The sequence below is a fragment of the Polynucleobacter victoriensis genome, assembly GCF_900187875.1.
Taxonomy (GTDB): domain Bacteria; phylum Pseudomonadota; class Gammaproteobacteria; order Burkholderiales; family Burkholderiaceae; genus Polynucleobacter; species Polynucleobacter victoriensis.
This window is the reverse complement of sequence record NZ_FYEX01000002.1, coordinates 57672-114583: the sequence shown is the minus strand read 5'-3', so window position 1 is coordinate 114583 and position 56912 is coordinate 57672. Positions and strand designations below refer to the sequence as shown.

The window sequence follows — 56912 nt, the reverse complement described above, 5'->3', positions numbered from 1 at the left end:
CTCGAATAACTTCGCAGTCAATTAGATTGTTTTTGTAACTATGTGTATCTTGATCAGAGTTAATGACTTCAATGGAGTGACTCGGAATCACCCATGCCACATCGGTAGGTTTTTTAATCTTGCCTTTGTCTTTAACAAAAAGTTTTAGACCTGCTTGACCCCAACTGAGCACGCCTGACTCAAAAATGCCACGGAATAAATTCGGGCTACCTACTAATTCTGCAACGCGCGCATTGCGTGGCTTGTCTAAGAGTTGTTGGGGTGCTGATGTTTGTAAGCTCACGCCATTGTCAATCACGGTGATTTTGTCACCCAAGCGAATCGCTTCATTAAGGTCGTGAGTGACTAAGATGATTGGTAAGGACACTGCTTGACGCAACTCAGATAGTGCCTCGTATAAATTTTGACGAGTCGGGGCATCCACTGCTGAAAATGGCTCATCTAATAAAAGTAATTTGGGGTCGCGCGCTAATGCGCGTGCAAGTGCAACGCGTTGTTGTTGACCGCCAGAGATTTCATGAGGGTAACGATTCGCTAAATCTGCGATTCGTAATCGTTTTAACCAACGATGCCCTTCATCACTCGAAGAAACTTGTCTAGCAATCAGTGGAATACAGACATTTTCTAAAACTGTTAGATGTGGAAAAAGAGCGTATTGCTGAAATAAAAACCCAACAGATCTTTTTTCTGTTGGTACGCAAATCTTTTGGGTGGTATCGAGCCAAACCTGATCTTGACATTGAATTAAGCCGCTAACATCCGATAGACCTGCAAGGCTTCTTAGTGCAGTAGTTTTACCGCTGCCAGATGGGCCAACTAAAACATGCAGTTCACCCAAATCACATGCGAACTGAATGTTGATTGGAAAATCTTTTTGGCGGTGTATGTTGACTTTGAGCATTAGCGCACCTTCTTCTGGTTGGTGAGTTGATAGCTCAAGGTGATTGCTAGTAATGATGTGATTAACAATGCCAAGGACATCATGGCAGCGCCGGAGTTATCCATGTTTTGCACGCTGTCATATATTGAGATTGCGATGGTTTTGGTTTCTCCAGGAATGGATCCACCAATCATTAAGACCACGCCAAATTCTCCGAGGGTGTGCGCAAATGTCATTACAGCAGCACTGATGATGCCTCGCCACGCAAGAGGTAGTTGTATAAGCTTGAATGCTTGCCAACGATTGAGGCCACTGCATTTTGCAGCTTCATTAATTTCCAGTGGAATTGCTTCGAACGCGCGTTGAATCGGTTGAATTGCAAAAGGTAAATTAAAAATAATCGATGCAATTACAAGACCTGTAAATGTGAAGACCAATGGTTGGTTAAATAATTGAACACCGCTAAATGTAACGAGTAGGTAATAACCAAGAACAGTGGGTGGCAATACGAGTGGTAGAGCAAGTGATGCTTCTAGCAATGATTTATTTTTCTTACTATGCGCCAGTTGATAAGCAGCCCATATGCCAAACGGAATTAAAAATAACAAAGTACACAAGGCAAGCTTGAGTGAAAGTATGAGTGCTTGTGTATCAAATGACATAGTTAGTGAAATTTTATAGCTGTTTACAAAAAAATATTTTCAGTTAGATAAAGCAAATAAGTGTTCGTGAAAAAAGCATAGTGCTTACCCTTAAACCGTCAAAAAACTAACAACTTTTTGTTATTTGTATATTTCAAAAAGATCTATAAACATGAATAATCTCACACTAGTTGAAAAAATATTCAACACAAATAATTTTGCGTTGTTTGAACTTTGGGGGTCCTGTGCCAGTTAAAAAGAAATCTACACCAATAGGTAGGTTACGTCGTGCGCCAGAAAACTTCGTGACTCAGCAATTTGCTGATGAAGTTTATGAGCATGGTTTGAGTGAAGAGCGCCGCGGTTTCTTGCGTAAAAGTTTTGTTGCGGCCTTGGGTGCAACAGCAACTGGTGCTGCAATCGCCGCTGAAGGCGAAAAAGTTATTTTAGAAAAGCAACAATGGCAAACGACCTTGGGTCAACCAGTTGCTGCACGCCCATACGGCATGCCATCACAGTGGGAAGCTGCATTGCAGCGTCGTGAGTCTCCAGGTTTGACTCGCGTGCCTGCAGCATCAGTAGCGTTTTCACCGCTACAAGGATTCTTCGGCATCATCACACCAAACGGTTTGCACTTTGAACGTCATCACCAAGGTTGGTATGACATCGATCCAGCGCAACATCGTTTGATGGTGAACGGTTTAGTTCGCCAAGAAAAAGTATTCACCATGGATGACTTGATGCGCTTGCCAAGCGTTTCTCGTATTCACTTTATTGAGTGTGGTGCTAATACAGGTTTGGAGTGGGGTAACGTGGCTGTTCCAAGCGTGCAATACACGCACGGTATGTTGTCATGCTGCGAGTTCACAGGTGTGCCTCTATCAGTGTTGTTAGACATGTGTGGTGCTGACCTTAAAAAAGGTAAGTACATCTTGGCTGAAGGCGGTGATGGCTCTGGCATGACTAGAACTATTCCAATGGACAATGCACTTAAAGATGTATTAGTTGTTTGGGGTATGAACGGCGAAATGTTGCGCCCAGAAAACGGCTACCCATTGCGCCTCTTGGTGCCTGGTGTACAAGGTGTTAGTTCTGTGAAGTGGTTGCGTCGTATTGAAGTAGGTGACATGCCATATGCAACCAAAGATGAAGCTGTTCACTACATCGACTTGTTGCCAAGTGGTTTGCATCGTCAATACACCACCGTACAAGAATGTAAGTCTGTGATCACGACGCCATCAGGTGGCCAACAATTACTAGACAAAGGTTTCTACAACATTAGCGGTATGGCCTGGTCTGGTCGCGGCAAGATCAAGCATGTAGATATTTCTGTTGATGGCGGTAATAACTGGCGCAGAGCTCGTTTGGAAACACCAGTGTTATCAAAAGCGATCACACGTTTCAATATGGACTGGGTATGGGATGGCTCACCAGCTATCTTGATGTCTCGTGCAACAGATGAAACTGGTTACGTGCAGCCAATGGTTAAGCAATTGCGTGAAGTGCGCGGCACACGTTCGATCTATCACAACAATTCAATTCAAGCTTGGAAGCTTGATGTGAACGGGGAGTTAAGCAATGTTCAAGTTGGCTAATCAATTAACTAAACACCTCGTTCTCGCTGGTTTGGCATTGGGCGCGATGGCTGCGGCTCATGCTGATACTAAATATCCAGGTATTGGTCGTGAGGCGACTAAAGCTGAAGTGGCTGCTTGGGACATTGATGTTAGACCTGACTTCAAAGGTCTTCCAAAGGGATCTGGCACAACAGCTCGTGGTCAAGAAGTATGGGAAGGTCGCTGTGCTTCATGTCACGGTACTTTTGGTGAATCAAATGAAGTATTTACTCCAATCGTGGGCGGTACAACGAAAGAGGACATCAAAACTGGTCGAGTAGCTTCTTTAACGAGCGAAAAGCAACCGCAAAGAACTACTTTGATGAAAGTGGCGACTGTTTCAACGCTATGGGATTACATCCACCGTGCGATGCCTTGGAATGCACCTAGAACTTTGTCAGTGGATGATACGTATGCGGTATTAGGTTACGTTTTATCCATGGCTGAAATTGTTCCTGAAGACTTTACTTTGAGTGACCAAAATATCGCTGAAGTACAAAAGTTGATGCCTAACCGCAATGGTATGACTCAAGCTCATGGTATGTGGAATGAGGGTGGTAAGCCAGACGTCAAAGCAACGGCTTGTATGACCAACTGTACAAAACACGTGACGATTGGTTCAACATTGCCGGATTATGCGCGTAATGCTCATGAAAATCTTGCACTGCAAAATAGACCATATGGTCCATTCCGTGGCGCAGACACAACTAAGCCACCATTGGCCAAGTTACCAGGTAAAGGTTTAATGGCAGTTAATATGTCTGCTGCTGAATCTATTACGCCAGAGGGCTTATTTAAGAAGCATAATTGTTCAACCTGCCATGCGCCTGCTAGCCGTGCGATTGGGCCGGCGATTTCAGAAGTGGCTGCTAAGTACAAGGGTCAAGCTGACGCGATGAGCAAGTTGCACAAAAAGGTGAAGGTTGGTGGAGCTGGCACATGGGGTGCAATCCCAATGCCGCCACATGCCCATGTGCCTGAGGGGGATATTGATGTGTTGGTAAGGTGGATGCTTACTGGCAAATAAACCATTAATATGGATAAGTATTCAGAATTATTTGAAATTTAGTTTTTTAAGAAGGAGTTCGTATGAACCTAAAACGTCGTGAAGCATTGCGATTAACAGCAATCATTGGTTTGATGGCAGCAACAGGCTTGATTTCTCAAGCTGAAGCAGCTGAGTGGAATAAAGCAGCATTTGATGCAAAGTCATTGGACGATGTATTGAAGTCATTAGGTGGTTCATCAGCTGATAAATCATCAGCTATCACTATTAATGCTCCTGATATTGCAGAAAATGGTGCGGTTGTGCCAGTTGGCGTGACATCAACATTGCCAAAAACACAACAAATGGCCATTTTGGTTGAGAAAAACCCAAGCGCGCTAGCCGCTCAGTTTATTTTGACTGCTGACTCTGAAGCATTTGTAGCTTCACGTGTGAAGATGGGTCAAACATCAAACGTACACGCTTTGGTAAAAGCGGACGGTAAGTGGTATGTAACAACAAAAGAAGTTAAGGTGACTTTGGGTGGTTGTGGCGGCTAATAGCTCCCTCACACAAGATTCATTTAACTCATTAATTTGTACTGAAAGGAAATAAAAATGGCAGATCCAATGCGCGTACGTGCCCAAGAGAATGGCGGCGTAGTTGACGTTAAAGTATTGATGAAACATGACATGGAAACAGGTCAACGTAAAGATGCGTCGGGTAAAGTGATTCCTGCACATCACATCACGACTTTGACTGCAACATGTAAAGGTAAGCAAGTATTTGAAGCTCAATTTGGTCCAGCGGTTTCAAAAGACCCATTCTTGAATTTCAAGTTCAAAGGTGGTGCTAAGGGTGACACAGTGAGCATTACTTGGGTAGATAACAAAAACGACAAACGTACAGACGAAGCAAAAATTAGCTAATTTGTATGTGAATAAAACCCCGCTAATCTATCGATGAATGGCGGGGTTTTGTTTTTAGAGGAGCGAAGATGAAGATAAGAATGAAAAGTGCTTTATTAGTCTCTTTGACTGCTTTAGCTGGTCTAGCTATGGCTCAAAGTGCGACTGATGACATTGCTAAATATCGCGAGATGATTGCTGATGGCAATCCTTCTGAGTTGTATGAAGCGGCCGGTGAAGATCTTTGGAAAAAAGCCATGGGTCCTAAAAATGCCACATTAGAAAAATGTGATCTTGGTAAAGGTCCTGGTGTTGTAAAAGGTGCAGCAGCAGAACTGCCTCGCTATTTTAAAGATACTAATAAAGTTCAAGACCTTGAGTCTCGCATCATTACTTGCATGGAAAAATTGCAAGGCTATGACCCTAAAGAAATCATCAGTGCTGGCTTTGAAAAAGGTAAGCGTAAAGATGTGGAAGCAGTGGTTGCTTATGTAGTGACTCACTCTAAAGGCATGAAGATCAATGTGCCTAATAAGCACCCTAAAGAAAAAGAAATGTATGCCATGGGTGAAAAGGCCTTCTATTTCCAAGGTGGTCCAATGGACTTCTCTTGTGCATCATGTCACGGTGAAGAAGGTAAGCGTATTCGTTTACAAGATTTACCAAATATCACAACACAAAAAGGTGCGGCTTTAGGCTTTGGTTACTGGCCAGCGTACCGTGTTTCAAGCGGCAACTTTTGGACCATGCAGCGTCGTTTAAATGATTGCTACCGTCAACAACGTTTCCCTGAGCCTATTTATATCTCTGATGTAACGATTGCTTTATCTGTTTACATGGGTGTTAAGGCTAACGGTGGTGAAATGAATACACCAGGATTGAAGCGCTAAGCCGCGGGAGATACATATGAAAAAATTAAATTTATTAATTTCTGCAGCTTTGGTTGTTGCCTCAGCTTCTGCAATGGCTCAAAGTAAATTTGAGAAAGATCATGCCGCAAGTTTTAAGGCTAATGGCATTGCTGGTATGGACCGCCTAGATCGTGATGAAACACAAAAGTTTTGTTCTGATCCTGCGACCTTAGGTGGCAAGGGGGATGCAAAGAAGCGTGAAGCCATTGAGAAAGCCAACATGGCTACTATCAAGTTACCATCTGATGGTAAGTACTTGGGTGACTGGAAAGAGGGCGAGAAGATTGCTCAAAGTGGTCGCGGTGCTACTTGGACTGACAAGGCTGACACAGTGATTGGTGGCGGATGTTACAACTGCCATCAAATCAATAAGAAAGAAATTTCTCATGGCAATATCGGACCATCGTTGTGGAACTACGGCAAGATTCGTGGTAACTCAGTAGATGTTGTTCAATACACTTGGGGAAAGATTTACAACGCTAAAGCGTACAACGCATGCAGTAATATGCCTCGCCTTGGACACTTCAAGTTGTTAAATGAGGATCAAATGCGCCATGTGATGGCTCTGTTGTTAGATCCTGAATCACCAGTTAATAAGTAATTAGTGATGCATTAAAGACCGCTACTTCATCAGAATTGGCGGTCTTTTTTATTATTCAAATAAGGTTATTTTTATGTCAATGAATCGTAGAGAGTTTTTGCAAGTTTTAGCAGTTGCCTCAGCAGGTGGCATGGCTTTGAATTCTGATTATTCCAATGCTCAATCTGCAGCGAACCAGTTTTATGACTTACCTCGTTTTGGCAATGTGCACTTTCTGCATTTCACTGACTGTCATGCGCAGTTAAAGCCAATTTACTTCCGTGAGCCTGATGTGAATTTGGGTTTTGGTGCGCAGTTGGGTAAAACGCCTCACTTGGTGGGTGAGCACCTTTTAAAAGCGCACAACATTAAACCAGGTACACGCGAAGCTCATGCGTTCACGTATTTAGACTTTGAAAAAGCTGCTGCCATGTACGGTAAGGTGGGTGGTTTTGCTCACTTGGCTACGCTTGTGAAAAAGATGAAGGCTAGTCGTCCAGGTTCATTGCTATTAGATGGTGGTGATACATGGCAAGGTTCTGGCACTTCTTTATGGACCAATGGCCAAGACATGGTGGATGCCTGTTTGGCATTGGGCGTGGATATCATGACGCCTCACTGGGAGATGACTCTAGGTGAAGAGCGCGTGAAAGAGATTGTTGAGAAAGACTTTAAGGGCAAGATTTCTTTCTTGGCGCAAAACATCAAAACCAATGACTTTGGTGACCAGGTTTTTGATCCGTATGTGATTCGTGAGATGAATGGTGTGAAGGTGGCTGTGATTGGTCAGGCTTTCCCATACACCCCAATTGCTAACCCACGTTACATGGTGGCCAATTGGACTTTTGGTATTCAAGACGAGAATATGCAAAAGATGGTGAACGAAGTTCGCGCTAAAGGTGCCAAAGTAGTGGTTGTCCTATCTCACAATGGTATGGACGTTGACTTGAAGATGGCCAGTCGCGTGACGGGTATTGATGCAATCATGGGTGGTCATACGCATGATGGCGTACCAACTCCTGTGAAGGTCAAAAATGCTGGTGGCGTAACGCTTGTTACGAACGCTGGTTCAAATGGTAAATATTTGGGTGTCTTAGACTTTAAAGTTAACGGTGGCAAGGTGGCTGATTTCCGTTACAAGTTGTTGCCAGTGTTCTCAGACATGATCCCGGCCGATCCTGCTATGAACAAGTTGATCGATAAGATCCGTGCTCCATACGAAACCAAGTTGGGTGAGAAGTTGGCTGTCACAGAGGGCTTACTCTATCGTCGCGGCAACTTCAATGGTAGCTTTGACCAACTTATTTTGGATGGTTTGATGGCGGTTAAGAATGCTGAAATTGCATTTTCACCAGGTTTCCGTTGGGGTACATCCTTATTGCCAGGTCAGGCTATTACGATGGAACATGTGATGGACCAAACGGCGATTACTTACCCGTGGACCACTGTCACAATGATGAAAGGCGACATGATCAAGACTGTTTTAGAAGATATTGCTGACAATCTCTTCAATCCAGATCCTTACTACCAACAAGGTGGTGACATGGTGCGTGTTGGTGGTTTGCAATATGCAATTAATCCTACAGGTGAGGCAGGTAAGCGCATTAGCAACATGATGTTGAATGGCAAACTGATTGACCCTAATAAGACATACAAAGTAGCAGGTTGGGCTCCCGTCGCCGAAGAAGCTAAGGCTGTTGGTGGCGATCCAATTTGGGATGTGGTGGCTAAATATCTCAAAGATATCAAGACCGTTAAAGCCAAGTCTTTGAACATGCCTAAGATTGAAGGCGCCAAGGGCAACCCAGGATTTGCGGCGTAAGGAGATCTAAATGCTGAATATGACCGGTTTATCGCTAGCGCTTTCCGGTCTTATTCTTTTTTGGGCTTTTTCCAAAGATCATTGGAAAGTCTTAATTAGGCCCGAAGTTTTAAATTCAGTGCTTGGTGGAATAGTGGCATTGGGTTTGGCATGGAATATACGTGCTCATTTGCCCGGTATGGCTGAAGAAGCTTTGGTGGGTTTGTCATTCCAGTTTTTTGGAGCTTCATTACTCGTCGCTATGTATGGCCTAAGACCAGCCATTGTGATGTTGGCTGGGGTAACTACCATCGTAGCCTTAGTTAGTAGTTGGACTTTGGATCATGCCCTGCGCCAATTTTTGGTTCTTGGCGTGATGCCTGCCATGTGTGCTTGTGGAATCATGCGCTTGATCGGTGGTTGTTTACCAAAACACTTGTTCATATTCATTTTTGGTCATGGTTATGTGGCAGGTGTCTTGAGTGTCATTCTTCCGGCTGCAGCCCTCATGATTTGGCATCAAACCTTTTGGCCCGCTAGCATGGGCTTATCAATGGACATCGTTGATTGGTTTGTTGCGTTGTTGATTTTGTCTTTTACTGAGGGATCTCTTTCAGGCATGCTCTTGGCAGTGTTTGTCATTTATAAGCCTCATTGGGTGCCACGATTTAGTGACCAAGAGTATCTTAAGAGTCAAACCACAAAAATGCCATAAAATGGCAGGCTTACAAGGTTTGAGCTCTATCTATATCTAATATGCCTGAAATTGATCTAAATACTATTGCAAGTAATGTTATCTGGGCCACATTTGCGGTCACAGTGCTATTGGGTATTGTGTTGCAACAAACTCGTTTTTGCACCATGGGTGCCGTGACCGATGTGATCGTGATGGGGGAGTGGACTCGCATGCGTCAATGGTTGCTAGCGATTGGTGTGGCAATGATTGGTGTTGGCTTGATGTCCTATTTGGGTTTGATTGATACGGGTAAATCAATTTATACCGGCACAAGACTATCGTGGTTATCAACCATTGTTGGTGGTGTGATGTTTGGGTTTGGCATGGTCTTGGCCTCAGGTTGCGGCAGTAAGACCTTGATTCGGATTGGCGCTGGAAATTTGAAGTCTTTAGTGGTCTTTTTGACTTTGGCTTTATCGTCATACATGACACTCAAAGGCGTATTTGGTGTTCTAAGAGTTAACACGGTTGATACAGTATTTTTGACTTTATCAACATCGCAAGATTTGCCGAGTGTTTTGGCAGCGCAGTGGGGTGTTGCAAAAAATTCTTTGCAACTGGGCCTTGCATTAGTACTAGGTAGCGCCTTAGTAACTTTTGCGTTATCTAGAAAAGATTTTTGGAACTTCAATAATCTCTTGGCTGGCTTTGGTGTTGGAGCATCGATTCTAGCTATCTGGTGGATTTCAGGGGTGCTAGGTTATGTTGCTGAAGATCCGAACACTTTAGAAGAAGTGTTTGTAGCCACCAATAGTGGTCGCATGGAAAGCTTAACGTATGTTGCTCCTTACGCTTACGTGATTGAGTGGCTTACATTCTTTAGTGATACAAGTAAAAAAGTTACCTTAGGCATTATTTCTGTATTTGGTTTGGTGATAGGTTCATTGATTTACTCTTTAGCCACAAAGACCTTCCGTTGGGAAAGCTTCAGAAATGCTGAAGACACAGGTAATCATCTGATCGGCGGTGTGCTCATGGGCGTTGGTGGTGTGACGGCCATGGGTTGCACAATTGGTCAAGGCTTAACAGGTATCTCAACCTTGGCTATTAATTCATTCATTGCTTTTGCAGCATTTGTTGTGGGAGCAAGCTTGGCGATGAAGTATCTTCAATGGAGAATGCTTCCGCCACCATGTGAGCCTGTCGTTGCAGGCAATTCATCGACTTATCATTCAAACACTGGAGGATGTGGCATGCCGCTACAAATCGCTTGTCATACAGACCAATTTGGTACTTTGGGTCAAATTGCCCCTGAAGACGTTGCTGAGATCGCTCGTCAAGGTTACAAGAGCATTATTAATAATCGCCCAGATGGCGAGGGTGGTCCTACGCAGCCATTGAGTGCTGATGTTGAGGTGGCTGCAAAAGCTCTGGGGCTTAACTATGTTTACCTACCAGTGGTAAGTGGTCAGATCACACTGGAGCAAGCTCAAGAAATGGCGCGTTTACTAGAAACGCTACCGGGCCCTATTTTGGCATTCTGCCGCTCAGGTGCAAGATCTACTAATCTTTACATGTTGGCTCAACAGGTTGGTTAATCGTTGGATTTAACTCTGATTGGAGTGGCTCTAGGCATCTTTGTTGGGGTGCTTTTAGGGCTTACTGGCGCTGGCGGCGCCATTCTGTCTGTTCCGTTACTGGGATTTTTCCTTCACCTGAATGTGGCAGAGGCTGCGCCAATTGGTTTATTGGCAGTCTCTTTATCGGCAGGCTTAGGCGCCTACTTGGGTTTACGCTCAAAAATCATGCGCTACAAAGCAGCTATGCTGATTGCCAGTGCGGGTCTACTTTTCTCACCCATCGGTATATGGCTTGCACATCAACTGCCTAACTGGCCTTTGGTACTTATTTTTTGTTTGGTCTTATTGTTAGTTGCAAGAAATATGTGGGGACAAGCAAAACGAGAGTTAGCCGGTATTGAGGAAGAGTTAGGGCCGCCATGCATGTTGGATCAAACGATTGGAAAGTTAACCTGGACATTGCCATGTGCTAGAGCACTGGCAATGTCAGGAGCATTGGCTGGTTTCTTTTCGGGGTTGCTTGGGGTTGGCGGTGGTTTCATCATTGTTCCTGCTTTAAGAAAATTTACAGATTTACCAATGAAGTCGATTGTGGCAACGTCTTTAGGTGTGCTGACGATTGTTTCGTTTGGCGGTGTTTTGTTTTCTAATTTATACGGTTCTATGAACTGGTCTTTGGCTGCTCCTTTTGCCGGTGGTTCGGTGGTGGGATTGTTGATAGGGCGCCAAGCAGTTAAATCCATCTCGGGTCCGCGCGTTCAGCAAGCGTTTGCGATTTTTGCGCTGATGATTTCAGTGGCTATGATGATTAAGTTGATCATGACTTAAGTCGTTTGAGGCGGCCTCAAGCAAGCATCAGCGCTTGGTGATAAATTAATCACATGGCTCCATTACTAGATTTGGCTCGTCGCCAATCACTTTCAATTCAGTTACCTAGTTGGTCTGTCTTGCCAACAAGAGATGCCTTATATCGAGAGTTTATTTTTGGAGATTTTCAAGAGGCGTTTCAGTTCATGTCTCAAGTGGCAGTTATTGCTGAAGACATGAATCATCATCCAGAGTGGTTCAATGTCTGGAATAAAGTTCAGGTCACGCTCTCAACACATGATAGTGGTGGGCTGACTGAGCGAGATATTGCCTTGGCTTTGGCTATGGATCAGATTGTTAAGAGTGCCGATGAGTCTTAAAGCTAATCCAGATAGTGGTTATGTTTGGCATATGAAGCGTAATTGCTCATTCACGCCCAAGCAGGTAGGTCTTTTTTACTTATCAATGGTGTGTTTTTCATCTTTAATTGCCTCATACTTTTGGTGGCAGGGGGCTTGGATGATTCTGCCATTCACATTAACTGAGCTGTTAGTGTTGGGTATAGCGCTACTGATTTATGCCCGCCATGCCAGTGATTACGAAAAAATCAGACTTAACGGCACTGAATTCACCATTGAACTATTTCTAGGTAATCGACGAACTGTTAAGCATTGGAATGCGCCATGGGTGAGAGTCAAAGACCCTGAACCCAACTTAGATGCCAAAAAACAGCTGGTCGTTCTCGAAATGGGGCAAGAAACCATTCAAATTGGCCAGTTCATTTTTGCTGACCAACGGGCTGGTTTGGCCAAGGAGATACGCAGTGCAATCAAAGGGGTGTTGCACTAAAATCGCCAAATGAGATCAAAACTAATCACAATCCCGGCACTTTTATTATTTATTACAGTTTTAACTGCTTGTGGCAAGGGGGACAATCAAAGTCCTTTGCCTCGTTTAGTTAAAGTGGTTGTCTTAGGGCAGGCTTTAGATGCCAATCAACCAGGGCTTGCTAACAAGGATCCGGGCAGCCTTAATTTTGATGCCAGTGGCAAAGTGACAGAGGTGCTGGTTAAGCGTGGCGATCGAGTTCAAGCAGGGCAGTCTCTCGCTAGATTGATGCCCAACAGCATTTCTTCTGACTCGACTGTCTTGATTAGCTACAAAGCTGCTAAAGCAGAGTTGCAATCAGCGGAAGCTGACTTTAAACGTTACTCAGATTTAAGAGCTAAAAATTTTATTTCTGCCTCAGAGTTTGATCGTCGTGTAGCTGTTATTGAATCTGCGCGAGCTAAATACGAACAAGTCATGGAACAAATGGGATTTGTAACTTTGCGTGCAGTTGAAGCCGGTTTGTTAAATGAGTTCAACTTGGTTCAAGGTCAACAGGTTGGCGTCAAAGATGTCGTGGGCAAGATGACGGTTAACGATAAATCTGTCAAGGTTGTCACCAAGAGCAAGCAGTCAATGGTCTTGCCTATTACCGCCATACATAGCGATGGTGTGAGTGTCTATAAATTGATATTGGACCCAGACTCAAAGTCTGTTGGAACAATTGCAGCGGTTAAAGTTGAACTAGGTAAGGTAGATGATGCATCTGCAGAAGTTCTAGGTGGTTTAAGTGCGGGCGATATGGTGATTGCAACTGGTTGGCATGCCTTAAGTGTTGGTCAAAAGGTACGTATTGCCATCTCAGAAAAGGCTGAGTAATGAGCCTAGGAAAATTTAATTTATCCCGTTGGGCAATTGATAACGTTGCCATTACACGTTATCTCATGATTGCTCTGATGGTGCTGGGCATCGGGGCTTATTTTCAATTAGGGCAAGACGAAGATCCGCCATTCACATTCAGGGCGATGGTGATCAGAACAATGTGGCCTGGTGCAACTGCTGCTCAAGTGGCGGATCAAGTGACGAATAAGATTGAGAGAACGCTTCAAGAGGTTCCGAGTATCGATAAGATCCGCAGCTTCTCTCATCCAGGCGAATCTATGATTATCTTTTTTGCTAAAGATAGTACGCCTGCCAAAGATATTCCAAATCTCTTTTACACCGTTAGAAAAAAGATTGGTGACTCTAAGTCAGGTTTGCCTATCGGTGTGCATGGACCTTATTTTGATGATGACTTTGGTGATACATATGGTGTGATTTATGCCATGTCAGCCAAGGGCTATAAACCCAATGAAATAAGAGACTTCACTACGTATGTTAGACAACGTCTTTTGCAAGTAAAAGATGTGGGTAAGGTGAATATCTATGGATTGCAAGAAGAACAGGTCTATGTAGAGCTATCTCGTAAGAAGATGGCACAGTACGCTTTGTCCCCAGCAACGGTTGCACAACAATTGAATCAGCAGAACGCGATTGAAAATGGCGGTTCTGTGGAGACACAGTCATTCTCAATGCCAATTCGTGTTGGCGGACCTTTTGAGAATATTGCTGATATCAAGGCTATGCCGCTACGAACACCTTCTGGTGCATCGATACGTTTAGGAGATGTGGCCGATGTGCGTCGAGATGTTATCAATCCTGCAGAGAGCAAGGTGAGATTTCAGGGTGAAGAACTGGTTGCCTTGGGTATTTCTATGGCCAAGGGTGGTGACATCGTTAAATTAGGTGATAGCTTGAGTGCAGCGAGTAAATTGATTGAAAAGGACTTGCCAGCAGGCGTCACATTATCTTTGATTCAGGATCAACCGAATGTCGTAGCTGGATCAGTAAAAGAATTTTTAAGAACCTTGCTTGAAGCTTTAATTGTTGTTTTGGTAGTGAGTCTTTTGGCTTTGGGTTTACATAAAAATCCATGGCGCATTGACCCAAGACCTGGACTTGTAGTTGCCATCAGCATTCCTTTGGTGATGGCGGTTACTTTCTTGATCATGCACTTGTCTGGAGTTGGGTTGCATAAGATTTCATTAGGCTCGTTGATCATTGCACTGGGCTTATTGGTTGATGATGCCATCATTGTGGTGGAGATGATGGTGCGTAAACTCGAAGAGGGTTATGACCGTGTAAAGGCTGTAACCGCAGCTTACGAGTTGACTGCAATGCCCATGTTAACTGGCACACTAATTACAGCCGTTGGTTTCTTGCCAATTGGTATTGCTAAGTCTGCTGTGGGTGAATACACCTTTGCGATTTTTGCGGTGACTGCAGCAGCGCTAATTATTTCTTGGTTTGTTTCCGTCTTGTTTGTGCCATATCTTGGTTTACTACTACTCAGAAAACCTAGCCATGCCACTGCTGAGGGGTCACCCCACGAACATTTTGATACGCCTTTTTATCAACGGTTTAAGGTGGTTGTTGCTTGGTGTATTGATCATCACCGTAAAGCCATTATTGCAACGATAGCTAGTTTTGTTTTAGGTATCGTTGGTATGAGTCAGGTGCAGCAGCAGTTTTTCCCAGACTCATCACGTCCTGAGATTTTGGTAGATATCTTTTTGGCTGAAGGTGCTAGCTTTGAAGCCACTGAAGCAGCTGCCAAAAAAATTGAAGCAAAGATATTGGAGCAAAAAGGTGTTCAGTCTGTGACCATGTGGATTGGTCATGGTGCACCAAGATTTTTCTTGCCACTAGATATTATTTTTCCAAGATCAAACACTTCTCAAGCAATCATCATTGCAGATTTAGCCGAAAGAGATCGCTTGAATCGAGAGTTGCCTAGGATATTAGAAGACGTTGCTCCTGAGGCTAGGTTGCGAGTTAAGTTGTTACCTAATGGGCCACCTGTTAGTTACCCAGTTGAATTCCGTGTAACGGGTGATGATCCGATCAAATTACGGGAAGAAGCCAATCAATTGCTAGGCGTGATGCGTTCTTCAAAGTTAATTTACGGCGTCAAAGACAATTGGAATGAGAATCAACCGGTTGCAAAAATTGAGGTTGATTCAGCTAAAGCCCGTGAATTAGGTGTGCCGCCACAAGTCATTGCGCAAACTTTATCTAGTCACTTTGGTGGCGTGGTAGTGGGGCAATATCGAGAAGGCGATTTATTGGCCCCGATTGTTTTACGTCTACCAAGGTCTGAGCGTGATCATGTAAATGATCTTAACGAGACAATGTTGACCACGGTTTCTGGTCAGGCTATTCCATTGGGTAGGATTGCTCAAGTGAAGGTGGTTTGGGAGCCAGCAACTATGTGGCGCGAGAACCGTGAATACGCGATTACCGTACAAGCTGATGTGATGCCAGGTATTCAGGGGCCTACTGCTACCTCTGTGCTGTTTAAAGAGTTTCAGCCATTGATTGAAAAAATGCCTCCTGGTTACAGGGTCACGATTGGCGGCTCTGTTGAAGAGAGTTCGAAGGGGCAAGACTCGATCAATGCAGGCGTGCCAATCATGCTCTTCATCACATTTACCTTATTGGTGATTCAGTTGAAGAGTTCCTCAAGAGCTTTCTTGGTTGTTCTAACTGCACCGCTAGGTATCTCAGGGGTTGCGCTAACGTTATTGTTGTTTAACCGTCCGTTCGGTTTTGTGGCGTTACTTGGGTTCATTGCTTTGCTAGGCATGATCATGCGTAACTCGGTGATTTTGATTGATCAAATTGAGCAAGGTCGTGCTGCTGGTATTCCAGCTCGCGAAGCGATTATTCATGCTTGTGTAACGCGTTATCGCCCAATTATTTTGACTGCAGCAGCAGCGGTGCTTGCGATGATTCCGTTATCTAGAAGTGTATTCTGGGGACCGATGGCCATCGCCATTATGGGTGGCTTGATTGTTGCGACAGGTTTAACTTTATTATCTTTACCTGCGATGTACGCTGCATGGTTCAAGATTGATAAAAATACACCTTGATAATTAAACCATTGACTGACTGGACAACTGCTTATGCGCATTGAGATACCTGAAGATAAAAAATTGGTTCATGAATCAATCATTCCAGTGCGCTGGGGAGATATGGATGCGTTAGGCCATGTCAACAATGCCGTTTACTTTCGCTACATTGAGCAAGCCCGGGTTAATTGGTTAGATAGCTTTGGGCTGAAAGTTACCAAGGGTGATGCAGGTGTTGTGGTGGTCAATGCTTTTTGCAATTTCTTAAAGCAGATTGCTTATCCAGCTGATTTGCTTGTGAAGACCTATATTGCAAACCCCAGTAGAGTGGGCGTGGATACGTTCAATGTGATTTCACTGACTACCGAGCCAGATACTGTGTATGCCAATGGCGGAGCCACGATGGTTTGGGTTGATTTCATTGCTCAAAAGGCGGCAGCCTGGCCGCCAGAGATCAAAGCAAAGTTTGATCTCTAATTAATTGCCTTAATAATTGCCTTAATAATTGCGTTAAAGAAGCTATTCAGGCTTTTTGAGTAGGGACGCAAGCAGAGGATTCAGCTTTTTACCGTTTCCAGAGGTATTTTTAGCGTTTCCCTTGGGTTTTGGGGCTGAATTCTTCATTTGGTTGGCAACGGCCAATCCCGCATTCTTGTAAAGGTCTGTTTTCTTCATAAGGCATTACTTTACATCATTGATTTAAAAGCTCTTTTTATTTGACATGATTTTGTCAGGCACAGGCAAAGAAATTGAGCTAATTTCTATAGTTATGTTGCCAGTTTTGCAAGTCTTATATAAGATATAAGTCTTAGAATATTGGTTTATTTAATTGTCTAAATAGAGAGGGAAAGACTATGTTGAAAGCCTACCGTGACCATGTCGCAGAACGTGCGGCTCTAGGTATTCCGCCACTACCACTATCTGCTCAGCAGACTGGTGAGTTGATTGAGTTGCTAAAGAACCCACCAAAAGGTGAGGAAGCTACATTGGTAGAGTTGATCACGCATCGCGTTCCTGCTGGTGTGGATGACGCGGCGAAGGTAAAAGCCTCTTATTTAGCAGCAGTTGCATTTGGCAAAGAAAAAACTCCATTGATTACTCGTGAAACTGCAACACAGTTGCTAGGCACGATGCTGGGTGGTTACAACATTTCTCCTCTCATTGATTTGTTGGATGACGCTACGGTTGGTGGTATTGCTGCTGATGGTTTGAAAAAGACATTATTGATGTTTGACCAATTCCATGACGTGAAGGAAAAGGCTGATAAAGGTAATGCAAACGCTAAAGCGGTATTGCAAAGCTGGGCAGATGCTGAATGGTTCACAAGCCGTCCAGAAGTGCCACAAAGCTTAACTTTGACAGTCTTCAAAGTTACTGGCGAAACAAATACAGATGATCTATCTCCAGCGCCTGACGCATGGAGCCGTCCTGATATTCCATTGCATGCATTGGCAATGTTGAAAAACCCACGTGAAGGCATTGAGCCACAAGAGCCAGGCAAAGTAGGTCCGATCAAGCAATTGGCCGCATTGCAAGCTAAAGGCAACTTGGTAGCTTATGTTGGCGACGTGGTTGGTACAGGTTCATCACGTAAATCAGCGACTAACTCAGTGTTGTGGTTCACTGGTGAAGATATTCCATATGTACCAAACAAGCGTTTTGGTGGCGTATGTTTAGGTAGCAAAATTGCTCCGATTTTCTACAACACGATGGAAGACGCTGGTGCGTTGCCAATCGAGTTAGACGTGAGCAACATGAACATGGGTGACGTGATTGAACTACGCCCATACGAAGGCAAAGCATTAAAAGACGGCAAAGTTATTTCTGAGTTCAAAGTGAAGTCAGATGTATTGTTTGACGAGGTTCGTGCAGGTGGCCGTATTCCATTGATCATTGGTCGTGGTTTGACAGCTAAGGCACGTGAAGCTTTGGGCTTGCCAGTTTCAACATTATTCCGCTTGCCAACTAACCCAGCCGATTCTGGCAAAGGTTTCTCATTGGCGCAGAAGATGGTGGGTCGTGCATGTGGTTTACCAGAAGGCAAGGGTGTTCGTCCAGGCACATACTGCGAGCCTAAGATGACAACTGTTGGTTCACAAGATACAACAGGCCCAATGACACGTGACGAGTTGAAAGATTTGGCATGTTTAGGTTTCTCATCAGATATGGTGATGCAATCTTTCTGTCACACAGCAGCTTATCCAAAACCAGTTGACGTAAAAATGCACCATGAGTTGCCTGATTTCATCAGCACACGTGGTGGTGTTGCCTTGCGTCCAGGTGACGGTGTGATTCACTCATGGTTAAACCGTTTGTTGTTGCCTGACACTGTTGGTACAGGTGGTGACTCTCACACACGTTTCCCAATTGGTATTTCTTTCCCAGCGGGTTCTGGCTTGGTAGCGTTTGCTGCAGCAACAGGTGTGATGCCTCTTGATATGCCTGAATCAGTTTTAGTTCGTTTCAAAGGCAAAATGCAGCCAGGCGTAACATTGCGTGACTTGGTTAATGCAATTCCTTTGTATGCAATCAAGCAAGGTTTGTTGACTGTTGAGAAGAAGGGTAAGAAGAACATTTTCTCTGGCCGCATTCTTGAGATCGAAGGTTTGCCTGAGCTTAAAGTTGAGCAAGCATTTGAATTGTCTGATGCATCTGCAGAGCGTTCAGCAGCTGGCTGTACAGTTCACTTGAACAAAGAGCCAATCATTGAGTACATGAATAGCAACATCACATTGATGAAGTGGATGATTGCTAATGGTTACTCTGATGCACGTACATTAGGTCGTCGTATCAAGGCGATGGAAGCATGGTTGGCTAAGCCAGAGTTGTTAAAAGGTGATGCTGATGCTGAGTACGCTGCTGTGATTGAGATTGATTTGGCAGACATCCATGAGCCTATCGTTGCTTGCCCTAACGACCCAGATGATGTGAAGACTTTGTCTGATGTTGCTGGCGCCAAGATCGATGAAGTATTTATCGGTTCATGCATGACAAACATTGGTCACTTCCGCGCTGCTTCTAAGTTGTTAGAAGGTAAGCGTGATATTCCTGTGAAATTGTGGGTTGCTCCTCCAACAAAGATGGATGCTAAGCAATTGACTGAAGAAGGTCACTATGGCGTTTTAGGTAGTGCTGGTGCACGTATGGAGATGCCAGGTTGTTCATTGTGTATGGGTAACCAAGCTCAAGTTCGTGAAGGCGCTACTGTGATGTCAACATCAACACGTAACTTCCCGAACCGTTTGGGTAAGAACACATTCGTGTACCTTGGCTCTGCTGAGTTGGCATCTATTTGTTCTAAGTTGGGTAAGATTCCAACTAAGGAAGAGTACATGGCTGACATTGGCGTGATCAATGCAAGCAGTGGTCAAATCTACAAATACATGAACTTTGATCAAATCAAAGATTTCAGTGATGTAGCAAAGACTGTTGATGCTTAATTAGTGTCAAACATCAAAAAGGCTTCCGCAAGGAAGCCTTTTTTGTATGGAGAACAAGATGGAAGTGAATCAATTAACTGAAGAATTAAATGCTTGGGTGGCAGGTGACCAAGATACGCATATTCTTATCATGAGTTTTAGGGATGCTTGTGAGCAGGCTCGATTACCGCAAAAGTATTCTGATGTTCTAGAGGGAATCTTGTCACGCCTAGAATCATCTTCATTATTTACTGAAGAGAGTTGCTCGTTTAGTAAAAAAGATTTAGCAGCAGCTTTGAGCCTTTGGTTAGAAAAAGCTCAGCAAGCTAGTATGAAGAACTAATATGAACAAATACTAATCTTAGTAGTTTTGTTGTTTAGCGATTGTTCGTGTAGCGCTATTTAGTTTGTTCCAGTGCAGTATTGAAAATACAAACATTGGTATTAAGGCAATAAAAATAAATTGAGGTATGAAGGATGCTGCCCAGCAGCAACCCATGCCGATTCCGTAGTTGTATCCCGTATCAATTTCTTTTTGGGTGATGCCATCTCGGTACATTTGCGCAAAGCCATCTTTAATGGCTCTTAATAAAAAGAAAAACCAGATCACATTAAAGATGGGTATTAAAAGAAGCCATGCCATGCCAGGAGATTGAGTGCGATAAGGTTCGCTAATGGCAGCCAAAGTTTTACTAATCGCTCTGATGTAGAAGATAAAGGTGATGAGCGGAATGATGACTAAAAAGGCTAAAAACAAAATAGTTACTCCTTTGTTCTCTTTTTATAAGAAAATACCATGTATTCATCATAGAGAAAACTAGGTCATTATGTCTATATTGCTTTCTGCCGAAGATACACAATTGGTACTGGTTGATTATCAGGCTAAATTGATGCCGGTTATTCATCAAGCGGATGCTGTATTAGCGAATGCTAAGCGTTTGGCAAAGATTGCTCATTTACTCAAATTGCCTATTATTGGTACAGAGCAAAATCCTGAAAAATTGGGTTCAAATGATCAAGAGATCAAAGGTCTATGCCAGAAAACTTTGAACAAAATGCACTTTGGTGCGTGCGAAGATGGTTTGGTTGAATTGCTCAGAGAGCCACCCAAGCCTATGGGTAATGCCAGAAGCCTACCTAAACATATTCAGCGTAAGCAAAACACTCAAGAAGAGCGTAATACCATTGTTATCGCTGGATGTGAGGCACATGTTTGCTTATTGCAAACAGCACTGGGATTGCTAGAGGAAGAATTTGATGTGTGGGTGGTCACCGATGCTTGCGGTTCAAGAACAGAGCTTAATCGCGACGCAGCATTTGATCGTTTAGCCGGTAACGGTGCTGAACTGGTTACCACCGAAATGGTGATTTTTGAACTTCTAAGATCTTGTGAGCACCCAGACTTTAAAGCGGGTTTGAGCTTGGTTAAATAAGCTCAATTAACTTAATCAGATGTCTCTGACATTTTTTTAAGTACCACGCGTACAGCTGTAAAGCCTGCAACAATCATGAACAAGATGACTAGTAGGCTTAATTGACCTGCAAAAGAACCAAATAATTCACTTAACATGTTTCACTCCTTATAGTTAATTAGACTGTAGGAGTAAGTGCTCATAATTGCTTTGATGTATCTCAAAATACCATCAAGTTTGGTCTTGTATGCTGGTTCCAAGTTGTTTTAGATCATCAGCGTATAGCCAGCGCCATTCACCCTCGGGTAAATCTGATGGCATCGTATAGGCGCCAATAGAAGAGCGGTGTAGTCCAGCGACATGATTACCAACGGCTGCCATCATTCTTTTAACTTGGTGATAGCGGCCTTCAACAATGGTCATTGATAAGAGGCGTTCAGATTGTTGGACGCAAGCTTTAGCAAAGCAGGGCTTGGGGTCATCATCCAATACCACGCCATTTAATAAATGTTCAATTTGAGCGGTGGTGAGATCCTCTGCCGTGGTGATGTCATAAATTTTGCCGATATTCTTTTTAGGCGTAGTCATCTTGTGGATGAACTGGCCATCATCAGACATCAAAATCAGTCCTGTGGTGTCGTAATCTAGTCGACCAACACACTGAATACCCCTTTCAACCAAGGGCTGAGGCAACAAGCCATAAATGCTGGGGTGATGGCTGGTTTTGTGTGAGCACTCATAACCAATGGGTTTATTGAATGCCACATATGCTTTTTCGTGATATTCCCAGTCCTCGCCATCAACATTGAGTGTGAGGTTATCAGTAGGCACTTTCTCATCAGGGTCTTCTGCTAAGACACCATTGACCTTAACTAGCTCAGCGTAGACCAAATCACTGCAGTAGCGCCTAGTGCCAAAGCCTTGGCTGAACAGAATTTTTTCAAGAGTGAGGGGTTTTGCCATACTGCGTCAGGTATACCTATAATGGGACAAACTACATTAGACACGAAAACCATAGTTTATCTTGGCTTAATAGCCAGTAATCAAAGGAGACAATAGTGCCAGTAATTACAAATATTGAAGACTTGCGTATTTTGCATAAGAAACGCACGCCTAAAATGTTCTATGACTATGCAGATTCTGGATCATGGACAGAGTCTACCTATCGCTCGAATGAGTCAGATTTTCAAAAGATCAAGTTCCGCCAAAAGGTGGCGGTTAACATGGAGAATCGCACGACTAAGACTCAAATGATTGGTCAAGATGTGGCCATGCCTGTGGCGTTGGCGCCTACTGGTTTAACTGGCATGCAATATGCGGACGGTGAAATTTTGGCAGCCAAGGCGGCTGAGAAATTTGGTGTGCCATTTTGCTTATCGACCATGAGCATTTGTTCTATTGAAGATGTGGCAGAAAACACCACCAAGCCATTTTGGTTTCAGTTATATGTGATGAAAGATAGGGGCTTTATTGAGCGCCTGATTGAAAGAGCTAAAGCCGCTAAATGTTCAGCCCTAGTACTGACACTCGATTTGCAAATTTTGGGGCAACGCCACAAAGATTTAAAGAATGGGTTAACAGCGCCACCTAAACTCACCATTCCAAACATCTTGGACATGATGACTAAGCCAGCATGGTGTTTAGGGATGCTAGGAACTCATCGTCGCACGTTTAGAAATATTGTTGGCCATGCTACAGGTGTTGGCAATATGTCATCTTTGTCATCTTGGACTGCGGAACAGTTTGATCCAGCATTGAACTGGAGTGATGTGGAGTGGATCAAGAAGCTTTGGGGTGGTAAGTTAATCATCAAAGGTATTTTGGATGAGGGTGATGCGAGATTAGCTGTTAACTCCGGCGCTGATGCGTTGATTGTTTCAAATCATGGTGGTCGTCAGTTGGATGGTGCGGTATCTAGTATTCAGGCTCTTCCTGGAATCGTGGATGCAGTAGGTAAGGACATCGAGGTATGGATGGATGGCGGCATTCGTTCTGGGCAAGATGTTTTGAAAGCTTGGGCATTGGGTGCAAGAGGCACCATGATTGGTCGACCTTTCTTGTATGGCTTGGGTGCCATGGGTGAGGCTGGCGTAACCAAATGTTTAGAGATCATTCATAAAGAATTAGATATCACGATGGCTTTTACTGGGCATAGAGATATCAAGCAAGTGACTAAAGATATTTTGTATCCAGGCACGTTCTAATTCATGAGCTTGTTTCAATCTCCTTATAAGGCACTAGTGATTGGTGCCAGTGGTTCGATTGGCGCAGCTTTTTTAAAACGTTTGCAAGAAGATCCACTGTGTGAGACGGTGATTCCTTTAGCACGAACGTCTAATCAAGCAGACTTCATCAGTATTCATTTAGATGATGAAGATAGTATTTCGCGTGCTGCTTTGACTGTAAAAGATCAAGGACCATTTGATTTAATACTTGTGGCTACTGGTGTGTTGCATGGCGATGGTTTTATGCCAGAAAAAAGGTTGGCTGATATTGATATGAAGGTTTTGCAAGAAACCTTCACCGCCAATACCTTTGGTCCAGCCTTATTGCTTAAGCACTTTGTGCCATTGATTTCTGCTCGTGGCGTGATGGCCTTGATATCTGCCAAAGTAGGTAGTATTGAAGACACCCGTTTGGGTGGATGGTATTCCTACAGAGCCTCAAAAGCTGCCCTGAATATGCTAATTAAGACGGCATCGATTGAGTTGCGTCGACAAAAACCAGAAGCCATGGTGGTGGCTATTCATCCTGGTACAGTCATTTCAAATTTATCTCAGCCTTTCGCAGGGGGTGCTAATGCTAGACCTGCCAAGATTGCTGCAGAAGAAATGCTGGCTACCATTCAAGCATTAGAAGCAGAAGATAGCGGTCAGTTTTTTGCCTATGACGGGCAGTTACTACCTTGGTAATCACCATAAATGTCAGAAATCATAGTCTGAGGTATATTTAGTTCATGATGAACCCAAGTACATTGAGTGACAGCATTCAGTTGGCTGTTGCACCAGTTTTCTTACTTACTGCAGTGGCTGGCATGATTGGTGCCCTGACTCAGCGCCTAGCTCGTGTCATTGATCGCGCACGTGTGATACATAAAGAGATGGGTGATGCATCGCTATCAGTATCGGCGCGTACGGCCTATCAAGATGAGCTAATGAGTATTGCCAAGCGAGGCCGATTTATTAACGTGGCAATGATTTTCTTGGTGCTATGTGCACTGATGATTGGTTTAACAGTTCTAGAACTTTTCTTTGCTGAAACAACAGGTGGCAAGTTGATCTTGTCATCATTTGTTTTATATACCTTTGTTGCAGGTATTGGCTCATTCATCTTAGCCCTGGTGTCATTACTGATTGAGGTTCTAATTGCCTCTTATTCAATCCGCTGGAAGCCGCACGCTTAATCTTTACATTCATTCGGGTACATTTATGACCATATATAAATACAAAGATAAATCTCCACAAATTCACGAATCTGCTTTTGTGGCAAAAGAGGCCACGTTAATTGGTGATGTCATCTTGCATGAGGATGTGAGTATTTGGCCAAGTGTGGTGATTCGTGGGGACAATGAGCCTATTACTGTGGGTAAAGGAAGTAATGTGCAAGAGGGCACTGTGATGCACACAGACATGGGTTGCCCATTAACCTTGGCTGAGAATGTGACGGTTGGTCATCAAGCGATGTTGCATGGTTGCACGATTGGTGAAAACTCATTAATCGGTATTCAAGCCGTGGTGCTTAATCGTGCTGTGATTGGCAAGAACTGTTTGGTAGGAGCAGGTTCAGTAGTGACTGAAGGAAAAGTATTTCCTGATAACTCATTGATTCTCGGTTCTCCTGCTAAAGTTGTACGTGAGTTAACGCCAGAGGCGATTGCTGGCTTAAAAGCGAGTGCAGAAAACTACGTCGCTAAGAAAAACTTATTCAAGCAACATTTGGTTGAGTTGCCACAGGAATAAGATCTCAACATGATTTCCGGCTTAGTCCAAATACTTCTCTGGCAGGGTTTGGGAGAGCTGGTATCTCATTTTGTATTGCCCATCATCCCTGGACCTGTCCTAGGCTTAATATTTTTGTTAGTTTTTTTAATCATCAAAGGCAACGTTAATACTTCTTTAGCCTCAGTGTCAGATGCCTTTAGCCAACATTTAGGCGTTTTATTTGTTCCAGCGGCTGTTGGCGTCATATTATTTTTACCTCAGCTAAAAGCAAATGCTTTAGCCATCAGTGCTGCGCTGTTGATCAGTGTTGTTTTAACTATTGCCGTGACAGCAGTATTGTTGAGATGGTTAGCTAGAAAGGATTCTCATGAATCCTAATTCTTTGCAAATTGCTGAAATCTGGGTCTACCTATCAGGTAGTCCTTTATTTGCATTGATCATCACTCTGACTGCTTATCAAATAGGTCATTTTTGTTATCAAAAGACAGATAAATATCCTTTGGCTAATCCTGTAGCAATTGCGGTGCTCTTGGTCGCATTGTGTTTGTATTTTGTAGATATGCCGTATCAAACATATTTTGAGGGTGCGCAATTTGTCCATTTTTTACTGGGAACTGCCACAGTCTCTTTGGCGGTACCAATTTATCGAGGCATTGCTGCTTTAAAGGATAGGCTCATTCCGCTATTGATTGCGCTGGTTTGTGGCGGTGTTGTTTCGATCGTAAGTGCTGTTGCTATTGCCACGATGTTAGGTGCTGATGCTGCGATTGTTGGGGCTTTCTATCCTAAGTCTGTTACCGCCCCAATTGCAATGGGTGTGGCTGAGAGATTGGGTGTGTCACCAACTCTAACGGCTGTATTCGCGGTGGTTACTGGTATCTTGGGTGCTATGTTGGGCAGCACGATTCTTAATCTACTAGGTATGAAAGAGTGGTGGCAAAGAGGTTTTGCCATGGGAACAGCGGCGCATGGTATTGGTACATCAAGAGCCTTTGCTGTTCACCCTGAGGCCGGTACTTATGCTAGTTTAGCCATGGGTTTACATGGCATTTTGGGTGCTTTATTAATCCCGCTCTTAAAGAATTATCTTTAAGCTTGCATCAGTGCATCAGCCACTGATAAGAGTAGTGCGTCGCGACCTCTAGCCGCTACCAGTTGTACACCTACTGGCAATTGATTGGGCCCTGTATACAGTGGCAAGGTGATGCAAGGTAAGCCCATGAGTGTCCATACTCTGCAGAAAATAGGATCTCCAGTTTGGGTTAATCCTTTAGTTGCTTCACCAATTGCGCTAGGTGCAATCAATATGTCCCAGGATTCAGTTAGCAGTTGATCAATGGTGGCTCTGGCTTTTTCAGCAACGATTAAATCATTTGAATATTGCTCATAACTAATAGCAGAACCCATTTTGATTAAGCCTTTTAATTGCTGACTTAATTGTTCGGAGTGGTTATTTTGTTCAAAGGAAAAGCTGCGAGCACTTTCTGACCACATGATGCGACCTTGTAGTGCAGACATATCTTTGAAGATGGTGGGTAACTGTATTGCAGGCGCTTTGGTTTTAAAAATATCTTCGGCAAGAAGTGCCGCATGATGAATGGCTGTGATGGTCTCTGCGCTTGCCAGCTCACCATCATAGGTTAAGCATGTTGCTATGCGTGGCTTTTTCTTAATTTTGTTAATTGTTGCCAGTTGAGTGTCGCCAGACATGGCTGCAACACATAGGGCTGCATCAGAAACAGTTCTAGTAAAGCTACCTAAGGTATCGAGTGATGGCGATAAACTTTTAACGCCACCAAGACTGACTTTTCCGTAGGTGGGTTTATATCCAACTACGCCACAAAATGCTGCAGGTCTAATCACCGATCCAGCAGTTTGGCTACCTGTTGCTAGCGGGATCATGTCATCAGCGACTGCAGCGGCAGAGCCACTAGATGATCCGCCTGGGGTGTATTCGGGATTATGAGGATTGGTGGTTTTGCCACCTTTAAAAGTTGCAAACTCAGTGGTGACTGTTTTGCCTAATAACACGCCACCAGCTTGTCTCATTAAGGCAATATGGGTGGCATCACTGTTAGGGTGATTGTTTTCATATATGGCCGAGCCTAAGCGAGTAGGGAAGTCATGAGTGTCAAATAGATCTTTTGCACCAAAAGGAATGCCATGCAAGATGCCTAAATTAGTAGATCGATCTAAATATTTGGCTCTTTGGATTGCAAGATCAAAATTTGTCTCTACCCAAGCTTGCGTGATGGGTTCACGCTCACGAATTCTTTCGATGCATGAACGTATCAAATCTTCTGACTTTAATTCATTAGCTTGAATTTTTTTAGCAGCAATACTGGCTGGTAATTGGTGTAGTTCTGTCATGCGCTAATCTTACCCTTGATAAAAACTTTGTGCTCAAATACAACTATGACTGCCCAACTGCCACCCTGGTTAAAGGAAGAAAATGCCAAAACTAATACCTATGTATTGGCTCTTTATTGCCAACCCGGCGCCAAGAAGACCGAGGTTCAGGGGGAGCATGATGGCAGACTCAAAATCAGATTGGCTGCACCCCCAGTAGAGGGTAAAGCCAATGACGCTCTGATACTTTGGCTTTCAAAAACTTTGAACATTCCTCGTTCAGCAATTGAACTAATGGCTGGTGACCTAAGTCGTATGAAGCGCGTGAAAATCAGCGGCATTCAGTTGCAAGTAATCACAGAATCGCTCCAAGCCTGAGTCTCATTTATAGCCATAGTCTTGGCAGGGTAATTACTTATAAAAATAATAAGTAATTACAATCTTCTTTTAAAGGAAAGGAGATAAGGTTCAAATACTTAAAAAAGTTATTGGAGAAATCTAGCAAGGAGCAATTAGATGCTTACTCAAGATATCTACACTCATTATCTCTAGCAGCATTAATCGCAGTTGTAGGTATGCCGTTTTCTGATGTAGAAATTATCATGTTTGAGATTAAAGCGCTGGCTCTTATATTCATATCAATCATCCTGCTCATCATGGGCAGTAACTTATTGAGGGAGAGGGAAAGTGGATAGAGAAGTCTTTGGTTTTTTAATGCTAGGTGTTGTTATGTTGATTGCCAGCATCATTTATTACGTTGCATCGGCTGGAAGGGATAAAGAGAAGACAAATATAAACGACGTTGAGTCGTAAGAGTTGAGATAAAAACCCCGCAATTGCGGGGTTTTTAATTAAAGAAATTTTTGAATATTATTTTTTAACGCCACTCTTGGTTCTTGCTGTAGGTCTGGCGCTACCGCTGACTCCACTGCGTGATGGTCTGCCACCAGAGCCAACTGATCCTTTACTGCCAGCTTTAATACCAGTACCCGCCCGAGGGGGTAGTCCAGTGTGCTGAGTGAGTATTTTTCCTCTTGCTGGTTTTTGAGGAACAGAAAAGTCTCTTGGGTTGTGAGTTACTGCACTGGCACTTGGTTTACCGAATGATGAATTTTTACGACGAGGACTTTGGTATGTGCCATCAGTATTAGGTTGATAGTTTGGAATTAAGTGATGCTTACCATTGCCAATTAAATCGGCTCTACCCATTTTCTTGAGAGCCTCACGCAGTAATGGCCAATTATTGGCATCGTGATAGCGCAAGAATGCTTTGTGTAAACGACGACGTTTTTCACCGCGCACAATATCCACTGTTTCGCTATCTCTAGTTACTTTGCGCAATGGATTTTTATTGGTGTGGTACATCGCTGTGGCAGTTGCCATTGGAGACGGATAAAAGGTTTGTACCTGATCAGCTCTGAAACCATTTTTCTTAAGCCAAATCGCTAAATTCATCATATCTTCATCGCTAGTTCCTGGATGGGCTGCAATGAAATAAGGGATTAAATATTGTTCTTTACCTGCTTCTTTAGAGTATTTATCAAATAACTCTTTAAATTTGTCATAAGCGCCCATGCCAGGCTTCATCATCTTGGAAAGAGGACCTTGCTCTGTGTGCTCTGGTGCAATTTTTAGATAGCCGCCGACATGGTGAGTGACTAACTCTTTGATGTAAGCGGGTGCTTTGACGGCTAAGTCATAGCGAAGGCCTGAACCAATCAATATTTTCTTGATGCCAGGTAATGATCGAGCGCGGCGGTACAGCTGAATCAGTGGCGTGTGATCAGTATTTAAATTAGGGCAAATGTCTGGGTAAACACAAGATGGTTTGCGGCAGTGTGCCTCAATTTCTTTTGATTTACAGGCAATCCTATACATGTTGGCAGTCGGGCCACCCAGGTCAGAAATGATGCCAGTAAAGCCAGGAACTTTGTCACGAATATCTTCAATCTCTTTAATGATTGAGTTAGAAGATCTGTTTTGAATGATGCGACCTTCGTGTTCTGTGATTGAGCAGAATGTGCAACCACCAAAACAACCACGCATGATGTTGACTGAGAAGCGAATCATGTCCCATGCAGGAATCTTTGCATCACCATATGATGGGTGAGGGGCGCGAGCATAGGGTAAGTCAAATACTGAGTCCATCTCTTCTGTGGTCAGTGGAACCGCAGGAGGGTTCAACCAGACATCACGAATAGAAGCACCTTCACCATGTTGCTGCACCAATGCTCGTGCATTGCCGGGGTTTGTTTCTAGATGCAATACGCGATTGGCATGGGCATAGAGTACTGGATCTCGTTTGACTGCTTCATAGCTTGGTAGGCGAATAACTGTTGTATCGCGCTCTAGTCGTTTTTTTGCTGTTGGAACAACTGTAATGGGTTGCTCGCTTGAGGCTGACTCATCAAGAGTCCCCTCTGTTTTTTTACAGCTACTGCCTTGTTCTTTAGCTTGTTCATCTGGTGTTAGATAGGGATTGATGGGGGCATCAATCACACCAGGAACATCCACCGTGCTTGAATCAATTTCAGTAAAGTTGGGAGCAGGGTGGCGTCTAACGAATGCTGTTCCACGAATATCATTAATGTCACTGATTGATTCGCCCTTAGCTAGGCGATGAGCGATTTCAACAACGGCTCTCTCGGCATTACCGTATAACAAGATGTCGGCTTTGGCATCAATCAAAATGGAGCGACGCACTTTGTCTTGCCAATAGTCATAATGAGCAATGCGACGCAGTGATGCTTCAATGCCACCCATCACAATTGGCACATCAGAGTAAGCTTCTTTGCAGCGTTGTGCGTATACCAATGAGCAACGGTCTGGGCGTTTGCCACCAACACCGCCGGGTGTGTATGCGTCGTCACTGCGCACTTTGCGATCAGCCGTGTAACGGTTGATCATGGAATCCATGTTGCCCGCTGCTACACCAAAAAATAAATTAGGTTTACCAAGTACTTTAAATGGATCGGCTGATTGCCAATCGGGTTGAGCAATGATGCCAACTCTGAAGCCTTGTGCTTCGAGTAGACGACCAATGATTGCCATACCAAAACTAGGGTGATCTACATAGGCATCACCAGTCACAATAATGATGTCGCAACTATCCCAGCCAAGCTTATCCATCTCCGCTTTACTCATCGGCAAGAATGGGGATGTGCCAAAGCACTCTGCCCAATATTTAGGGTATGAGTCTAGCTTTGGAGAGCTCGGAATGAGCGAGGGATTGAAAGGTGCATTCACGGGCGCTATTTTAGGCTGATTAGCCCGTTTCTGCTTGTTCAGGACAGTTTAGAGCCCAACCTGAGGGTTAAGGCTATAAATCCCAGTGATGCTTGCTTGATCCAAAATGTGCGACTTCATAGCATTAAGAGCATCAGCCCCTGTAAATGCCCCAGTGAGCGGAAGTGATGCGACATTCAGTGCGTAGACGGTAAATACATAGTGATGCTTGATTTCATCATTCCATGGAGGGCAAGGACCATCATAGCCAAAGTAGTTGCCACTCATTTCGGCATCACCATTAAACCAAGCGGTGTAATCATTGATGCCGGCTAAGCCTATTGGACTGGCGCTTGCTGCTTTGCCTTTGGGGGTGATGGAGGAGCTATGTGTACCAGCTTCAATGCTATGAATATTGGCTGGAATATTAACTAGTACCCAGTGATAAAAATCAACACGTGCCAAAGAAGCTGGCACTACTTTGCCTTCTTGATTGACGTTATCACCTTGGCTTGGAACATCGGGGTCATGACAAATGACTGCGAACGATAGAGTCTCTTTAGGAAAGTCAGACCAAGCAAGATGGGGGTTTTTATTACTGGATAAAGTAATGTGGCTGGCAGGGTCTTGAATCGCAAAGGCGAATTTACCTGGAATAACAGTTTGATTATTAAAACTTTGGCTGATTACTTTCATCGAAAAAGTCTCCTGCTAGTTCAATAGTTATTTAGATTTTCATCTTACTGGCTTTTTTAGCACCCACAATACCAATTAAGGCTTGTTTAATTGCGTTCACTTCATCTTCAGACAATGCACCCATGATTTTGCCCAAGTATTGAATATGACGTCGGATACCGCCATGACTGCGTACGTTGGCAGTTTCTTGTAGGGGTTCGAGTAATCTCTCTGGTAGGGGCATTTGCTTCCACTTGTCAGGTGTCATTTTGCTAATTTCTTCAGCGAGATTTTGCCTGGCCTCTAAACGGCGCTTAATCTCCGATTTACTCGGTTTTTCGTAGGTTTGATCTTCGTCTAGGTCGTGTGATTGCTTCATAATGTCATTTTCGCAGACTATTGCGTCTTTACGCAGAAAAGTAAAAAACTATTCATGGCTATTAAAGCAACGATATTTAAAGTAAATCTGTCTGTGGCTGATATTGATCACAATTATTATGCAGATCATGCGCTCACACTAGCAAGACATCCCAGTGAAACAGATGAACGCATGATGATGCGTTTGTTGGCGCTATCTTTTAATGCACATCAATTAAATGATCTTTGTAATGGCGATGGTCAATTGGTGTTTGGTGCTGGGTTATCTGACCCTGATGAACCGGATGTTTGGTTAAAAGACTTTACAGGACAAACCAGGTTATGGATTGAGGTTGGGCAGCCAGAAGAAAAGCCTTTAAGTCGCGCCTGCTCAAAATCCGAGAAAGTGGTTGTCTACGCCTACCATCATGCTGCAGAAGTATGGTGGAAGGGTATTGAAAATAAGCTCACGCGCATGGATAAGTTATCGGTCTATCGAGTGTCTTCAGATCTTTCTCAAGAATTAGCCACTTGGGCAGAACGCACTATGCAAATTCAAGCAACCATTCAAGATGGTCATCTAATGTTAAGTAATGGCGAGGGAACTATTGAGGTGACTTGCGAGCGCTGGAAGTAAACTCTTTAAGAATCAATATATCAGCGCTATACTTCATTCATTATGAAAAAAATCATCGTCCTCAATGGCCCTAATCTCAACCTCTTAGGCACAAGAGAGCCTGAGAAGTATGGCTCTGCGACTTTGGCAGATGTTGAAGCTTTATGTACAGATGCTGCAAAGCGTTTGGGGTTCGATGTTGAGTTTTTGCAAAGTAATCATGAAGGCCCATTGATCGATAAGATCCAAGAGGCAGGTTTAGCTTATAAGGCTGGTAAGGTGCAAGGGGTTGTATTTAATCCAGGTGCCTACACGCATACATCAGTGGCTTTGCATGATGCGATTGCTGCGGTTAACGGTTTGCCTGTGATTGAAGTGCATATTTCTAATGTGCATGCCCGTGAAGCTTTTAGACACCATTCTTATATTTCACCAGTGGCTGCCGGCATTGTTGTGGGCTTTGGTGTTCAAGGTTACGTTCTTGCCATAGAAGGCTTGGCACAAAAATCTTAATTAGTAGTGGGGCGGTATTTCATCGCGGGGGCTATTGCCATCCGATGGCAAATTGCTAGCCATTTGTAATTTCAGAGCTTTTACTTCCTTGATCAAGGCATCAATCTGCTGTTGTTGTTTATAGACAGTTTGATTCAACTCTTCTAATAAATCCTCAGAAAAGCTAAGTTTGACTTCTAGATTGGTTATGCGTTCATCTTGATTCATGATGTTCCTGAATAACTATCGGTGTTCCTTAGGATACTCCATTAACATGCAAGTTCTTGCATCAATCTCATTTGATGAGCCTCTGGCATGCTAGCATCGTCACCTTTGGTATATATAGCAATTTTCAGATGACCCCATTAACCCCTCGCATTATCTTTTACATGGTCTTACCGACTATATTGTGGGCGGGTAATGCCATTGTGGGCAGGTTGGCAGTGGGCACAATATCGCCCATCATGCTTAATAGCATTCGGTGGTCTCTAGCAGCTTTAATACTTTTGCCACTTGGATGGAGGATTTTTAAATCCAACAGTGTGCTTTGGCAGAACAAAGTTCGATTTTTGTTGCTGGGTTTGTTAGGTGTAGGCTCATACAACAGCCTCTTATATCTATCTTTAGAAACATCAACTCCGATTAATGTGACATTGATAGGTGGCAGCATGCCGATGTGGATGTTGTTGATCGGTGCTTTGTTTTATCAACAAAAAGCCCAAGCGCGTCAAATGTTTGGCGCAGTCATTTCATTGTTAGGTGTTGTGATTGTTTTATCTCGAGGCGACTTGCTTAGCATTCTTGATGTGAAGCTCGTGATTGGTGATTTGTTTATTTTGTTGGCCACTATTCTTTGGGGCTTTTATAGCTGGATGTTAAGTCACCCTGGTAAGAGCACGGAGCGTCAATGGCATTGGGCAGAATTTTTATTGGCACAAGTGGTATTTGGTGTTTTCTGGTCAATCACTTTTTTAAGCTATGAGGTGGCACTTGACGCCGTACAGTTAGAAATTAATGTTTGGACAGTTTTACTATTAATTTATATTGCCATTGGCCCATCTTTGATTGCTTATAGGTGTTGGGGGCTGGGAGTTAGTGCAGTTGGACCGTCACTGGCAGCATTCTTTGCTAATTTGATTCCATTATTTGCGGCTATCATGTCAGCAGCATTATTGGGTGAGGCGCCACAGATATTTCATGGGGTGGCCTTCTTACTAATTGTTGCTGGAATATTGATCTCTTCAAAAAAGAAGATTGATTAATCAGCCAATTCAAAGCGACCGTCTTCCATCTCTGCTTGAGGACGAATCCAGTAATCATGGGTTTGTCTAGATTCATAGACATAGGCCATTTCTAGAGTGGCTTCAATCTTTGCTAGCCCAATGACTTGATAGAAGCCGCCGGTTTTCTTATGCTTTAAAACTGATCCGATTGGAAAGAGGCTAGGGTGTGTTTGACGCATTTAAGATTTCCTTTGAACTTTCCAGAGTGAGAACTGTGTGTAAAACACAAATATCAATCCCCATACAACAATCGAAGCATAAGCGGCCATCCAACCATCATGACCCATGGCTCTGCTGATATCTAGTGTGGCGCCAAAAATTGCAGGGCCTAGTAAGCCGCCACTAAACCCCATAACCGAGTGTAGTCCCATGGCAGCACCTTTGATATCTTGAGGCACGCTGATTACTAGACCTGCAGTAAGTGTTGCTGAGTCAGCCATGATGAAAATGGAGTGAATAAAAGCAAGTATCAAAATAATTGACCAATGGGCATGTAGCGAGGCTCCTAAGGAGATGCCGCTGATAGCGCTACCAATCATGACCCAATAGACCCAGCGATGACGACCTATTCTTAAGGCCATCTCGTTTCCGATGATGGAGGCGGGAACGCCAATCAAATTAATCAATGTCGCAATTACTGTTGCGGTTAATGGGAAAGAGTTTTCTGGGTTGGCGATGGTCGCAGCATAGACAAAAAATGCTACCAGCCAAGCTCTAGATGCAAATAGTTCTAGGCTGTGAGCCGTGTACCCGAGCATGTAGCCCAGTGCTTCTTTTGTTTCTAGTACTTTTTTCCAGCGCAAAAGAGGAAATGCATCTTTGAGATCAAATTTAATCTCAAAAAAAGATTTTTCTCCCGCTAATCGTTGTGTTCCAAGCCAAGCTAAGATTCCAGCGAGAGCAGGTCCTATAGAGGTAATTAAAAAGGCTGCTCTCCAACCATATTGGGCAATCAATATTCCTGAGACGTAATATGACAGTGCATTGCCGATACCAAAAAATGCTGTGTAGAAAGAGATATGTCGAGTGATTTCACCGATCGTGACTCGGTCGGAGATTATTTTGAGGCCAGGCATGTAAGTTGCTGATATGCCTGCGCCATGCAACATTAGAAAAAACCACGCATTATGAAAGTCACTGGAAAAGTAACCCATGCCAAATAAGCCGATGCTAGCAAGCAGACCGCCCGCTAGATATATTTGGCGTGTATCGATGCGGTCAGTCAAAGTTGTTGCAAAGGGCACAACTAAAACGTAACCAATGAAAAAACTGCTCGCTAAAAAACCGGATTGGAAATTACTTAATTGCCACTCGGTTTGAATCAGGGTTAAGGATGCGGCGTAGCAAGCAAATCCAAAAATGGATAAGACTTGTGTCAGAAGCATCAAGTATGTAGTCAAGGTGTCTTAGTATTTTTATAGTTAAATCATTTTATATGTACCTGAGACTATTGGATAATTAGAAAAATTACCTACTTTTATGAATTCAGAACTCAGATCTCAAGCGCTTTCACTATTAAGCATCAAAGAACCGCATGCTAAATGTATGGCGGTGGCTCATCTGCGTGAAGAATACTTGGCTGGCAATATCAATCTAAATGAAGATGCAGTTCTATCTGATAAGGATGTTGACATTCCGGGTCGTCCCGATGCGCCAGTCTTGGTAAATCCTGGCTTGGTTAAACGTCGCTCAATGGTCACCGCAGAAGGGCGTGCAGTATTAATACACGCTTTGGCTCACATTGAATTCAATGCCATTAATTTGGCTTTAGATGCGGTATGGCGGTTTGCGGGTATGCCTAAAGAATATTACGAGGATTGGTTAAGAGTTGCTGCTGAAGAGGCGTATCACTTCGAGTTACTCAATCAGCATCTTCAAACTCAAGGTTTTAAATATGGCGATTTCCCAGCTCATAACAGCTTATGGGAAATGGTTAGCAAAACAACGGAATCAATCCTAGCAAGAATGGCGTTGGTGCCACGTACCATGGAGTCACGTGGTTTGGATGCTTTGCCGCCGATTCAAGAAAAGCTGGCTCAAGCCAATGATCATGAAGCAGTGAGACTTTTGCAAATCATTCTTAATGATGAGGTTGGGCATGTAGAGATTGGTAATCGTTGGTTCAATTACATGTGTCAAAAAGACCAACTTGACCCAATTAAAGCTTATGCTGATTTGGTTGAAAAATACGAAGCGCCAAAACTGAGAGGCCCATTTAACTACGAGGCTCGTAAAGCCGCTGGTTTTACTGAGGCAGAGCTAGCTGCCTTAGATATTCGTGCTTAATTAAATATTTGGGATATTGCCGCCGTCGACTCGGATCACTGAGCCAGTGATATATGAGGCTGCTTCGCTGGCTAAAAATGCTGCCACTTGACCATATTCCTCAGGGCGACCCATACGACCCATAGGAATCGTTTTAAGGCTATCCAATTCAATCTCTGCCAGTGATTTATTTTCTCGTTCTGCGCGAGCTGAATCTAGAAACTTAATTCTGTCAGTGGCAATTCGCCCCGGAACAATCACATTGGCGGTGATGCCAAAAGGAGCTAACTCTCTAGAAAGGGTTTTTGACCAGGCGTGCAAAGATGCGCGCAAGGTATTTGAAATCGCCAGATTAGGAATAGGGGTGATGGCGCCTGAAGATGTGCTTGTGATGATTCGGCCCCATTGACGCTCTTTCATGCCACCGATTGCTCGGTCTGTAATAGCAATCACCGACAAAACCATTTCTTGAAACTTTTCGACCCACAATGCAGTTGCTTGGTTGGCGGCTGGAGTTGGGGGAGGCCCTCCGGTATTGTTGACCAAAATATCAACGGGGCCTAATTCTTTCTCAATTTGACAGAAATTCCCATCAATAGCTTCTAGCTTGGCCAGATCCCAGCTAATGCAAATAGACTTCCCGCCCATTGCTTGAATCATCTTGGCAGTGTCTTCCAGTTTGGCCATATTTCTGCCAGCCAAGGCTATTTTGGCGCCTTCTTTGGCTAGGGCAATGGCCATGGCTTGACCTAGGCCGCTACCCGCGCCGAACACTAAGGCAGTCTTATTGTTAATGCCTAAATCCATGTCTATCTCCACGTACCTTGATGGTTATATTTCTGGGCTAGAGGTGTTAGCGCCAATGTTGATTTGATTATATTCTTGATATATTGCTTGAGTTTTCACATTCTTGTAAGACAATGGGGTATGACTAAAAAAAGCACTAAAGGGACCTTGGCACTGTCTGAGGCTAAAGCCCGTAAATTGCCAGAAAAACAAGGGACAGTCCAAGGCCATCGAGATGGTTTTGGTTTTGTGATTCCTGATGATGGTGGAGAAGACATTTTCTTAAATGAACGCGAGATGTCGCGTGTCATGCATCACGATAAAGTGATTGTTAGAGTTTCTGGGGTGGATCGTCGCGGTCGACCAGAAGGCCAAATCAGTGAAGTGATTTTGCATGCCAATCAATTTGTGATTGGACGTTTATTAAATGAGAACGGTGTTCTTATTTGTGCTCCAGAAGATAAGCGTATTGGCCATGACATCCTGATTCCACCCAAAGGGCAGGGTAACGCCAAATTGGGTCAAGTAGTTTCTGTTGAAATTATTGATTACCCCGATAGTTATCGTCAGGCTGTTGGTCGAGTTGTGGAAGTATTGGGTGAGATCGATGACCCGGGTATGGAAATCGAAATCGCTGTGCGTAAATATGGTGTGCCTCATCTATTCTCTCCTGCAGCAAGCAAAGAGGCTGATGCATTGCCTAATGAGATTCGTGAGGAAGACCTAGAGGGGCGTATTGATCTACGTGATATTCCCTTGGTGACGATTGATGGTGAGGATGCCAGAGACTTCGATGATGCGGTGTATTGTGAGCCTGTTGCCTGGGGTAAAGCAAAGGCGTGGCGTCTAATCGTAGCAATCGCTGACGTATCTCACTACGTTAAGCCTGGTCACCCATTAGATTCTGATGCAATTTCAAGAGCCACATCAGTGTATTTCCCGCGCAGGGTCATCCCGATGTTGCCAGAAAAAATATCAAATGGCTTATGTTCATTAAAGCCTGAGGTCGATCGCTTATGTATGGTGTGTGATGCGGTGATTGACATGGATGGTCAAGTGCAGGCTTACCAGTTTTACCCAGCCGTGATGCATTCAGCGCAGCGGTTTACCTATAACACCGTTTGGGAAATTTTAAGTAACAGTAATGGTCCTGAAGCGGCAAGATTCAAGCATCTTAAGAAAAATTTAGATCGTTTATACAGTCTCTATAAGGTTTTGAGAGCGGCTAGAGATAAACGTGGTGCAATTGACTTTGAAACCACAGAAACTCAAATCATCAGTAATGCGCTTGGCAAGATTGAGCGTATTGAGCCTAGGGTGCGTAATGAGGCACACCGCGTGATTGAAGAGTGCATGTTGGCGGCCAACGTTTGTGCCGCAGACTTTTTGGATAAGAATGGTCATGCTTCTTTATTCCGAGTGCATGCTGAGCCATCTGCTGAAAAGTTGATGACTCTTAAACAAGTATTAAGGACGGCTGGGCTAAATTTAGGTGGTGCTGAAAAGCCAAGACCTAAAGACTTTGCAAAGTTAATTGAAGAGATCAAGCCAAGGCCTGATGCCAGCATGTTGCAGTCAGTGGTTTTGAGATCAATGCAGCAGGCCGTTTACCAGCCAGATAACTATGGCCACTTTGGTTTGGCTTATCCAGCCTACGCACATTTCACAAGCCCCATTCGCCGATATCCAGATTTGCTAGTGCATCGCGCTATTAAAGCTATTTTGGCAAAGAAAACATATTCACCTAATATCCCTGCCGATGTAGTTTTGAACTTAGCGATGCCAAAGAGTGGTCCAGGGCGAGTGAATGCCGCCAATGCTAAAAAATCTCATGAAGAAGCCAAAGCAAAGCCTGCCGCTAAAACCGCTCGCGGAGCTAAGGCGAAGCAAGAAGCATCAACTGCCATGGCTGCTTGGGCACAGTTGGGGGTTCATTGTTCTTCTAACGAGCGTCGTGCAGATGAGGCATCCAGAGATGTCGAAGCTTGGTTGAAGTGTTACTACATGCGTGATCACTTGGGTCAAGAGTACTCTGGCACCATCACCGGTGTTGCCACTTTTGGTCTATTTGTTCAACTTGAAAGTCTCTTTGTAGAGGGCATGATTCACATCAGTGAACTCGGTGGTGATTACTACCAGTATGACGAAGCCAGACAAGAGCTACGTGGTGAGAGAACAGGTATTCGTTATCGCTTAACAGACCGAGTTCACGTCTTGGTGAGCCGTGTTGACTTGGATGCTAGACGCATTGAATTTAGCCTTGTAAAACCAAATGGCGACAGAAATGGTGTGGCAGGTGTTGGCGTGAGCGATCGTTTCTCACCGATGGAAAATGGTCGCTCGAATAAGCCTAACAGAGGTGCTAGCGCTAAAAAATCATCAGGGAAAGCGCGCTCTAGTTCATCTGGCTCGACAGCAGGTGGTTCTAGATCGACTCAGGGTGGTGGGGTATTATCTGCCCCTAGTAAATCAGCCTCAGGCAGAGGAGCTAAGAAAACCGCTGCTGCTAAAGCTGGTAGAAAACCAAAAAAATCTAGTAATGCCAAATCTAAGGGGCATGAATTAAGTATTCGCAAGGGCCGTCGTTAATGTCAGATAGAGAGCAGGGTTTTAGATCTAAACAAGATCAGTCATCAAGGCAAGCTGGTGGTGACGGCAAACAAATGTTGCTGGGCTTTCATGCGGTTATTGCAAGACTGCGCCAAGACCCGGAGTCCTTAAGAACAGTCTATGTTGATCCTGCAAGGCGTGATCGCCGCATGCAGGACTTTATTAAAACTGCTGAACCAATTTTGGGTCGCAGACTACATCAAGCTGATACGGAGCGTTTGAGAACCTTGGCTGGCAATGACCGTCATCAAGGTGTAGTGGCTTTTGCGGACAGTATTTCTAAAGTACAAACTCTTGATGAGTTGCTTGATGCATTGACAGGACCAGCACTGTTGCTCATTTTAGATGGTGTAACAGATCCGCATAACCTAGGGGCATGTTTGCGCGTAGCTGATGGTGCTGGTGTGGATGCCGTGATTGTGCCTAAAGATCGTTCAGCTCACTTGAATGCTACTGTGAGTAAGGTGGCCAGTGGTGCTGCAGAAACCATGCCCTTAATCGCAGTAACGAATCTAGCTAGAACCATGCGTGAACTCCAAGAAGCGGGCGTATGGGTGATTGGTACTGATGACCAAACTGAAAAGACACTCTACGATGTTGATTTCACAGGCCCTGTTGCTTTGGTGATGGGTGCAGAAGGTGAGGGCATGAGACGTCTTACCCGAGAAACTTGTGATGAGCTTGTCAAAATCCCAATGCTAGGTGGCGTAGAGAGCCTTAACGTATCCGTTGCAAGCGGTGTGAGTCTCTACGAAGCTAGAAGGCAAAGAATTGCCAAGCAATCCAAAGCCTCTAAATAAATCAGCTAGCTAACTGAGTAATTAAGCTAGCAATAGTTTTTCTAATTTCTCAATGTCAGCACAGAAAAGACGGATACCTTCTGAAAGTTTCTCTGTTGCCATAGCATCTTGATTCAGTTGGTAGCGGAATGACTTTTCATCGGCAGTAATTTCTGCTGCCCCAATAGATTTTGCTTTTTCAGGACTTAATGCCAAGCTCAAGTTTGCTTCGCTACTTTGTAGTTCAGCCAATAATTCAGGGCTGATAGTTAATAAATCACAGCCGGCTAAGTTAGTGATTTGCCCAATATTTCTAAAGCTAGCTCCCATCACCTCAGTCTTGATGCCAAAGTTCTTGTAGTAGTTATAGATATTTTTGACAGATACGACACCGGGATCATTAGCACCGCCATGGACATCATCCTGCCACTCGGTTCCTAATGATTTTTTGTGCCAATCAGTGATGCGACCTACAAATGGAGAAATTAATTGAGCATTTGCATTGGCGCAAGCAACAGCTTGAACTAGGCTAAATAGCAAGGTCATGTTGCAAGCGATGCCTTCGGCTTGAAGAGTTTTGGCAGCTTGTATGCCTTCCCAAGTACTTGCAATCTTAATCAGCACGCGTTTTTTGGAAATGCCTGCAGCTTCATAGGCGGCAATGATTTCGCGGGCCTTCTTAATGGTTGCATCTGTATCAAAAGAAAGTCGCGCATCGACTTCAGTAGATACACGACCAGGAACTATTTTTAAAATTTCGATACCAAATGCCACCAATAAAGCATCAATAATTTGATCAACGCTTTTGCCGGCATTCTTAGTTTTGATCTCTGTGATGAGATGTTGGTAGCTAGGCAGTTGTGCTGCCTTTAAGATGAGGGATGGATTGGTGGTTGCATCTTGAGGCAAAAATGCCTTCATGCGTTCAAAATCGCCTGTGTCGGCAACCACGGTGGTGTACTGTTTTAATTGTTCTAGTAATGAGCTCATCGGACTATTTTAGAATGCTTCTGTGAATTAAAAGAATGTAGCAGACATTTTTATTGAATAATTAGAGAAGTTTGAAATTAAATCCTCGGAAAGCTTAAATATGTATACCCAAGATCAATTAAAAGCCATGGTTGCTGAGGCTGCCAAAGATGAAGTATTAAAGCATATGGCTCCTGGCGGCATCTTGGGGGTTGGTACGGGTTCAACGGCGAACTTATTTATTGATGCAATTGCTCCACATAAATCTCATTTTGCAGGGGTGGTATCAAGTTCACAAGCTAGCACTGAGCGCCTAAAAAAACATGGTTTTAATGTATTAGATAGCAATTCGGTGGAAAGTTTGCCGATGTATGTAGATGGAGCGGATGAGATTGATCCTCAAGGTCACATGCTCAAAGGCGGTGGTGGCGCTTTAACCCGTGAAAAAATTGTGGCGCATTTGGCTAAAACATTTGTATGTATTTGCGATGGTAGTAAACAAGTCGCTGTGATGGGCCAATTTCCTTTGCCTGTTGAGGTCATACCGATGGCTACGGCGCAGGTCACTAGAGAGTTAGAGAAATTGGGTGGTACGGTTACTCTTAGAAAAATCAAAGGCACCGATCAGGTATTTGTGACAGATAACCAAGCTTGGATCTTGGATGTGGCGGGTTTAAAAATTACCAATCCAGTTGAACTCGAATCCAATATCAACCAAATACCGGGGGTGGTTTGCAATGGTTTATTTGCTAGAAGAAAAGCCAATGTATTACTTATTGGTGAAGCAAATGGAGTTCGCCGTCAGACCTACTCATGAGTCTTATTTTGAGAATCTTGGGGTAACAAAAAAGGACGCTTATGCGTCCTTTTTAATGCAAACCTAAAAGTCCAGTTTAAAAAAACTACTTCAGTTCACTTATTCTCTGGCACATATCCTTGTGCTGAATCAGCACCTTCACCATAGAAATACTTCTCCACTTGTTTTAGAAGGTATTGACGTGCACGCGTATCTGCCATGTTCAAACGATTTTCATTAATTAGCATGGTTTGTTGTTTGATCCAACCAGCCCAAGCTTCTTTAGAAACTTCTTGCCAGATTTTTTTGCCTAATTCACCAGGTAGTGGTGCGAAATCCAAGCCTTCTGCTTCTTTATTCAATTTGATGCAATGAATCATGCGTGCCATTATTTACCTCTTAATTAGCAATCGTTAATAGTTAAATGTTTTTAATGAGAACCATTGATTTACGTTCCCAGTTGTAGAGCTCTTTACGCTCTGCTGGTAGGTCATCAACGCTAGCGCGTACGAAACCACGTTTTAAGAACCAATGTTCAGTTCTTGTGGTTAATACAAATATTTTCTTAAGACCTTGAGCTTTGGCTCTGGCCTCAATACGCTTCAGTAATCTTTCGCCGTCACCAGACTCTTGCGCTTCTGGATCAACAGCCAAGCAAGACAGTTCACCCAGACCATTAGAGTATGGGAACAATGCTGCGCAACCGAATAGCACGCGGTCATGCTCAATCACGGAGAAGTGAGTGATGTCACGTTCAATCACATCGCGACCTCTGGCAACCAAAATACCTTCGTCTTCCAAGGGTTCGATTAATTGCAAGATGCCACCCACATCATCAAGATTTGCTTCGCGCAAATGTTCAATGTCTGAAGCAGCGATCATGGTGCTGATACCGTCATGTGTGAACAACTCTTCCAAAAGAGCGCCATCACGGTCATGAGGCAATAAATGAACACGGCCAACCCCAGACTTAATTGCCCGAATAGCGTTTTGCAGTAGCACTTTGAGATCAGCATCGGCCAAAGTTAAGCCGCTAATATGGTCTTCTAGTTGACGTAGTGAGAACTCTTTGATGAGTTCTCCGTCGGCATCAGTGATGCCGTTGTATTCAGTTAAGAAAATCAATTTATCAGCTTTAACTGCCATTGCTGTAGCAGTGGCCACATCTTCATAAGCGATATTGAAAGCTTGACCAGTTGGTGAGAAACCCAAAGGTGACATCAAGACTATCTTGTTATTTGCAAGAGAGTGTGCGATTGATTCAGAGTCAACTTTACGCACTAAACCAGTGTGCATGAAGTCAACTCCATCTACGATACCCACTGGTCTTGCAGTAATGAAGTTGCCAGAAATAACAGAAATGCGTGAGCCAGCCATAGGGGTATTAGGTAAACCTTGGCTAAATGCTGCTTCAATATCTAGGCGTAATTCACCAGAAGCTTCCTTGGCGCATTCAAGAGCAGCTGGATCTGTGATTCGATAACCACTCATGGCACCAGTACCATAGCGACTGGTAACTTTTCTTAAATCTAGTTGTTCTTGTACTTGTGGACGTGAACCATGGACCAAAACAATTCTCATGCCCATGGCGTGCAACATCGCCACGTCTTGGATGAGAGCCTCTAAGCCGCCTTTTTGTACCAATTCGCCAGCAAAGCCGATAACAAAGGTTTTGCCTCGAAAACTATGGATGTAGGGGGCTACATCGCGCAGCCAAGCAACGAAGGGAAAATTATTTTGGGCTTGATTTGTAGGCATAGTGGAAAATTATAGGGTGCAACCAGAAAAAATGACCAAACTTTTGAAAATTCAGTTTCCAGAGAGCTTACCTGTCTCCGGGCAGAGGGAGAAAATTACCCAAGCTTTGGAGCAGAACCAGGTCATTATTGTGTGCGGAGAAACCGGTTCTGGCAAGACCACGCAGTTACCAAAGATCTGTTTGGCGATGGGGCGTGGCAGGGCTAATGGCACCGGTCAATTAATTGGACACACTCAACCACGGCGTATCGCTGCCACATCCACTGCTAAAAGAATTGCAGAAGAGCTAGGCAGCCCGATTGGTGAGGATGTGGGGTATCAGGTACGTTTTTCGGATAAAACCAGCCCAACAGCCTCTGTGAAGCTCATGACTGACGGCATTTTGTTGGCTGAGACCCAAAGAGACCCGTTATTGAAGTCTTATGACACCATCATCATCGATGAGGCGCATGAGCGTAGCCTGAACATTGACTTTTTATTGGGTTATTTGAGGCAGCTTTTACCTAAGCGTCCCGATCTCAAGGTCATCGTTACCTCGGCCACTATCGACGCGAATCGTTTTGCAGAGCATTTTGGGTCCAAAGACCGTCCTGCACCAGTGATTGAGGTGAGTGGCAGACTCTATCCTGTAGAGGTAAGGTATCAGCCGCTGTTAGAGCCTGGTCAAAAGGACCCGAAAGATATTCCTGATGCAGTCGTTGATGCGGTGGGTCAACTGTGGCGCGATGGTGCTCAAGCGGCGGGTGACATTTTGGTATTTTTGCCAGGGGAACGAGAGATTCGGGACTGTGCTGAGGCAATCCGCAAGGATCATGTTCTTAATCAACGTTTTCATCCTGAGGTGTTGAGCTTATTTGCAAGACAGTCGGTGAGTGAGCAAGAGAGAGTTTTCCAGTCTGGCGGTGGCAGAAGAATTGTTTTAGCAACCAATGTGGCAGAAACCTCATTAACGGTACCCGGCATTCGTTTTGTGATTGACGCGGGTTTAGCTAGGGTTAAGCGCTATTCGTACCGTAATAAAGTTGAGCAATTGCAGGTTGAGCCGATCTCACAAGCGGCTGCCAATCAAAGAGCTGGTCGTTGTGGTCGTGTCTCTGATGGTATCTGTATTCGTTTATATGATGAGGCGGATTACAACGCTAGGCCCAAATTTACAGACCCTGAAATATTAAGAAGTTCTCTAGCAGCAGTCATTTTGCGTATGCGAGCTTTGAAGCTGCCGCGTATTCAAGAGTTTCCATTCATTGAGCCACCTTTAGGTAGGGCTATTAGTGATGGTGTTCAGTTATTGGAGGAGTTGGGTGCAATGGAGTCTGATGGGCCCAGACAGGGCGCCTTGACTCCTATCGGTAAGCAATTGGCGGCGTTGCCGCTTGATCCAAGAGTTGGTCGTATGTTGTTGGCCGCAAGGGAGCAGCAGGCTCTAAGAGAAGTATTGATTATTGCAACAGCAATGGCAACGCAAGACCCCCGTGATCGCCCCATGGAATATGCGCAAGCTGCGGACACGGCGCATAAGTTATTTGCTGATGAAAGATCAGAGTTTTTGTCATTTGTAAAACTTTGGGATTGGTATCAACATGCTCTAGTTCACAAACAAAGTAATCGTCAATTAGAGAACTTGTGTAAAACACATTTCATTTCGCCTAGGCGTATGCGCGAGTGGCGTGATGTACATGGGCAGTTACATCGCTTGTTAACTGAGCAGGGTTGGAAAGAAAACGCAACACCGGCAACTTTTGAACAGGTGCACTTATCGCTCCTAACTGGTTTACTCGGCAATATCGCTAAAAAAGCTGAAGACGATAAACATGGGCCAGGCATCTATGAAGGTGCTAGAGGCATCAAACTAAATATTTGGCCAGGGTCTACGATTGGTAAAAAAGCGGGTGCGTGGATCTTGGCTTCAGAACTAGTAGAGACTAGTCGTTTATTTGCTAGAACCATTGCCAAAATTGAACCGACATGGGTAGAGAAAGTTGCTAGTCATCGAATCGTGAGATCTTGGAGTGATCCATTTTGGGATGCTCGCCAAGGTGAGGTAATGGCTCATGAGCGTGGCACGTTCTATGGTCTACCTATTTATCACGGTAGAAAAATTAGATTCGCACCCAAAGATGCAGAGGAAGCAAGACGCATTTTTATTCAAAGAGCTTTGGTTGAGGCAGATTTGTTTGGTCAAGCGGAAGCTGCTCAAGCGCAAAAACAAAGCGGACCTCTTTATAGCTTTTTTTGGCATAACTTAAATCTGATCAAGCAAATCGAAGCCTTGGAGCATCGCTCTCGACGTCAAGATGTCTTGGTTGATGATGAGTTGCTGTTTGCTTTTTACGAGCAACATTTACCAGATATTGTTTTTAGTAAACCCACTTTAGAAGCTTGGTTAAAAGAAGATGCTAAAAACATAGCAGCACTTAAATTAGATAAAGCCGATTTAATGCGGCATGAGGCTGCGGGCATAACACTTGATCGTTATCCTAAAACTATCAAGATGGCTGGTACAGAGTTGCAATTAACTTACCACTTTGAACCTGGCAGCCCTAAGGACGGGGTCACGATGATTGTGCCTTTGGCCTTACTTAATCAGGTAGATCAACGACGTTGTGAGTGGTTGGTTCCTGGTTTAGCACTTGAAAAAACTCAGTTATATCTCAAGTCATTGCCGCAGAAATTGCGACGTTATTGTGTACCGTTGCCTGACTATGCCAAGAAGTTTGTTGAAAGAACTTCTGAAAAGAAGACTTTTGGTGAGGGTGATTATTTAGATGCGTTGATTGCTGATATACGCGAGCAAACTCAATTACAGGTTCAGCGCGCTGATTTCCGTCCGGAAAATCTACCTCTACATTGCTTCATGAACTTCCGCTTAGTGGACGAGTATGGGCGTCAAATTGATCTAGAGCGAAATCTAGGTAAGTTACGTGCCGAACACTCGCAGGCTGCTAGAGAAGTATTTCAGGAAGTTGCTGCTACTGCTGTGAATCAAATCTCAGGAACAAATCATCAGCAACATCAACAATTGGCGTCTAGTCAGCCAGCGCAGCAGAGTCAGCGTTCTGTCATTGCCCAAACAGAAAACATCAAGGATTGGTCTTTTGGAGAGTTGCCTGAGATGTTGGAAATTAAGAGAGGGCAGCAAACCTTGTACGGGTATCCCGCTTTAGTTGATCAGAAAACTCATTGTGATATTGAGGTTTTTGATGATCCTGAGTTAGCGCGAAAAACCCATCGCTTGGGTTTGAAGAGACTGTTTGCAATCCCGATGCGTGAGACTATCAAAGCCTTGCATAAGCAGTTGCCAGGAGCAAGAGATCTTGGTCTGCTTTTTATGAATATTGGTAATACTGACGATTTAATGACGCAAGTGATTGATTTGGCGATTGAGCGCTCTTGTTTGATGGAGCCATTGCCAACTAATGCAGCATCATTCAAGGAGCGTTTGGATCTAGGTAAACCAAAGTTGGCATTGATTGCTCAAGAGGTGGCAAGGCATGCTTTAGCAAGCCTACAGGCGTATGCAGATCTACAAAAGCGCATGGCGCAATTAAAGTCTTTGTCGCCAAGTGCGCATAGTGATGTGTCTCAGCAAATACAAAACTTAATTCATCAACAATTTGTTGCTAAAACGCCTTATGAGTATCTAGTCCATCTGCCAAGATATTTAAAGGCGGCTAGCATGCGGATTGATAAGTTGAGAACAAATCCAAGTAGAGATGCGCAATGCCAGCAGGAGTGGCAATTACTCGCTAATCCATGGAGCAAAATGATTCAGGCTCAAAAGGCCTATGGTGGAGCAGTAGATGTTCGCCTAGAGGACTTCCGCTGGCAATTGGAGGAGCTAAGAGTGGCACTCTATGCTCAAGAGTTAAAGACCCCAACGCCTATGTCATCTAAGCGCCTACAAAAAATTCTCGACAGCCTAAGAAAATAGCTGATTACTTGTGTGGTCTTTGTTGTCAGCAGTATTGATACCCTTATACTTATAAAAAATATAAGTAAACGTAATTAAAAAAGGGGATAGTGCGATGATGTACATAGATACGCTCAAAACAGTTAATGATTTGATTGATTCAGGCATGGATGGTAGGCAAGCAAAAACGCTTGTATCCATATTTAATGAGTTCATGAATAGTCAATTGGGGCGATTGGCAACAAAAGAGGATTTAGATAAGACATCTAATGAATGCAAAGCTGAAATACTAGAAATTAAGATGGAAATTAAAACTATTAATTCTGAGATCAAGACAATCAAATGGATCTTAGGTTTTTTTGCTGCGATTGTGATAGCCAGCATGGTTCAGCACAATCTAATGCATTAAGCCAACAAGTGGCGACTAAAGAAGGTTTTGTGTCATATCAATAAAAACAGTGGTGGTTTTATGACTTTTAGCATTTTGGGTCTTAAAATCACCGCATGCTCAATAAAACCAAAAAAATATCTCAATTCGCCACACTATTCGTGGCCCTCTCCTTAATCACAAGCTTTGCGGTTGCCTCACCATCAGAGTCTCCTAAGAGAACGGCCATCGTCTTAAATTCAGGTGAGGCAAGTGTTAGCTTGATTGATATGGATAAGCGAGCTGTATATAAAACATTTCCAATTGGTAAAGAGCCGCATCACTTGATGATTACCCCAGATCAGAAATCTGTACTAGTAGCTAATGCGGTGGGCAATGATGTTGCTTTTTTAGATCCCAAGACAGGGGAGTTGCAAGGTCGTACGCCAAATATCATTGATCCGTACCATATTGGATATTCGCCAGATAAAAAATGGTTTATTGCAGCTGGTAATCGTTTAGATCGTGTGGATATTTATGCCGCCAAGGATCGTGAGTTGAAGTTGGTGAAAGTGGTTAAGGCCCCAAAAACACCAAGCCACATCACATTTACAAGCAATAGCAAAATTACTTTTGTGACGCTGCAAGATTCCAATGAGTTGGTGGCAATCGATCTAGAAACGCAAGAGATCATTTGGAAGATGGCTGTGGGTAAAGCGCCTGCTGGTGTTTGGATGACGCCGGGTGATAAATATTTATTGGTGGGCCTAACTGGCGCAGATTCAGTGCAAGTAATTGATTGGAAAAATCAAAAAATCATCAAAGAAATTAAAACTGGAAAAGCTGCGCATAACTTTAGGCCTTTGGGAGATAAGCGACATATTTTTCTAACTAACCGTGTTGAATCAACAATTAGTCTTTTGGATATGGAAAAGTTGGAAAAAGTAGCTGATATCACTGGTTTACCAGCCGGTCCAGATTGTATGGATGTCACACCGGACGGTAAGGAGTTGTGGGTGACCTTTAGGTTTTCTAAGAAGGTGGGCGTGATTGACATTGCCTCTAGAAAGTTAATTGCAACTATTCCGGTTGGTAAGAGTCCGCACGGCATATTTTTCTATCCTAGTGCTGGTTGGCAGTAACGACTTAATAGGGGTGGCGCTTGAAAAAATTAGTCGTCAGTCTATTAGTTCTAGCAAGTTTTAATTTGCAAGCAGCAGCTTGTAATCAGCCCATCTATTTAACATTTGATACTGGCAATATGGATGTGGCTGAATATGTTGCCAAAGTTTTGCGTCAACATCAGGTCAAAGCCACATTCTTCTTGGCTAATGAAAAAACTAAGCGCGGGGATTATTCACTGGATGATTCATGGGCGAGCTATTGGCAAGCGCTTAAAAAAGATGGCCATGCATTTGGTAATCACACGTATTTTCATACCTACCTGGTGAAAGACTTTGATCAATCAACTGTGATTGTTAAATCTCAGTTTGGTCCTGAGGCAAACAAAGCAAGAAAAATGTCACAAGATGGTTTGTGTGCTGATATGAGTTTAGTCAAGCAGCGCTTTGAGAAGTTAACTGGTACCCCATTGGATCCAATCTGGCGAGCACCTGGTGGAAAAGTCTCTGCTCAGTATATTCAGATGGGGGAGATCTGTGGCTATAGGCACGTAGGCTGGTCTAAGTCTGGATTTTTAGGTGATGAATTGTCCTCTGAAAAGTTCTCTAATCAGCAACTACTAAAAAAAGCTCTGACAGAATTAAAGCCTGGTGATATTGCCATGGCGCATCTAGGCATATGGTCTAGAAAAGATCCTTGGGCACCAGCGGTACTTGAACCATTGATCGTGGGGCTTAAGAAAAAAGGCTATTGTTTTGACACGATATTGAGCCTTCAGCAACATTCTGAAATTTCAAGAATAATTAAGCCATGATCACTACTCTAACTGCATGGTATGCCAGCCTCCAAGAATGGATGATGCAGGAGATGGTCTTGCCTATTTTGTATACCTTTGGCGGTATGGGTTATGCAGATGACGCGATTGCTGGACTTGATTGGTTTTTATTCGGGGTGTTTCAAGTCATCATTATTTTGTTGGTATTTAAGCCATTAGAAAAGTTATTTCCTGTTGAGGCTGTATCAAATAACCCACAAGTGCGAAGGCATCGGAACATAGCCCAAGCAGTTGATATTTTTTATACATTGATTCATCGCTTGGGTTTGGTAAAGCTAATTTTATTTTTTGGATTTTCAGAGCTGTACTTTTGGTTTGAAGCGCAGCTCCATGACATTCAGTTCCGTCGTTTAAATGTGGAAGGTTGGGTTCCAGGTGTTACTTCTATTCCTTGGGTGAGTTTTTTGGTTTATCTGGTGATATTGGATTTTGGTGAATATCTTTATCACAGGGCATCTCACCATTGGAATTGGTGGTGGCAGTTGCATGCTTTGCATCATAGTCAAAAGTACATGACTGTCTGGACGGACAACAGAAACCACTTTTTAGATGATCTAGGGCATTCAGCGGTGTTTGCAGCATTGGCTCTTATGATTGGTGTTGAGCCAATTCAGTTCCTATGGATCATTGCCATTAGTCAATTGATACAAAGTTGGCAGCATGGCAATCTAAATTTTGATCATGGTTGGTTTAAGTATTTAATTATTTCACCTAAATTCCATCGCTATCACCACGCCATTGGCATGGGGCATGAAGCGCCCGGTAAGCCTGGCGTATTGGGTGGTTGTAATTTTGGTATTTTGTTCCCCTGGTGGGACATGATGTTTAAGACAGCTATCTTTGATTCTCAGACGCATCCAACAGGCGTTAAGAATCTCGAAGTGTCTAACCATGTGCTGACACATCAGTGGCAAGGTTTAAAGCACGCATGGCGAACGCTTAAACAGTCTAGTTAAATTTCTAAGGATTCTGTGCTTCGATCTCTTGGTTTGTCGATGGTTGGTTTGATGCATCCTAAGATGCTGTGGCTCAGTTTGCGCCCATTCATTATCGTAAGTGTTGTTTGGGCAGTGCTCTTTTTCTTTATGTGGGAGCCAGCACTTGAATCAATCCGCTTCTTTATTACCAATTCATTTTTGACTGCTTGGATGGCTGATGTGATGTCAGCCGCTGGTTGGGATGAAATCAGGGCAGTGATGGCACCACTCTTGTTAGTGATTGTGCTGATACCCGTCATCACAATCTCACTATTAGTGTTGGTAGCTTTTACTTCTGTGCCTGCGGTGATTCGTCATATTGCTTCGCAACCAGGGTATCAAGATCTTTATCAAGCCCATGAGGGTGGTTTGATTCGTAGTTTGCTTTACGCCTTTATTTCAATTCTCATATGTTGTGCATTAGTAATGATGACTCTGCCAATTTGGTGGGTCCCTCCGATGGTGGCAATCCTGCCACCACTATTTTGGGGTTGGCTTACGATGCGGCTAATGAGTTATGACGTGCTAGCTCACCATGCGACTGAAGCCGAGAGACAATCTCTTATGCAAAAGCATCGCTGGCCATTACTCACTATGGGCATCTTGTGTGGCCTGTTGGGGGCGGTGCCTACTTTCTTCTGGGCAACATCTGCCATGGCAATTATTTTTTTCCCAGTGGTTTCTTTCATGGTGCTCTGGGTTTATTCGGTGGTGTTTATATTTTCAGCACTTTGGTTTGCACACTATTTATTGCATGCATTGCGCCTGCATCGCGCAGAGCATGGGATTGTTTTAGGTGACTCTTAATATGACAAATAAAAAATTTCGTTTGATTGTGGTTGGTGATGAGATTTTGTCTGGCAAAAGACAAGATAAACATATGGCTAAGATGATTGAACTTCTCAGTGAGCGAGGCTTAGCTTTATCTCAAGTAGAGTACGTAGGAGATGATCGAGAGGCAATTACAGAAGTATTGAAAAGAAGTTTCGCTACAAATGATGTTGTATTTAGTACAGGTGGCATTGGCTCGACACCCGATGATCACACCAGGCAGTGTGCAGCAGCAGCATTAAATTTACCCCTTGAATTACATCCTCAAGCGCAGCAGTTAATTACTCAAAGAATTCTCACGATGGCAGAAGGGGATCCAGTCAAGAGTGATTTAAATAGTTCAGACAATTTATTGCGTATGAAGATGGGGGAGTTTCCAAAGGGCAGTCAAATCATCCCAAATCCGTTTAATCAAATCCCTGGGTTCTACATTCAAGAGCATTATTTTGTGCCGGGCTTTCCTGTGATGGCTGCGCCGATGATGACTTGGGTTTTAGATCATTTCTATAAGGACTTGTTTCATCAGGTAGATTTCTTGGAGCGAAGTTTTATTGTCCCCCTAGCCATGGAGGCAAGTTTGACACCACTTATGGAAAAGATTGAAAATACCTACCCTGATGTCAAAGTATTTAGCTTGCCGTCTGTGGGGGACCCTCAGAAGTCAGGTGTTTTTGCTAAGCGTCATATTGAGTTAGGTGTTAAAGGCCAATCAGCGCAGGTTGAGTTGGCTTGGCCCAAACTAAGGCAGGGAGTGCAGGATTTGGGTCATATCATCCACGATTTGCATAATAATGGGGAATAAATACCCATTAGCTTTGTTTTAGTGCTTATTTGCACTATCGTGGTGCATATGGGGTCGGTAGCAGGGTCATTTTGACCTAAAATGTGGTTAAGAATATGAGGCATGTTTATTTGGCATGCTTTGTGCATAGTTTTAGTTAGTGGGTTGTGTGGTGCCAAAACACTGCATGGCTGATTTGAGATTGTTCCAATAGGAGATTTGCATGACAACGAAGACCGTCGCAGATGTAATGAAGCTTGCAAAAGAAAAAGAAGTAACTTTTGTAGACTTCCGCTTTACAGACACTAAGGGTAAAGAGCAGCACGTATCTGTGCCTGTATCTCACTTTGATGAAGATAAATTTGAGAGTGGTCATGCATTTGACGGCTCATCAATTGCTGGTTGGAAAGGTATTGAAGCATCAGACATGTTGCTTATGCCAGATCCAGTAACTGCATACATCGACCCATTCTATGAAGAGCCAACATTGGTTCTTTCATGCGACGTTATCGAGCCATCTGATGGCAAAGGCTATGACCGTGACCCACGTTCTATCGCTAAACGCGCTGAAGCTTATTTAAAGAGCACTGGTATTGGTGATACAGCTTACTTTGGTCCAGAGCCAGAGTTCTTTGTATTTGACAGCATTACTTGGGGCAACGACATGCAAGGTTGTTTCTACAAGGTTGAATCTGAAGAAGCACCTTGGTCATCAGCTACATCATTCGAACATGGCAACACAGGTCACCGTCCAGGTAAAAAAGGTGGTTACTTCCCAGTTGCTCCAGTAGACACATTCCAAGATATGCGTTCAGAAATGTGCTTGATCTTGGAATCATTAGGTATTCCAGTTGAAGTACATCACCATGAAGTTGCTGGTCAAGGCCAAAACGAATTGGGTACAAAGTTCAGCACATTGGTTCAACGCGCTGACTGGACAATCTTGCAAAAGTACGTGATTCAAAACGTAGCTCACGCTTATGGCAAAACAGCTACATTCATGCCAAAACCAATCGTTGGTGACAACGGTTCAGGTATGCACGTTCACCAATCAATCTGGAAAGATGGTCAAAACTTGTTCGCTGGTAACGGCTACGCAGGTTTGTCAGACTTAGCGTTGTACTACATCGGCGGTATCATCAAGCACGCACGTGCATTGAACGCGATCACTAACCCAGGTACAAACTCATACAAGCGTTTGGTTCCAGGTTTCGAAGCTCCAGTTAAGTTGGCTTACTCAGCACGTAACCGTTCTGCTTCTATCCGTATTCCACACGTTGCAAATCCTAAGGGTCGTCGTATCGAAACTCGTTTCCCAGACCCATTGGCTAACCCATACTTGTGTTTCTCTGCATTGATGATGGCTGGTTTGGACGGTATCCAAAACAAGATTCATCCAGGTGAAGCTGCTGACAAGAACTTGTACGACTTGCCACCAGAAGAAGATGCAAAGATCCCAACAGTATGTAACAGCTTGGATCAAGCTCTTGAGGCATTGAATGCTGACCGTGAGTTCTTGACTCGTGGTGGTGTGTTCACAAACTCAATGTTAGATGCGTACATCGACTTGAAGATGGAAGAAGTTACACGCTTCCGTATGGCTGCTCACCCAGTCGAGTTCGACATGTACTACTCACTCTAATAGAGAGTATAGAAAAGGTAGAGCGCAGGTATGTTGCGCAAACCAGTAAAAGGGGCAGCAATAGCTGCCCTTTTTTCTCAACCCACCGCATGGGATCAGCTGCCAAATGCAATCCTAGTGGTTGAGTACGCACATCAAATGGTTGTGTATGCCAACCCAGTGGCAGAGGTTGGGCTGGATATTTCTAGTAAGTTGCTGGAAGGTCTATCGATTCATGACCTATTTGGTCATAACCCAGAGTTACTCAAAATGCTCGAAGCAGTTAAGGGCGATCAAATTGAGGCGCAGCGACAAGATTTGCAATTGGGGCCTGGTCCAGCAAGAGCCGACCACGAGCCGATTAATGCGCATGTCGTGGTTGCGGGCTTGGACAACCCAGATTTAATTCTGATTGAGTGGTTGCCACTTGATCAACAAATACGTAGTGAGCGAGATGATCGGTTGGTGCAACAGGTAGAAGCTAATAAGACTCTGATGCGCAACTTGGCTCATGAAATCAAAAACCCATTAGGCGGTATTCGTGGGGCTGCCCAACTTTTAGAGTTTGAGTTGCCTGATAAGTCTTTGCATGAATACACCCAAGTCATCATTAAAGAATCAGATCGTTTGCAAAGTCTAGTGGATCGCTTATTAGCGCCGCACCGCAAACAACACGTTGATGATTACGTGAACATTCATGAGGTTTTAGAGCGAGTAAGAAGCTTGGTATTAGCCGAGTTTCCACAAGGGCTCAAAATTAAGCGAAATTACGATATCAGTCTGCCAGACTTATTGGGAGATCAAGAAGCTCTCATTCAGGCTGTTTTAAACGTGGTTCACAACGCTGCGCAAGCTCTTAGAGCCCAAATTGAGCAGGGCGAGGCAGTGATTGAATTACGCACCCGAGTTGCTCGTAATGTCACTATTAATAAGCAAAGATACAAACTGGCATTGGATTTGCATGTCATAGATAACGGTCCTGGTATCCCAGAAGAAATTAAAGACAAGATTTTCTTCCCATTGGTATCAGGCAAAGAAGGTGGTAGTGGTTTAGGTCTTACCTTGGCTCAAACTTATGTGCAGCAGCATTTTGGTTTTATTGGTTGCTCAAGTAAGCCTGGCCACACTGATTTTCAGATGCAGTTACCTTTCCGTCTAAAAAACGGGAAGGATTAAATAGAAATTAAGAATTAGGGATCAATATGAAGCCAGTTTGGATTGTGGATGATGATCAATCAATACGCTGGGTATTGGAGAAGGCATTACAGCGTGAGAACATGCCTTATCGTAGTTTTAGTAATCCACAAGATGTTCTAGATGCATTTGATCGGGGTGAGGAGCCTCAGGTATTAATTTCTGATATTCGTATGCCACGCGGTAACGGTATCGATCTACTGCAACAGGTAAAAGCTGAGCATCCCAACGTGCCTGTCATCATCATGACTGCTTATTCTGATTTGGATTCAGCAGTATCGTCATTCCAAGGTGGTGCTTTTGAATACATCACCAAACCTTTTGATATTGCTAAATCAGTTGAGCTGATTCGTAGGGCGGTTGATGAGAGCTTAAGACTTCAGAATCAAACGCGTGAAGTTGCTGATCGCATGCAAGAAACCACTGAGATTCTTGGTCAAGCACCGGCCATGCAAGATGTATTTAGAGCAATTGGCCGACTATCGCAATCTAACGTCACTGTTTTAATCACGGGAGAATCTGGTTCGGGTAAAGAGTTGGTCGCCAGAGCGCTACATAAACATAGTCCAAGAGCAGGTGGCCCATTCATTGCCTTGAACACAGCCGCGATTCCTAAAGACCTATTAGAGTCAGAATTGTTTGGTCATGAACGTGGCGCATTCACGGGTGCTCAAACCATGAGGCGTGGCCGATTTGAGCAGGCTGAGGGCGGTACTTTATTTTTAGATGAAATCGGTGACATGCCATTTGATTTGCAAACACGTTTATTGCGCGTTTTATCAGATGGTCATTTTTACCGAGTCGGTGGTCATGATTCACTCAAATCTAATGTGCGTGTGATTGCTGCTACACACCAAAATCTTGAGTCTAGGGTGGCTGAAGGTTTATTCAGAGAAGACTTATTCCATCGTCTGAATGTAATTCGTCTGCGTTTGCCATCACTGCGTGAGCGTAAAGAAGATATTCCATTATTGGCAAGACACTTTATGCAAACCTCTGCCAAATCTTTGGGGATGGAGCCTAAGCGTCTGTCTGATGATGCCCTTATAGCCATTGGGCAGTTGCCATTCCCGGGCAACGTTCGTCAGTTAGAGAACTTATGCCACTGGTTAACAGTGATGGCGCCTGCTCAAGTGATTGGCGCACAAGATTTGCCTCCAGATGCAACTGTGATGGGTGCTGATTTGCCTGAAGGGGCAAGCATAGATCATGCAGTTACCTATAAATCAGGGACCCCATCAGACTGGGAGTCTGGTTTAGCGCTGATTGCTAAACAACTTTTGCAAGACGGCACAAGAGAAGTATTTAGTGCGCTGGAGTCAAAGTTTGAAAAAGCAGTCTTAACGGCAGCTCTGGAAGTGACGCGAGGTCGTCGTGTT

General features: G+C 43.8%; 60 protein-coding genes and 1 pseudogene (2 of these 61 cut by a window edge). 44 read left to right on the top strand and 17 right to left on the bottom strand.

The features are described 5' to 3' along the window. Positions 1 to 901: the 5' portion of an ABC transporter ATP-binding protein gene (locus tag CFR83_RS06855; RefSeq protein ID WP_088813323.1), read on the bottom strand. Its footprint begins 185 nt before the window's first position; only the first 901 of its 1086 coding nucleotides appear in the window; it begins with the start codon at positions 899 to 901; the stop codon falls past the left edge of the window. Next, complete coding sequence (gene modB, locus CFR83_RS06850) at positions 901 to 1542, bottom strand: molybdate ABC transporter permease subunit (RefSeq protein WP_088813322.1); 642 nt, start codon at positions 1540 to 1542, stop codon at positions 901 to 903. Before modB ends, CFR83_RS06855 begins: the two co-directional genes overlap by 1 nt. Before the next feature lie 224 nt (positions 1543 to 1766). Between modB and soxC the strand changes: the two genes are divergently transcribed. The 16 genes and pseudogenes from soxC to CFR83_RS06775 all read left to right on the top strand — a co-directional run bounded on the left by soxC (position 1767) and on the right by CFR83_RS06775 (position 16640). After that, on the top strand, positions 1767 to 3116 hold the full coding sequence (gene soxC / locus CFR83_RS06845; protein WP_088813321.1) for a sulfite dehydrogenase: 1350 nt from the start codon (positions 1767 to 1769) through the stop codon (positions 3114 to 3116). Then, positions 3100 to 4164, top strand: coding sequence for a c-type cytochrome (locus tag CFR83_RS06840; RefSeq protein WP_088813320.1), 1065 nt, complete (start codon positions 3100 to 3102; stop codon positions 4162 to 4164). Before soxC ends, CFR83_RS06840 begins: the two co-directional genes overlap by 17 nt. A 62-nt stretch (positions 4165 to 4226) precedes the next feature. Continuing rightward, entirely contained in the window at positions 4227 to 4682 is a 456-nt protein-coding gene (gene soxY / locus CFR83_RS06835; RefSeq protein ID WP_088813319.1) for a thiosulfate oxidation carrier protein SoxY, read from the top strand. A gap of 57 nt (positions 4683 to 4739) precedes the next feature. After that, entirely contained in the window at positions 4740 to 5051 is a 312-nt protein-coding gene (soxZ, locus tag CFR83_RS06830; RefSeq protein WP_088813318.1) for a thiosulfate oxidation carrier complex protein SoxZ, read from the top strand. 68 nt (positions 5052 to 5119) lie between these two features. Next, positions 5120 to 5920 carry a sulfur oxidation c-type cytochrome SoxA gene (gene soxA, locus CFR83_RS06825; RefSeq protein ID WP_088813317.1) on the top strand — a complete coding sequence of 267 codons (801 nt, stop codon included), beginning with the start codon at positions 5120 to 5122 and terminating at the stop codon, positions 5918 to 5920. 16 nt (positions 5921 to 5936) lie between these two features. Continuing rightward, the gene (soxX, locus tag CFR83_RS06820; RefSeq protein WP_088813316.1) at positions 5937 to 6542 is read left to right on the top strand and encodes a sulfur oxidation c-type cytochrome SoxX; all 606 of its coding nucleotides are present in this window, start codon (positions 5937 to 5939) and stop codon (positions 6540 to 6542) included. A gap of 79 nt (positions 6543 to 6621) precedes the next feature. Beyond that, the gene (gene soxB, locus CFR83_RS06815) at positions 6622 to 8343 is read left to right on the top strand and encodes a thiosulfohydrolase SoxB (RefSeq protein ID WP_207758580.1); all 1722 of its coding nucleotides are present in this window, start codon (positions 6622 to 6624) and stop codon (positions 8341 to 8343) included. A gap of 10 nt (positions 8344 to 8353) precedes the next feature. Then, positions 8354 to 9037 carry a hypothetical protein gene (locus CFR83_RS06810; RefSeq protein WP_088813314.1) on the top strand — a complete coding sequence of 228 codons (684 nt, stop codon included), beginning with the start codon at positions 8354 to 8356 and terminating at the stop codon, positions 9035 to 9037. A gap of 41 nt (positions 9038 to 9078) precedes the next feature. Beyond that, positions 9079 to 10179: pseudogene (locus tag CFR83_RS06805) on the top strand (YeeE/YedE family protein); the annotation flags it as partial. 72 nt (positions 10180 to 10251) lie between these two features. Continuing rightward, a complete protein-coding gene (locus tag CFR83_RS08390) occupies positions 10252 to 10596 on the top strand; it encodes a protein tyrosine phosphatase family protein (RefSeq protein WP_165765069.1) in 345 nt (114 codons plus the stop codon). A gap of 3 nt (positions 10597 to 10599) precedes the next feature. Further along, positions 10600 to 11406, top strand: a complete 807-nt coding sequence (locus CFR83_RS06800; RefSeq protein WP_088813312.1) for a sulfite exporter TauE/SafE family protein — start codon at positions 10600 to 10602, stop codon at positions 11404 to 11406. A 53-nt stretch (positions 11407 to 11459) separates the two neighbouring features. Continuing rightward, complete coding sequence (locus CFR83_RS06795) at positions 11460 to 11765, top strand: 4a-hydroxytetrahydrobiopterin dehydratase (protein ID WP_088813311.1); 306 nt, start codon at positions 11460 to 11462, stop codon at positions 11763 to 11765. Further along, entirely contained in the window at positions 11755 to 12234 is a 480-nt protein-coding gene (locus CFR83_RS06790; RefSeq protein ID WP_088813310.1) for a DUF2244 domain-containing protein, read from the top strand. The genes CFR83_RS06795 and CFR83_RS06790 overlap by 11 nt, the downstream gene beginning before the upstream one ends. Positions 12235 to 12243: 9 nt before the next feature. Continuing rightward, the gene (locus tag CFR83_RS06785; protein WP_088813309.1) at positions 12244 to 13092 is read left to right on the top strand and encodes an efflux RND transporter periplasmic adaptor subunit; all 849 of its coding nucleotides are present in this window, start codon (positions 12244 to 12246) and stop codon (positions 13090 to 13092) included. Further along, a complete protein-coding gene (locus CFR83_RS06780) occupies positions 13092 to 16184 on the top strand; it encodes an efflux RND transporter permease subunit (RefSeq protein ID WP_088813308.1) in 3093 nt (1030 codons plus the stop codon). Before CFR83_RS06785 ends, CFR83_RS06780 begins: the two co-directional genes overlap by 1 nt. A 33-nt stretch (positions 16185 to 16217) precedes the next feature. Next, on the top strand, positions 16218 to 16640 hold the full coding sequence (locus tag CFR83_RS06775) for an acyl-CoA thioesterase (protein WP_088813307.1): 423 nt from the start codon (positions 16218 to 16220) through the stop codon (positions 16638 to 16640). Between the two features lie 42 nt (positions 16641 to 16682). Here CFR83_RS06775 and CFR83_RS08385 read toward each other — a convergent pair whose 3' ends face one another. Continuing rightward, positions 16683 to 16838 (bottom strand): hypothetical protein, encoded by a 156-nt coding sequence (locus tag CFR83_RS08385; RefSeq protein ID WP_165765061.1) that lies wholly within the window; start codon positions 16836 to 16838, stop codon positions 16683 to 16685. A gap of 179 nt (positions 16839 to 17017) precedes the next feature. On the opposite strand from CFR83_RS08385, the gene acnB reads away from it, so the two are divergent. Continuing rightward, positions 17018 to 19603: a bifunctional aconitate hydratase 2/2-methylisocitrate dehydratase gene (acnB, locus tag CFR83_RS06770; protein ID WP_088813306.1), complete on the top strand. Its 2586-nt coding sequence runs from the start codon at positions 17018 to 17020 to the stop codon at positions 19601 to 19603. A gap of 46 nt (positions 19604 to 19649) precedes the next feature. Further along, positions 19650 to 19925, top strand: coding sequence for a hypothetical protein (locus CFR83_RS06765; RefSeq protein ID WP_133062468.1), 276 nt, complete (start codon positions 19650 to 19652; stop codon positions 19923 to 19925). Positions 19926 to 19943: 18 nt separating this feature from the next. Here CFR83_RS06765 and CFR83_RS06760 read toward each other — a convergent pair whose 3' ends face one another. Then, positions 19944 to 20339, bottom strand: a complete 396-nt coding sequence (locus CFR83_RS06760; protein WP_088813304.1) for a hypothetical protein — start codon at positions 20337 to 20339, stop codon at positions 19944 to 19946. A 76-nt stretch (positions 20340 to 20415) separates the two neighbouring features. Between CFR83_RS06760 and CFR83_RS06755 the strand changes: the two genes are divergently transcribed. Further along, positions 20416 to 21015, top strand: coding sequence for an isochorismatase family protein (locus tag CFR83_RS06755; RefSeq protein WP_088813598.1), 600 nt, complete (start codon positions 20416 to 20418; stop codon positions 21013 to 21015). An 11-nt stretch (positions 21016 to 21026) separates the two neighbouring features. Here the strand turns inward: CFR83_RS06755 and CFR83_RS06750 are convergent, their stop codons facing one another. Next, positions 21027 to 21152: a DUF3149 domain-containing protein gene (locus CFR83_RS06750; protein ID WP_088813303.1), complete on the bottom strand. Its 126-nt coding sequence runs from the start codon at positions 21150 to 21152 to the stop codon at positions 21027 to 21029. Positions 21153 to 21225: 73 nt separating this feature from the next. Continuing rightward, complete coding sequence (locus tag CFR83_RS06745) at positions 21226 to 21957, bottom strand: pseudouridine synthase (protein WP_088813302.1); 732 nt, start codon at positions 21955 to 21957, stop codon at positions 21226 to 21228. 95 nt (positions 21958 to 22052) lie between these two features. Here CFR83_RS06745 and CFR83_RS06740 point away from each other — a divergent pair, with 95 nt between their 5' ends. From CFR83_RS06740 to CFR83_RS06715, 6 genes are read left to right on the top strand one after another with little or no spacing between them, the layout of a single operon-like run. Further along, positions 22053 to 23198: an alpha-hydroxy acid oxidase gene (locus tag CFR83_RS06740; protein ID WP_088813301.1), complete on the top strand. Its 1146-nt coding sequence runs from the start codon at positions 22053 to 22055 to the stop codon at positions 23196 to 23198. A gap of 3 nt (positions 23199 to 23201) precedes the next feature. Beyond that, positions 23202 to 23906: an SDR family NAD(P)-dependent oxidoreductase gene (locus tag CFR83_RS06735; RefSeq protein WP_088813300.1), complete on the top strand. Its 705-nt coding sequence runs from the start codon at positions 23202 to 23204 to the stop codon at positions 23904 to 23906. A gap of 44 nt (positions 23907 to 23950) precedes the next feature. Next, positions 23951 to 24397 carry a DUF2721 domain-containing protein gene (locus CFR83_RS06730; RefSeq protein WP_088813299.1) on the top strand — a complete coding sequence of 149 codons (447 nt, stop codon included), beginning with the start codon at positions 23951 to 23953 and terminating at the stop codon, positions 24395 to 24397. Between the two features lie 25 nt (positions 24398 to 24422). Then, a complete protein-coding gene (locus CFR83_RS06725; protein WP_088813298.1) occupies positions 24423 to 24953 on the top strand; it encodes a gamma carbonic anhydrase family protein in 531 nt (176 codons plus the stop codon). A gap of 9 nt (positions 24954 to 24962) precedes the next feature. Beyond that, the gene (locus tag CFR83_RS06720; RefSeq protein ID WP_088813297.1) at positions 24963 to 25313 is read left to right on the top strand and encodes a CidA/LrgA family protein; all 351 of its coding nucleotides are present in this window, start codon (positions 24963 to 24965) and stop codon (positions 25311 to 25313) included. After that, on the top strand, positions 25303 to 26028 hold the full coding sequence (locus CFR83_RS06715) for an LrgB family protein (protein ID WP_088813296.1): 726 nt from the start codon (positions 25303 to 25305) through the stop codon (positions 26026 to 26028). Before CFR83_RS06720 ends, CFR83_RS06715 begins: the two co-directional genes overlap by 11 nt. Here the strand turns inward: CFR83_RS06715 and CFR83_RS06710 are convergent. Further along, the gene (locus CFR83_RS06710) at positions 26025 to 27305 is read right to left on the bottom strand and encodes an amidase (protein WP_088813295.1); all 1281 of its coding nucleotides are present in this window, start codon (positions 27303 to 27305) and stop codon (positions 26025 to 26027) included. The genes CFR83_RS06715 and CFR83_RS06710 overlap by 4 nt on opposite strands. A gap of 45 nt (positions 27306 to 27350) precedes the next feature. On the opposite strand from CFR83_RS06710, the gene CFR83_RS06705 reads away from it, so the two are divergent. Then, on the top strand, positions 27351 to 27662 hold the full coding sequence (locus tag CFR83_RS06705) for a DUF167 domain-containing protein (protein WP_088813294.1): 312 nt from the start codon (positions 27351 to 27353) through the stop codon (positions 27660 to 27662). A gap of 309 nt (positions 27663 to 27971) precedes the next feature. Next, complete coding sequence (locus CFR83_RS08460) at positions 27972 to 28097, top strand: hypothetical protein (RefSeq protein ID WP_279304985.1); 126 nt, start codon at positions 27972 to 27974, stop codon at positions 28095 to 28097. Positions 28098 to 28154: 57 nt separating this feature from the next. On the opposite strand, the gene CFR83_RS06695 is transcribed toward CFR83_RS08460, so the two are convergent. From CFR83_RS06695 to yjgA, 3 genes are read right to left on the bottom strand one after another with little or no spacing between them, the layout of a single operon-like run. Further along, complete coding sequence (locus CFR83_RS06695) at positions 28155 to 30530, bottom strand: YgiQ family radical SAM protein (protein ID WP_088813292.1); 2376 nt, start codon at positions 30528 to 30530, stop codon at positions 28155 to 28157. Between the two features lie 48 nt (positions 30531 to 30578). Continuing rightward, positions 30579 to 31205 (bottom strand): YbhB/YbcL family Raf kinase inhibitor-like protein, encoded by a 627-nt coding sequence (locus CFR83_RS06690; protein WP_088813291.1) that lies wholly within the window; start codon positions 31203 to 31205, stop codon positions 30579 to 30581. 31 nt (positions 31206 to 31236) lie between these two features. Beyond that, positions 31237 to 31563 (bottom strand): ribosome biogenesis factor YjgA, encoded by a 327-nt coding sequence (yjgA, locus tag CFR83_RS06685; RefSeq protein ID WP_088813290.1) that lies wholly within the window; start codon positions 31561 to 31563, stop codon positions 31237 to 31239. Positions 31564 to 31617: 54 nt separating this feature from the next. Between yjgA and CFR83_RS06680 the strand changes: the two genes are divergently transcribed. Both CFR83_RS06680 and aroQ read left to right on the top strand, forming a co-directional pair. Next, positions 31618 to 32178, top strand: coding sequence for a YaeQ family protein (locus CFR83_RS06680; protein ID WP_088813289.1), 561 nt, complete (start codon positions 31618 to 31620; stop codon positions 32176 to 32178). A 42-nt stretch (positions 32179 to 32220) separates the two neighbouring features. Beyond that, positions 32221 to 32670, top strand: coding sequence for a type II 3-dehydroquinate dehydratase (aroQ, locus tag CFR83_RS06675; protein ID WP_088813288.1), 450 nt, complete (start codon positions 32221 to 32223; stop codon positions 32668 to 32670). On the opposite strand, the gene CFR83_RS06670 is transcribed toward aroQ, so the two are convergent. After that, positions 32671 to 32877 (bottom strand): SlyX family protein, encoded by a 207-nt coding sequence (locus CFR83_RS06670; RefSeq protein ID WP_088813287.1) that lies wholly within the window; start codon positions 32875 to 32877, stop codon positions 32671 to 32673. Between the two features lie 161 nt (positions 32878 to 33038). Here CFR83_RS06670 and CFR83_RS06665 point away from each other — a divergent pair, with 161 nt between their 5' ends. After that, positions 33039 to 33911, top strand: a complete 873-nt coding sequence (locus tag CFR83_RS06665; protein ID WP_423808382.1) for a DMT family transporter — start codon at positions 33039 to 33041, stop codon at positions 33909 to 33911. Here the strand turns inward: CFR83_RS06665 and CFR83_RS06660 are convergent. Both CFR83_RS06660 and CFR83_RS06655 read right to left on the bottom strand, forming a co-directional pair. Beyond that, the gene (locus tag CFR83_RS06660; RefSeq protein ID WP_088813285.1) at positions 33908 to 34111 is read right to left on the bottom strand and encodes a hypothetical protein; all 204 of its coding nucleotides are present in this window, start codon (positions 34109 to 34111) and stop codon (positions 33908 to 33910) included. The two genes, CFR83_RS06665 and CFR83_RS06660, sit on opposite strands and share 4 nt — an antisense overlap. After that, complete coding sequence (locus tag CFR83_RS06655; protein WP_243383403.1) at positions 34112 to 35332, bottom strand: MFS transporter; 1221 nt, start codon at positions 35330 to 35332, stop codon at positions 34112 to 34114. A gap of 79 nt (positions 35333 to 35411) precedes the next feature. Here CFR83_RS06655 and CFR83_RS06650 point away from each other — a divergent pair, with 79 nt between their 5' ends. Then, positions 35412 to 36218 carry a ferritin-like domain-containing protein gene (locus CFR83_RS06650; RefSeq protein ID WP_088813283.1) on the top strand — a complete coding sequence of 269 codons (807 nt, stop codon included), beginning with the start codon at positions 35412 to 35414 and terminating at the stop codon, positions 36216 to 36218. On the opposite strand, the gene CFR83_RS06645 is transcribed toward CFR83_RS06650, so the two are convergent. After that, positions 36219 to 37004: an SDR family oxidoreductase gene (locus tag CFR83_RS06645; RefSeq protein ID WP_088813282.1), complete on the bottom strand. Its 786-nt coding sequence runs from the start codon at positions 37002 to 37004 to the stop codon at positions 36219 to 36221. It lies immediately after the preceding gene. 120 nt (positions 37005 to 37124) lie between these two features. Between CFR83_RS06645 and rnr the strand changes: the two genes are divergently transcribed. Next, positions 37125 to 39572: a ribonuclease R gene (gene rnr, locus CFR83_RS06640; RefSeq protein ID WP_088813281.1), complete on the top strand. Its 2448-nt coding sequence runs from the start codon at positions 37125 to 37127 to the stop codon at positions 39570 to 39572. A gap of 74 nt (positions 39573 to 39646) precedes the next feature. After that, positions 39647 to 40393, top strand: a complete 747-nt coding sequence (gene rlmB / locus CFR83_RS06635) for a 23S rRNA (guanosine(2251)-2'-O)-methyltransferase RlmB (RefSeq protein ID WP_243383423.1) — start codon at positions 39647 to 39649, stop codon at positions 40391 to 40393. Between the two features lie 21 nt (positions 40394 to 40414). On the opposite strand, the gene tal is transcribed toward rlmB, so the two are convergent. Next, the gene (tal, locus tag CFR83_RS06630; RefSeq protein WP_088813279.1) at positions 40415 to 41362 is read right to left on the bottom strand and encodes a transaldolase; all 948 of its coding nucleotides are present in this window, start codon (positions 41360 to 41362) and stop codon (positions 40415 to 40417) included. Between the two features lie 100 nt (positions 41363 to 41462). On the opposite strand from tal, the gene rpiA reads away from it, so the two are divergent. After that, positions 41463 to 42158 (top strand): ribose-5-phosphate isomerase RpiA, encoded by a 696-nt coding sequence (gene rpiA, locus CFR83_RS06625; RefSeq protein WP_088813278.1) that lies wholly within the window; start codon positions 41463 to 41465, stop codon positions 42156 to 42158. A gap of 95 nt (positions 42159 to 42253) precedes the next feature. On the opposite strand, the gene CFR83_RS06620 is transcribed toward rpiA, so the two are convergent. Then, positions 42254 to 42526 (bottom strand): oxidative damage protection protein, encoded by a 273-nt coding sequence (locus CFR83_RS06620; RefSeq protein ID WP_088813277.1) that lies wholly within the window; start codon positions 42524 to 42526, stop codon positions 42254 to 42256. A gap of 31 nt (positions 42527 to 42557) precedes the next feature. Continuing rightward, entirely contained in the window at positions 42558 to 43895 is a 1338-nt protein-coding gene (gene argA, locus CFR83_RS06615) for an amino-acid N-acetyltransferase (RefSeq protein WP_088813276.1), read from the bottom strand. 31 nt (positions 43896 to 43926) lie between these two features. On the opposite strand from argA, the gene hrpA reads away from it, so the two are divergent. From hrpA to ntrC, 10 genes are all read left to right on the top strand, one after another. Further along, complete coding sequence (gene hrpA, locus CFR83_RS06610) at positions 43927 to 47826, top strand: ATP-dependent RNA helicase HrpA (protein WP_088813597.1); 3900 nt, start codon at positions 43927 to 43929, stop codon at positions 47824 to 47826. 94 nt (positions 47827 to 47920) lie between these two features. Then, the gene (locus CFR83_RS06605; protein WP_088813275.1) at positions 47921 to 48214 is read left to right on the top strand and encodes a CCDC90 family protein; all 294 of its coding nucleotides are present in this window, start codon (positions 47921 to 47923) and stop codon (positions 48212 to 48214) included. Between the two features lie 116 nt (positions 48215 to 48330). Further along, entirely contained in the window at positions 48331 to 49314 is a 984-nt protein-coding gene (locus CFR83_RS06600) for a YVTN family beta-propeller repeat protein (protein WP_480285503.1), read from the top strand. Between the two features lie 20 nt (positions 49315 to 49334). Then, the gene (locus tag CFR83_RS06595; protein ID WP_088813273.1) at positions 49335 to 50108 is read left to right on the top strand and encodes a polysaccharide deacetylase family protein; all 774 of its coding nucleotides are present in this window, start codon (positions 49335 to 49337) and stop codon (positions 50106 to 50108) included. Then, complete coding sequence (locus CFR83_RS06590) at positions 50105 to 51085, top strand: sterol desaturase family protein (RefSeq protein WP_088813272.1); 981 nt, start codon at positions 50105 to 50107, stop codon at positions 51083 to 51085. Before CFR83_RS06595 ends, CFR83_RS06590 begins: the two co-directional genes overlap by 4 nt. Positions 51086 to 51100: 15 nt before the next feature. After that, the gene (locus CFR83_RS06585) at positions 51101 to 51913 is read left to right on the top strand and encodes an EI24 domain-containing protein (protein WP_133062467.1); all 813 of its coding nucleotides are present in this window, start codon (positions 51101 to 51103) and stop codon (positions 51911 to 51913) included. Between the two features lies 1 nt (position 51914). After that, positions 51915 to 52739: a competence/damage-inducible protein A gene (locus CFR83_RS06580; RefSeq protein WP_088813270.1), complete on the top strand. Its 825-nt coding sequence runs from the start codon at positions 51915 to 51917 to the stop codon at positions 52737 to 52739. A 202-nt stretch (positions 52740 to 52941) separates the two neighbouring features. Continuing rightward, positions 52942 to 54360, top strand: coding sequence for a type I glutamate--ammonia ligase (glnA, locus tag CFR83_RS06575; RefSeq protein WP_088813269.1), 1419 nt, complete (start codon positions 52942 to 52944; stop codon positions 54358 to 54360). Positions 54361 to 54390: 30 nt separating this feature from the next. Further along, entirely contained in the window at positions 54391 to 55515 is a 1125-nt protein-coding gene (gene glnL / locus CFR83_RS06570; RefSeq protein WP_088813268.1) for a nitrogen regulation protein NR(II), read from the top strand. 26 nt (positions 55516 to 55541) lie between these two features. Continuing rightward, positions 55542 to 56912, top strand: the 5' portion of a protein-coding gene (gene ntrC, locus CFR83_RS06565) for a nitrogen regulation protein NR(I) (RefSeq protein WP_088813267.1). 75 nt of this gene lie beyond the right edge of the window; 1371 of the gene's 1446 nt are visible here — the first part of the coding sequence; it begins with the start codon at positions 55542 to 55544; its stop codon lies off the right edge, out of view.

What these genes read in the sequence shown, in the direction of transcription:
- modB (WP_088813322.1), bottom strand. Translation starts at nt 1,542, where the DNA reads ATGTCATTTGATACACAAGCACTCATACTTTCACTCAAGCTTGCCTTG.
- CFR83_RS06840 (WP_088813320.1), top strand. Translation starts at nt 3,100, where the DNA reads ATGTTCAAGTTGGCTAATCAATTAACTAAACACCTCGTTCTCGCTGGT.
- soxY (WP_088813319.1), top strand. Translation starts at nt 4,227, where the DNA reads ATGAACCTAAAACGTCGTGAAGCATTGCGATTAACAGCAATCATTGGT.
- soxZ (WP_088813318.1), top strand. Translation starts at nt 4,740, where the DNA reads ATGGCAGATCCAATGCGCGTACGTGCCCAAGAGAATGGCGGCGTAGTT.
- soxA (WP_088813317.1), top strand. Translation starts at nt 5,120, where the DNA reads ATGAAGATAAGAATGAAAAGTGCTTTATTAGTCTCTTTGACTGCTTTA.
- soxX (WP_088813316.1), top strand. Translation starts at nt 5,937, where the DNA reads ATGAAAAAATTAAATTTATTAATTTCTGCAGCTTTGGTTGTTGCCTCA.
- soxB (WP_207758580.1), top strand. Translation starts at nt 6,622, where the DNA reads ATGAATCGTAGAGAGTTTTTGCAAGTTTTAGCAGTTGCCTCAGCAGGT.
- CFR83_RS06810 (WP_088813314.1), top strand. Translation starts at nt 8,354, where the DNA reads ATGCTGAATATGACCGGTTTATCGCTAGCGCTTTCCGGTCTTATTCTT.
- CFR83_RS08390 (WP_165765069.1), top strand. Translation starts at nt 10,252, where the DNA reads ATGCCGCTACAAATCGCTTGTCATACAGACCAATTTGGTACTTTGGGT.
- CFR83_RS06795 (WP_088813311.1), top strand. Translation starts at nt 11,460, where the DNA reads ATGGCTCCATTACTAGATTTGGCTCGTCGCCAATCACTTTCAATTCAG.
- CFR83_RS06790 (WP_088813310.1), top strand. Translation starts at nt 11,755, where the DNA reads ATGAGTCTTAAAGCTAATCCAGATAGTGGTTATGTTTGGCATATGAAG.
- CFR83_RS06785 (WP_088813309.1), top strand. Translation starts at nt 12,244, where the DNA reads ATGAGATCAAAACTAATCACAATCCCGGCACTTTTATTATTTATTACA.
- CFR83_RS06780 (WP_088813308.1), top strand. Translation starts at nt 13,092, where the DNA reads ATGAGCCTAGGAAAATTTAATTTATCCCGTTGGGCAATTGATAACGTT.
- CFR83_RS06775 (WP_088813307.1), top strand. Translation starts at nt 16,218, where the DNA reads ATGCGCATTGAGATACCTGAAGATAAAAAATTGGTTCATGAATCAATC.
- CFR83_RS08385 (WP_165765061.1), bottom strand. Translation starts at nt 16,838, where the DNA reads ATGAAGAAAACAGACCTTTACAAGAATGCGGGATTGGCCGTTGCCAAC.
- acnB (WP_088813306.1), top strand. Translation starts at nt 17,018, where the DNA reads ATGTTGAAAGCCTACCGTGACCATGTCGCAGAACGTGCGGCTCTAGGT.
- CFR83_RS06765 (WP_133062468.1), top strand. Translation starts at nt 19,650, where the DNA reads ATGGAGAACAAGATGGAAGTGAATCAATTAACTGAAGAATTAAATGCT.
- CFR83_RS06750 (WP_088813303.1), bottom strand. Translation starts at nt 21,152, where the DNA reads ATGTTAAGTGAATTATTTGGTTCTTTTGCAGGTCAATTAAGCCTACTA.
- CFR83_RS06745 (WP_088813302.1), bottom strand. Translation starts at nt 21,957, where the DNA reads ATGGCAAAACCCCTCACTCTTGAAAAAATTCTGTTCAGCCAAGGCTTT.
- CFR83_RS06735 (WP_088813300.1), top strand. Translation starts at nt 23,202, where the DNA reads ATGAGCTTGTTTCAATCTCCTTATAAGGCACTAGTGATTGGTGCCAGT.
- CFR83_RS06730 (WP_088813299.1), top strand. Translation starts at nt 23,951, where the DNA reads ATGATGAACCCAAGTACATTGAGTGACAGCATTCAGTTGGCTGTTGCA.
- CFR83_RS06725 (WP_088813298.1), top strand. Translation starts at nt 24,423, where the DNA reads ATGACCATATATAAATACAAAGATAAATCTCCACAAATTCACGAATCT.
- CFR83_RS06720 (WP_088813297.1), top strand. Translation starts at nt 24,963, where the DNA reads ATGATTTCCGGCTTAGTCCAAATACTTCTCTGGCAGGGTTTGGGAGAG.
- CFR83_RS06715 (WP_088813296.1), top strand. Translation starts at nt 25,303, where the DNA reads ATGAATCCTAATTCTTTGCAAATTGCTGAAATCTGGGTCTACCTATCA.
- CFR83_RS06710 (WP_088813295.1), bottom strand. Translation starts at nt 27,305, where the DNA reads ATGACAGAACTACACCAATTACCAGCCAGTATTGCTGCTAAAAAAATT.
- CFR83_RS06705 (WP_088813294.1), top strand. Translation starts at nt 27,351, where the DNA reads ATGACTGCCCAACTGCCACCCTGGTTAAAGGAAGAAAATGCCAAAACT.
- CFR83_RS06690 (WP_088813291.1), bottom strand. Translation starts at nt 31,205, where the DNA reads ATGAAAGTAATCAGCCAAAGTTTTAATAATCAAACTGTTATTCCAGGT.
- yjgA (WP_088813290.1), bottom strand. Translation starts at nt 31,563, where the DNA reads ATGAAGCAATCACACGACCTAGACGAAGATCAAACCTACGAAAAACCG.
- CFR83_RS06680 (WP_088813289.1), top strand. Translation starts at nt 31,618, where the DNA reads ATGGCTATTAAAGCAACGATATTTAAAGTAAATCTGTCTGTGGCTGAT.
- aroQ (WP_088813288.1), top strand. Translation starts at nt 32,221, where the DNA reads ATGAAAAAAATCATCGTCCTCAATGGCCCTAATCTCAACCTCTTAGGC.
- CFR83_RS06670 (WP_088813287.1), bottom strand. Translation starts at nt 32,877, where the DNA reads ATGAATCAAGATGAACGCATAACCAATCTAGAAGTCAAACTTAGCTTT.
- CFR83_RS06665 (WP_423808382.1), top strand. Translation starts at nt 33,039, where the DNA reads ATGGTCTTACCGACTATATTGTGGGCGGGTAATGCCATTGTGGGCAGG.
- CFR83_RS06660 (WP_088813285.1), bottom strand. Translation starts at nt 34,111, where the DNA reads ATGCGTCAAACACACCCTAGCCTCTTTCCAATCGGATCAGTTTTAAAG.
- CFR83_RS06650 (WP_088813283.1), top strand. Translation starts at nt 35,412, where the DNA reads ATGAATTCAGAACTCAGATCTCAAGCGCTTTCACTATTAAGCATCAAA.
- CFR83_RS06645 (WP_088813282.1), bottom strand. Translation starts at nt 37,004, where the DNA reads ATGGATTTAGGCATTAACAATAAGACTGCCTTAGTGTTCGGCGCGGGT.
- rnr (WP_088813281.1), top strand. Translation starts at nt 37,125, where the DNA reads ATGACTAAAAAAAGCACTAAAGGGACCTTGGCACTGTCTGAGGCTAAA.
- rlmB (WP_243383423.1), top strand. Translation starts at nt 39,647, where the DNA reads ATGTTGCTGGGCTTTCATGCGGTTATTGCAAGACTGCGCCAAGACCCG.
- tal (WP_088813279.1), bottom strand. Translation starts at nt 41,362, where the DNA reads ATGAGCTCATTACTAGAACAATTAAAACAGTACACCACCGTGGTTGCC.
- rpiA (WP_088813278.1), top strand. Translation starts at nt 41,463, where the DNA reads ATGTATACCCAAGATCAATTAAAAGCCATGGTTGCTGAGGCTGCCAAA.
- CFR83_RS06620 (WP_088813277.1), bottom strand. Translation starts at nt 42,526, where the DNA reads ATGGCACGCATGATTCATTGCATCAAATTGAATAAAGAAGCAGAAGGC.
- argA (WP_088813276.1), bottom strand. Translation starts at nt 43,895, where the DNA reads ATGCCTACAAATCAAGCCCAAAATAATTTTCCCTTCGTTGCTTGGCTG.
- hrpA (WP_088813597.1), top strand. Translation starts at nt 43,927, where the DNA reads ATGACCAAACTTTTGAAAATTCAGTTTCCAGAGAGCTTACCTGTCTCC.
- CFR83_RS06605 (WP_088813275.1), top strand. Translation starts at nt 47,921, where the DNA reads ATGATGTACATAGATACGCTCAAAACAGTTAATGATTTGATTGATTCA.
- CFR83_RS06590 (WP_088813272.1), top strand. Translation starts at nt 50,105, where the DNA reads ATGATCACTACTCTAACTGCATGGTATGCCAGCCTCCAAGAATGGATG.
- CFR83_RS06580 (WP_088813270.1), top strand. Translation starts at nt 51,915, where the DNA reads ATGACAAATAAAAAATTTCGTTTGATTGTGGTTGGTGATGAGATTTTG.
- glnA (WP_088813269.1), top strand. Translation starts at nt 52,942, where the DNA reads ATGACAACGAAGACCGTCGCAGATGTAATGAAGCTTGCAAAAGAAAAA.
- glnL (WP_088813268.1), top strand. Translation starts at nt 54,391, where the DNA reads ATGTTGCGCAAACCAGTAAAAGGGGCAGCAATAGCTGCCCTTTTTTCT.